The organism is Yersinia rochesterensis (assembly GCF_003600645.1).
In the GTDB taxonomy this organism is placed as follows: Bacteria; Pseudomonadota; Gammaproteobacteria; order Enterobacterales; family Enterobacteriaceae; genus Yersinia; species Yersinia rochesterensis.
Map to the genome: position 1 here is coordinate 2,822,408 of NZ_CP032482.1, position 57,671 is coordinate 2,880,078.

Sequence of the window (57,671 nt, forward strand, 5' to 3'; positions counted from 1 at the left end):
AGCAAGCTCAATATTGAAACCGTCGCTGAAGGTGTCGAAACGGAACAACAGCTCCAGTATTTGACACAACACGGGGTCAACTTCCTGCAAGGCTATCTACTTAGCAAGCCGCTATCTGTTGAGGATTTAGTCGAGTTTTGTACGCAAAAAACTTCGTAACAAAAACTCATTGGCTTAATGTTTGCTTTACCCCTGTAAACTGGTAATTTCATTTAAGATTATGACTACGCAAATAACAGCAGGAGATCACCACCAATATGTTGTTACGCCTATATGCTGCCTTGACGCTATCAGTCCTGAGCTTTGGTCTGCAAGCTGAAACCATTAAAGAAGGTAGCTCTTTTGCCATATTGGGCGAACCGAAATACTCATCAGATTTTAGCCATTTTGATTATGTCAATCCGGCAGCCCCTAAAGGCGGAGATATCACGCTCTCTGCGATTGGTACCTTTGATAACTTCAACCGGTATGCGCTGCGTGGCAACCCGGCAGTACGCACTGAGCGGCTGTATGACTCATTGTTCTCTACTTCGGACGATGAGATTGGCAGTTATTATCCTTTAATTGCCGAATCAGCGCGTTTTGCCCCCGACTTTCACTGGATTGAAGTCGATATTAATCCTCGCGCTCGTTTTCATGATGGTAAACCCATTACTGCTCAAGATGTGGCATTCACTTTCAATAAATTCATGACCGAAGGTGTCCCACAATTTCGAATTGTTTATAAAGGCGTGCAAGTAAAAGCGATTTCGCGCCTGACTGTGCGTTTTGAATTCCCAGAACCGAATAAAGATAAGATGCTGGGCCTATTTGGTTTACCGGTAATGCCTGAGCATTTCTGGAAAGACCATAAACTCAGTGAACCGCTGAGTAAACCGCCAGTGAGCAGCGGCCCCTATCGTATTGGCAAATATAAGATGGGCCAATTTATTACTTATGAGCGGGTCAGAGACTATTGGGCAGCCAACTTACCGGTCAATCGTGGGCAGTATAATTTTGACACCATCCGTTATGATTATTATTTAGACGATAAAGTCGCGCTGGAAGCATTTAAAGCCGGTGCCTTTGATTTCCGTGAAGAAACATCACCAAAAAGCTGGGCGACACAATATGTGGGCGGCAACTTTGCGAAAAATTATATCGTCAAACAGGATATCCTCGATAACTCTGCGCAGAACACCCGCTGGCTGGCATTTAATGTCCAGCGCCCTATTTTTAGCGACCGCCGAGTTCGTGAAGCACTGACATTAGCCTTTGATTTTGACTGGATGAATAAAGCTTTTTATTTCAATAGTTATCAGCGCACTAATAGTTTCTTCCAGAACACTGAATATGCCGCTAAAGGTTATCCGAACAGCGCGGAATTAGCGTGGCTGGCTCCGCTAAAAGGTAAAATACCGCCGGAAGTTTTCACACAAATTTATCAGCCTCCTCAAACTGACGGCAGCGGTAACGCGCGGGATAATCTATTAAAAGCACGCGAATTGCTGAGTGAAGCGGGTTGGGAAGTGAAAAATCAGCAATTAATCAACAGCAAAACGGGCAAACCTTTTGTCTTTGAGTTGCTGTTACTCAGCGGCAGTAACTTCCAATACGTTCAGCCGTTTAAGCATAATTTGCAACGTTTGGGGATAACCATGAATATCCGCGAGGTGGACAGCTCTCAATTTGTTAACCGCCTGCGCAGCCGAGATTACGATATGATCCCGACGGTTTATAGCGCTTTCCCTTACCCTAGCCCAAATCTGCAAATTTTGTGGAGTTCGGCTTATATTGATTCCAGCTATAACGCCTCGGGTATTAAAGATCCGGCTATCGACCAATTGATTGAACAGATTGTTAAACATCAGGAACAGCCAGAAGCATTGCTGTCTCTTGGCCGTGCACTGGATCGCGTGTTGACCTGGAATTATTTGATGATCCCAATGTGGTATTCCAACCATGCTCGTTTTGCTTATTGGGATAAGTTTTCGATGCCAGCGGACAGGCCCACATATTCGCTCGGCTTTGATAGCTGGTGGTTGGATGTCAACAAGGCAGGTCGCCTGCCAACAGAACATCATTAGGGGGCGGTGTGGGCGCATATCTATTACGGCGATTGTTGCTGGTCATTCCCACCTTGTGGGCAATTATTACTATTAACTTTTTCATTGTACAAATCGCCCCAGGTGGCCCGGTAGATCAGGCGATAGCCAACATTGAACTGGGTCATTCCAGCGGATATAGCACCGGTGGTGGTGATGGCGGATTAGGTGGTGCGAAAGTCGGGTTGAATGCGGCGCAAGTTGGGGACAGTAACTATCGCGGTTCTCGAGGGTTAGACCCGGAAGTTATTGCCGAAATCAAACAGCGCTTTGGCTTTGACAAGCCGCTACATCAGCGCTATTTCGATATGCTCTGGAGCTATGCGCGCTTTGATTTTGGTGACAGCCTGTTTCGCGGCGAATCTGTCATGTCATTGATAAAACATAGCCTGCCGGTATCTATCTCACTTGGGCTATGGAGCACGCTGATTATTTATCTGGTTTCCATTCCTTTGGGGATTAAAAAGGCGGTGCGTAATGGCTCGGCTTTTGATACCTGGAGCAGTACCTTAATTATTATTGGCTATGCCATTCCTTCGTTTTTATTCGCCATTTTACTGGTGGTGCTGTTCTCCGGCGGCAGTTATTTCGATCTATTCCCACTGCGCGGGCTGGTATCAAGCAACTGGGATACCCTGCCGTGGTACGGCAAAATAACCGACTATTTGTGGCACATCACGTTACCGGTGCTGGCTACTGTGATTGGTGGTTTTGCTACACTCACCATGCTGACCAAAAACTCGTTTCTGGACGAAATCCGCAAACAATATGTGGTCACCGCCCGCGCCAAAGGCTTACCTGAAGAAAAAATCCTTTACCGCCATGTATTTCGCAATGCCATGTTGCTGGTGATTGCGGGCTTCCCCGCGACATTTATCAGTATGTTTTTCACCGGGTCATTGTTGATCGAAGTGATGTTTTCACTGAATGGTTTAGGGTTGTTGGGTTATGACGCCACCTTGCAACGAGATTATCCGGTGATGTTTGGCACTCTTTATATTTTTACTCTGATTGGTTTACTGCTGAATATCCTCAGCGATATCACCTACACCTTGGTTGACCCACGGATTGATTTTGAGGGCCGCCAATGATGAAACGGCTAAGTGCTATTAATCAGGCCCGCTGGGCGCGTTTTCGCCAAAACCGCCGTGGCTATTGGTCACTGTGGATCTTCCTGACACTGTTTATTATCAGCCTGTTTGCCGAGTTAATTGCTAACGACAAACCGCTGCTGGTGAGCTATCAGGGCAAATTTTACATGCCCTTTATGGTTAATTACACCGAATCAACCTTTGGTGGCATTTTAACCACGGCCGCTGATTATCAAGACCCGTATGTGATTGGCCGCATTAAAGATAATGGCTGGGCGATTTGGGCACCCATCCGCTTTAGTAATAACACCATTAATTTCGCAACCGATGTGCCCTTCCCCTCGCCCCCCAGCCGCACTAATTTGCTCGGCACTGACAGCACTGGCGGCGATGTATTGGCCAAAGTTATTTATGGCTTTCGTATCTCACTGTTATTTGGCCTAACGTTAACCTTATTTTCTAGTGTGATTGGCATTTGTGCCGGGGCAATTCAGGGTTATTACGGCGGTAGAGTTGATTTATGGGGCCAGCGATTTATTGAAGTCTGGTCTGGTATGCCGACCCTATTTTTAGTGATTTTACTGTCCAGTATTGTACAGCCGAATTTCTGGTGGTTATTAGCCATCACCGTCATATTCGGCTGGATGGGGCTGGTCGGTGTGGTTCGGGCTGAGTTTCTGCGCACCCGAAATTATGACTATATCCGCGCAGCGAGGGCCATGGGAGTGCGTGACCGCGTGATTATGTCGCGCCATATGCTGCCCAATGCCATGGTGGCTACCCTGACCTTCTTACCCTTTATTCTATGCGGCTCGATAACCACTCTCACCTCACTGGATTTCCTCGGTTTCGGCTTGCCAATGGGGTCGCCATCATTAGGCGGGTTATTATTGGAGGGCAAAAATAACCTTCAAGCTCCCTGGCTCGGCATCACCGCATTCCTGGTGTTGGCCGTGCTGTTATCTCTGTTGATCTTTATCGGCGAAGCAGTGCGTGACGCCTTTGACCCAAGTAAGGTGTACTGATATGGCGACTTCTCCACTTCTGGACATTCAAAATCTCAGTGTTGCATTTCGCCAAGCGGGAGTTGATCGCCAGGTCGTCAGCAACCTTTCGTTGCAAATAGAGAGCGGTGAGACACTGGCTTTAGTGGGGGAATCTGGTTCGGGCAAGAGTGTTACCGCCCTGTCGATATTGCGTCTGCTGCCCTCGCCACCGGTCGTTTACCCCAGCGGCGATATTCTGTTTGCCGGAAAATCACTGTTACATGCCGATGAGCCGACATTACGCGCCATTCGCGGTGATAAGATTTCTATGATTTTCCAAGAGCCAATGGTGTCTTTAAACCCCTTGCATACTATTGAGAAACAGCTGGCAGAAGTGCTGTCACTGCACCGCGGTATGCGCCGGGAAGCCGCCAGAGCTGAAATTATTCAGTGCCTTGATCGGGTGGGTATTCGCAATGCCAAAGGCCGATTAGCGGATTTCCCACATCAGCTTTCCGGTGGAGAACGCCAGCGCGTGATGATTGCCATGGCCGTCCTGACCCAGCCCAAATTACTGATTGCCGATGAACCCACCACCGCGCTGGATGTTTCGGTGCAAGCTCAGATTTTGAGTTTGCTGAAAGAGTTAAAACAAGAGATGGGCATGAGCTTGCTGTTTATCACCCATAATCTGAATATCGTCCGCCGGCTGGCCGATAACGTAGCCGTGATGCGTGAGGGGCGCGTAGTTGAGCACAATACCCGCCAGGCGCTGTTTAGCGCACCACAGCATACTTATACTCGCCAATTATTAGACGCCGAGCCACAGGGTGACCCACTGCCGCTCCAGAGTGACCAGCAACCGTTGCTTGAAGTCAAAGGGCTACAAGTCGCTTTTGCGATTAAACGTGGCCTATTGCGCCGCACTGTCGCGCATCACTATGCCCTGAAAGATCTCAGCTTTGTGTTAAAGCCCGGTGAAAGTTTAGGTTTGGTGGGGGAATCCGGCTCGGGGAAAAGCACTACCGGCTTAGCTTTACTGCGCTTGTTGCCCTCTAAAGGGGAGATTTGGTTTAGTGGCCAGCCGCTACACAACCTCTCGCCCAAACAAATGCTACCTTATCGCAGCCGAATTCAGGTGGTTTTCCAAGACCCGTACTCAGCGCTAAACCCGCGCTTGAATATTCAGCAGATCATTGCTGAAGGGCTGGAAGTGCATCAGAAACTCAGTGCTGTGCATCGCGAGCAGCGCGTGATTAAGGCGATGGAAGAAGTCGGGTTGGATCCAGTCAGCCGCTATAGATATCCGACTGAGTTCTCCGGTGGCCAGCGCCAGCGCATTGCTATTGCACGGGCACTTATCCTGCAACCTCAGTTACTTATCCTCGATGAGCCAACCTCATCACTGGATAAATCGGTACAAGCGCAAATTCTGGCTTTGCTGAAATCCCTTCAGCAGCGCTACCAACTCAGTTACCTGTTTATCAGCCATGACTTGCAAGTGGTGCGGTCACTCTGCCACCAAGTGATTGTGTTGAAACAGGGGGAAGTGGTGGAGCAAGGTGACTGTCAGGCTATCTTTGCCGCGCCAAAACAGCAATATACCCAACAATTATTGCAATTTTCTGACTAATTTGGCGCGCATCAGGATGTCAGGGCACAGAAAACGTCAGCATAAAAAACTGACGAACACTTCATCCCAAATCAGAAGGGATAAAGTGCTGTCATGGTCTCGGCAATCGCCACCCCAACATCTTTCAAGCGGCACATAGTGGCACTTTCATCCTGACGATGAACAAACAGGCAAGGCTCGCCTTCCCATTCCACAATCGCGGAGTCCACTTGAATCTCTTGCAGTGAGAGATGAAGCCGCTGCATGATAATTTGCGCATGAGCGCCATCATGGCTCAGTAACTTCAGTCCCATGAGGTCATTATTGCTATCGTCTATCGCCGTCAATGGTATCGGTTCAACTTTTACGCCGATAAATCCCGATAGCCAGCGGTAACTTTGCGGCAGACGATGTACCACCGAAAGTTGGATATTATTCACGTATTTTTCCTAGTAAAAATAAAAATTCAAAAAAACTCACAAAGCACCACAATGACTCACACTGATTAAAGTTATAGCCGCTAAATTGTCATTGTGCTTGCTCCAAAGCTCATCAAAACACAATGTTGATAACAATTTAGAAACTTAAAATCTACAATGCCATTTTTTGTGCTGTTTTCAACCCTTATTCAGCCCGTTGCGCCAAGACTGAAACTGCCGGTTTGGGATTTAGATCCCATTTTTCGTTATTTTTATACCTTTATCGCGTCTATCTCAACCATTTTTCTTGCAAACCCATTACCTAATATCAGCCAACATTTTACATTTAAGGAACAATTCAGTGTCAATCAAACCAAATAAAATGAATTTAATTAATTGATAAATATATAAATTTATTGATATTCATCACCCGGTGACGAGTAAGAATAACGCGTAAAAATAACGTCATAACAGTTTCGTCTTTTTTATAACATCGCTCAAAAAGTTAACAATATGGTGTCAAACACAACTATGCAATAGATAATGATATGCATGCTTATTATGTTGATTGAGCGCAAGGATTCGGTCTTTTTTAGTAGTAATTGTGGCGATATTTAATCATGCACAGGGCGGAGAAAAGGAGAAGTAAACAAGGTGTGATTTGACAAATTGGCTACAAATAATAAACGTGAGGGCGCTTGGGAACATCGACCCTCACATTTCTTGATAGCGATTATTTCACCGCATTTTTATGTGGTCGGCTGGCATAAAAATACAACAGCATGGCGGCGATAATACAAAATGCCATTGAGCTGACCATCGGCCAGGCGCTACGCGATGGTGCCATCGACAACAGCGTCCCCACTATCGCACCGATACCAAAACGTAAAGTCCCCGCCAAAGAAGATGCCGTCCCCGCCATATGTGGGAAATCATCCAAAATGACGGCCATGGCATTCGAGGTAATCATCGCGATACAGCCCACATAAGCCGCGACGCCCAGTACCAGCGCCCAGAACCCTAACCCGGTGGCGCACACCACCAGCAGCCAGATGCCCATCACAAATTGTACCCACAGACCAAAACGGAACATTTTCAGTGCCCCGAAGCGGCGAACATTGCGGCTGTTGATCAATGTCATCAAGAATAAGAAAACAATATTCAGCGCAAAGTAATAGCCAAAGTTCTGCGGAGAAACTCCATTTAAATCAATATAAACAAACGGCCCGGCGCTGAGGAATGAGAACATACCTGCAAAAGAAAAACCGCTGGCCAGCATATAGCTCAGAACTTGCTTGTGGCGGAATAAAGCGCCAAAATTGCCGATAGTGGTGCGCAAATGAAACTTCTGCCGTTTCTCCTTCGGCAAGGTTTCTTTGATAAACAACGCAACCAATATCGCCCCCACCAATGCGGCTCCCGCCATCGTCCAGAAAATGGCATGCCAGCTAAACCACACCAGCAACGCGCCGCCGATAATGGGTGCCAGCAACGGCGCGATTGTCATCACCAAGACCACAAAAGACATCATGCGCGAGAAATCATCTTTGGTGAACATGTCCCGCATCAATGCATTAATCACAACACTGGCGGCGGCAGCTGATAAGCCGTGCAAGAAACGCAAATTAATCAGTTGCTCGATTGATTGCGCCATAGCACAGGCCATTCCTGCCAGTGCAAAGATGAGCGTTCCCCAGAAAATGACCGGCTTGCGCCCGATGCTATCCGCCATGGGCCCATAAAACATTTGTCCGATGGCAAACCCCAGCACATAGGCGCTTAGCGTCATCTGTACTGCGCCACTTTCTACACCAAATTGCTGTGCAATGATCGGCATACTGGGCAGATACATATCAATTGCCAAAGGCATCAGCATTGATAACAAGCCCAGGATAAAGATCAAACCAACGTGGGATGTCCGGTTTGTCGCTTCATTTTGATTACTGGCATGCACGTTCAACAACTCCTTCACTAACCTACTGCGGGTTGTACTCGTCAGACTTCAAGCCGCATGTGCATTGACCACGCCGCAATAGAAAATCAATTACAGATGAGGAGCGCCGACACTCGCAATTTCTTCGGCAGTCAGTGGGCGATACTCACCGGGTGCTAAATCATCATCAAGTTTGATGTCGCCAATACGTTCACGATGCAGTTCCAGCACACGATTTCCGACCGCACCAAACATGCGTTTTACCTGATGGTAGCGCCCTTCACTGATAGTCAAACGCACTAGCTGAGGCTCGATAACTTCAAGCTGCGCCGGTTTCGTCAATGATTTTTCGTTATGCAACTGTACGCCGTCAGTAAACTGCTGCGCCGTATCATCAGCAACCGGGTGTTCCAGTGTCACCAAATAGGTTTTTTCGCAATGATGGCGTGGAGAGGTAATGCGGTGCGACCATTGACCATCGTCGGTCATCAGCACCAGCCCGGTGGTGTCGATGTCTAACCGCCCTGCCGCGTGAAGCTTATAAGCCACGGGTTCATCAAGGAAATACAGCACGGTTGGGTGATCCGGGTCTTCTGTTGAACACACATAACCCTGCGGTTTGTTCAGCATAAAATAACGTGGGCCAACTGTCTGTTGTAATGGGTTGCCATCAAATCTCACGTCTTGTTCTGGCGTCAGCTTAATGGCACCACTTTTGACTATTTCGCCATCAACAGTGACGCGTTTTGCCCGTAGCTCGCGCGCGACCAACGCCCGGCTAACCCCTAATTGCTGAGATAAAAACTTGTCCAATCGCATTAAATCTACTTTGCCTGTTGTCTTGTCGTGCCACAGAGGGGCGCGATACCCGCACTTACACCTGCCAATGATGACAGAATGCTAATAATACGGTGTGAAATTAATTAAACAGTATAGCGGCGGTTGCCCTATCATCCTAGGAACAGTTACGCAAAAAGCCGTTATTGAGAAACAGCTTATCTGCACGGCATCGCCCCCTCGCGCAGGCCGCCACACACGGGCATAATAATAGAAAGCCTTGAAGATAATAATAGAAAACCTTGAAGATAAATGGCACTTATACGTTGAAAGTAAATGTTACGTCACAGGAAAGTGCCGCAAGCAATGAATGAGTTTAACCAATTGAGAATAATGACAAAAATCATCTGGCAGGCGCATTAATGGCTTTTACACTACGCCCTTATCAACAAGAAGCGGTGGATGCGACGCTAGCTTATTTTCGTCGCCATACCGAACCGGCGCTCATTGTCTTACCCACTGGCGCAGGTAAAAGTCTGGTTATTGCTGAATTAGCAAAACTGGCGCGTGGGCGTGTTTTGGTACTAGCGCATGTCAAAGAACTGGTGGCGCAAAATCATGCCAAATATTGTGCTTATGGTTTAGAAGCAGACGGTTTAGAGGCCGATATTTTTGCCGCTGGCCTGCAACAACGCCAAAGTGAGGGGAAAGTGGTTTTTGGCAGTGTGCAATCCGTGGCACGGAATCTGTCACTGTTTGATAGTGCCTTTTCGCTGCTCATTATCGATGAATGTCATCGAATCAGTGACGCAGATGACAGCCAATATCAGCAAATTATTCAGCATTTACGCACGACTAACCCGCGTTTACGTTTGCTGGGACTGACGGCGACCCCTTACCGCTTGGGCAAAGGCTGGATTTACCAATTCCACTATCACGGTATCACTCGAGGTGATGGGAAATCCCTATTCCGCGATTGTATTTATGAATTGCCCCTGCGTTATATGATTAAGCACGGTTTTCTGGTGCCACCGGAGCGGCTGGATATGCCGGTCGTGCAATATGATTTCAGTCGGTTGACCAGCAATAGCGACGGCATGTTCCGTGAAGCGGATTTAGACCGCGAGCTTAAACAGCAGCAAAGAATCACCCCACATATTGTTAGTCAGATAGTTGAATATGCCGCCCATCGCCGTGGCGTGATGATTTTTGCCGCCACTGTCGAACATGCCAAAGAAGTCTACGGGCTACTCCCCAAAGGCCAGGCGGCGCTGGTGAGTGCCGGAACGCCCCCCGCCGAGCGGGATGCTTTAATCACTGCTTTTAAGCAGCAGAAATTACATTATTTGGTGAATGTGGCGGTCTTAACGACCGGTTTTGATGCCCCACATGTTGATTTGATTGCAATTCTTCGCCCAACCGAATCCGTCAGCTTGTATCAACAAATTGTTGGGCGCGGCTTGCGGCTCTCGCCGGGCAAAGAAGATTGTCTGATTCTGGATTATGCCGGCAATCCCCACGACCTTTTCACCCCAGAAGTGGGTACCAGCAAACCCCACACCGGCAGCCAGCCAGTACAAGTCTTTTGCCCAGACTGCGGTTTTGCCAATATTTTCTGGGGAAAATGCACCGAATCCGGCGAGATTATTGAGCATTATGGCCGCCGCTGTCAGGGCTGGTTTGAAGATGATGATGGCGCACGAGCCCAATGTGATTACCGCTTCCGCTTTAAATCCTGCCCACATTGCGGGGCGGAAAATGATATTGCCGCCCGCCGCTGTCATCAGTGTCAGGAGGTGCTGGTCGACCCCGATGATATGCTGAAAGCTGCCCTGAAATTAAAGGACGCGCTGGTATTGCGTTGCGGTGGAATGAGTTTGGAAAGTGGCCAGGATGTAAAAGGCGAATGGCTAAAAATCACTTATTACGACGAAGATGGCACCGATACCAGTGAGCGTTTTCGCTTAACTACCGCCGCCCAGCGGATGGCATTTGAGCAAGTTTTCCTGCGCCCTCATCAACGGGCGCCTGGGGTTACACTGAAATGGCAAACTGCCGCCGATATCATCGCTCAGCAGGCGCTACTGCGTTATCCGGATTTTGTGGTCGCCCGCCGCCGTGGACAATGGTGGCAAATCAGGGAAAAGGTTTTCGATTATCAGGGACGTTTTAGGCGGGCTGACTCTCTCGCCTAAGCCGCATTAAGCCTGATAAATTCATAGTTTCGTTTGCTGTCTGGCCGATATTTCGCTAGAATGTCGCCCGCTTTGCTCTGGGTTTACCCAAGTAAAGCCGAGTATCGAACCTGTTGCTGGGTCGCCTGTAGCAGGGTTAATTTTCTTTAAGAGAAAACAAAATGACCACTATCAATGTAGAAGTACGAAACGACCAGGGTAAGGGTGCGAGCCGCCGCCTGCGTGCAGCAAATAAATTTCCGGCAATCATTTACGGTGGTTCAGAGGCAGCAATCGCTATCACTCTTGATCATGACACCACCAAGAACCTTGAATTGAAACCGGGCTTTTATGATTCAGTACTGACTTTGGTTGTCGACGGTAAAGAAACCAAAGTTAAAGTACAGGCTGTTCAGCGTCACGCTTTCAAGCCAAAACTGACTCATATCGACTTCGTTCGCGTTTAATCGCGTCGCTTTCGATATTCGGGACGCCGAAATAAAAAACGCCGCTTCTGCGGCGTTTTTTATTAGCTGAATAAAGTCATGGTGCAAACAATTACTTCTTACCCGCATTGCGCTGTAGCTGATCACGCAGATTGGGAGGAGTGCCTTTAATGGTCAAGGTGTCCGTCGCCGCATCCCAAAAAATACGCTCGCCCAGTAACAACGCATCAAAATTGATACTCAACCCACCGCCACTACCTGCAAACTTGGTCAACTGACGCAAAGTGCTGCGATCTGCCGGGAAACTCTCTTCCAATGCATAACCCTGCTCAGCAGAGAATTGTTGGAAATCTTTTTCGCCCAACTTTGGTAACTCTTGCGAAAGCTCCTGCAAGGCAATTTCTTCACCGGCCTGCAACTGCTCATTACAATAGCTATAAACCTGCTGACGATAAGCCTGGCGCTCATTTTTACCCAGCTCGGCATCCGCACAATAATCATCAACCGCCTGTAATAAACCACGGTTTTGCGCTTTAGTATCCAGACCTTCACTTGCGGCCAAGAAATCCATAAAGAAATCAGATACTTTACGCCCTACTCGCCCTTTCAAGAAAGTCAGATAACGGGTTGATTCCGGGTTGTTTTCCCATTCAGTTAAATCAATACGGGCCACAATATCAGCACGATTGATATCAAGATAATGAGTCGTGCTCAGGTCAAGTTGCTCATTCACCCGCATGCTATTACAGCTGCTTAGCACTGAAATCAGTAAATATTCCACCGCCAGATAGCGGTATTGGCAAAACAGTACCACGCCACCTTCAGCAAACGGATATTTGGCTAACTCATCGCGTAAACGCCCGGTTGCCGCACGACTAAAGCTGAGGAAATCTTCATCACCCTTACGGCTCCGTTTCAGCGCGTCAGCCAGCTCACTTTGTTCATTAAACAACCCATAAGCTTTGCTTTTGGCACTGTAAACCCGATGCAGCTCGGCCATCATTTCTTCAACTACAGCATTGGCTGGTAACAACGAATCGCGCAATACCACATCAAGCGTTTGTTCATCACGTTTGATAAGCTGATGTAAGGCTATCTGGTCAATATCCAGACTCATGATAAATACTCCTTTTGGCTAGGGCCGTATTCAATCACTGATGCCTGAGAGCTGCAACTCAAAAGCTATCTCGGCCCCCAATTAATGGCTAATGATTCTTAATGCTATAAAATAGCGGAAAAGCGCGTCTCTATACGGTAAGATATGGGACTTTGTCAGGTGTTGAGCACAATTTCTATGCCACAATCATCCCGTTATAGCGACGAACACGTTGAAAAATTGCTGTCAGAATTAGTCAGCGTACTGGAAAAACACCGTACCCCAACCGATCTTTCTTTGATGGTTTTGGGAAATATGGTAACAAATCTGATCAATACCAGCATTGCTCCTGCGCAACGCAAAGTATTGGCTCGTTCTTTCGCTGAAGCCCTCCAAGCTTCAGTACGTGAAGATAAAGCTCATTAATTTACCGGCCAAGACTACAATCTCAATATGGTGACAAATCGTCAGCGCTATCGTGAAAAAGTCTCCCAGATGATCAGCTGGGGGCACTGGTTCGCCCTGTTTAACATCCTGTTCAGCTTGGCGCTGGGTAGCCGCTATTTGTTTATCTCCGATTGGCCTTCATCGCTGATTGGCCGTGTCTATGCCCTTGTCAGTTGGCTTGGGCACTTTAGTTTTATTGTTTTTGCTGCCTATTTATTGGTGATATTCCCACTGACTTTTGTGGTGATGTCGCAACGGCTACTCCGTTTCCTTTCCGCCGCCTTTGCCACTGCGGGCTTAACCCTGCTTCTGGTAGATACCGAGGTTTTCACCCGCTTCCACTTGCATCTTAACCCCGTAGTATGGGAGTTAGTGGTTAACCCGGATCAAACTGAGCTGGCGCGTGATTGGCAATTGATGTTTATTGCCGTGCCGGTCATTTTTCTTGTCGAGATGCTTTTCGGTACCTGGGCATGGCAAAAACTACGCAGTCTCAACCGACAGCGCTTTGTAAAGCCGCTGGTTGCCGTGTTTATTTCCGCCTTCTTTGCCTCACATCTGATTTATATCTGGGCAGATGCTAATTTCTATCGCCCCATCAGTATGCAGCGCGCGAACTTACCGCTCTCCTATCCGATGACAGCGCGTAAATTCCTTGAGAAACATGGTCTGCTTGACCAAGAGGAATATCAGCGGCGCTTGGTAGAACAAGGTAATCCAGATGCATTGACCGTTGAATATCCCCTCAGCCCGATCGCCTTTAGCGACAAAGGCAGCGGTTATAATCTGTTATTAATTGTGGTTGATGGCATCCGTGCCAATAGCCTGCAAAAAGACATGCCAGTTTTGGCTGAATTCGGCCATTCAAACATCCAATTTGACCAGCATTACAGCTCGGGTAATCGTCAGGATACCGGGCTGTTTGGGCTGTTTTACGGTATTTCCCCAACCTATTTAGATGGTGTTCTTTCTTCACGTAAACCTTCTGCATTCATCACGTCATTGAGTGCTCAAGGCTATCAGTTTGGATTGTTCTCATCCGATGGTTTTGCCTCGCCGCTCTATCGCCAGGCGTTGTTATCTGATTTCACCTTACCTGCCCCGGCAGAACAAACTGACAGCGAAACTACAGCACAATGGCAACAATGGCTGTCCACACTGAATAATAATACGCCGTGGTTCTCATACATTAACCTTAACGGGTCAATTGAAGCGCAAGATCCTGTTGTTGGTCATAAAGTTGCCACGCCAGCCGATTTTATTCGCCATTATAAAACGGGTGCAAAAGATGTGGATCAGCAGATTGCGACCATTCTGGATACGCTAAAACAACGCGGACAACTCGATAAAACCGTAGTTATTATTACTGCCAGCCATGGTGTCGAATTTAATGATAGCGGCAATGATAGCTGGGGGGCTGGCAGCAGCTTTAATCGTCAACAGTTGCAAGTCCCGTTAATCGTCCATTGGCCGGGCACGCCCGCACAGAAAGTGAACAAGTTAACCAACCACGAAGATATTATGACCACACTGATGCAGCGGCTATTGCACGTTAAAACCGCAGCAGAGGATTATTCGCAAGGGGAAGACTTATTCGCCGCACAACGCAACAACAACTGGGTAGCGACGGGCGATAATGGCACTCTGGTTATCACTACACCAACACAAACGATTGTGTTAGATAATAATGGTGGATACCGGGCTTATGACGAGCAAGGTAATGAAATTAAAGATGAAAAACCACAACTCCCATTACTGTTGCAAGTGCTGACTGATATAAAACGTTTTATTGCGAACTAGCTCTAAAAACCGAGCCATGGGCGCTTAAAAAACCAGCAAACGATTTTGACAAGTCTTGCATTAGTCACTGCAAAATGTAGTATAAATGCCACTGTATCGGCATGTAGCGCAGCTTGGTAGCGCACCGTCATGGGGTGTCGGGGGTCGGAGGTTCAAATCCTCTCATGCCGACCAAAATACCCTAAGAAAACCAATCCGTTAGGGTTGGTTTTTTTGTTTGTGGGGTTTGGTGATGGTAAAAAAATGGTAAAGCCCCAACTACATACGTCGAGGTTAAGTCAGTAATGAACTGATTGTTTCTACTGTCTGATTATATGTTCCATCATTTCACTTGGTTTAAAGAAAAAATATTCCTGGAAATGCGAGCTGCCCCTAAACAAATTGCTGCGCAATGCGGGTTTCAAGCTAACAATATTCTGGCAATGTTATAAGCCGCCCATATGGTTGAGCGGCTTTCTCTGATAAAAAGCTTGTCGAGGAATTAGAGTTCTTCACCATTGCTGGCAATAACTTTCTTATACCAGCCAAAACTCAATTTACGCGAACGCGCCATCGTGCCAGTCCCATCATCATTTTTATCCACGTAGATAAAGCCATAACGTTTGCTGTATTCACCTGTCGTGAATGATACACAGTCGATGCAGCCCCATGGGGTGTACCCCATCAAGTCCACGCCATCTTCAAACACCGCTTTTTTCATTTGCTCAATATGGGCTTTGAGATACGCAATGCGGTAATCATCGTGAACCATGCCGTCATCAGCAACGTGGTCGATAGCACCAAAGCCATTTTCAACAATAAATAGCGGCTTTTGGTAACGCTCATACAATACGCTCAGTGAATAACGCAAGCCGACAGGATCAATCTGCCATCCCCAATCAGATGCTTTAACATGAGGATTAGGTACACTGCCCTCAAAGCCGGAAAGAGAATGTCCACTCCCCGGATGGGTTGCAGAAACCGCATTACTCATGTAATAACTCAGCCCCATGTAATCCGCGCAACCTTCACGAAGAATGTCGAGATCACCCTCTTCCATATTAATAGTGAAACCGCGACGCGCCCATTCATTCAGAATGTAGGAAGGATAGTAACCACGCATATGAACATCACCGAATAGATAACGCTCACGCATAGCTTCTACTGAATACATCATGTCATCTGGATGGCAAGAGAATGGATATAGCGGCACCATCGCGACCATACAGCCAATTTTGAATTCTGGATTAATGGCGTGGCCCAGTTTGACCACTTTGGCACTGGCCACAAACTGATGATGCAGAACCTGATACATTGTTTCTTCAGGGTTTTCTTGTTCAGTGAACACCACACCAGAGCAGCAATAACCAAATAACGGATACTTCCAGTTACGTTGGTTATTGATCTCATTGAATGTCATCCAATATTTGACTTTGCTTTTATAGCGCTCCATGACCACTTCACTGAATTTCACGAAGAAGTCGACCACTTTCCGATTTTTCCAGCCACCGTATTCTTTAACCAAGTGCCATGGCATTTCGAAGTGAGACAACGTAATCACCGGTTCAATACCGTATTTCAGTAGCTCATCAAACATATCATCGTAAAATTGCAGACCAGCCTCATTCGGTTGCTGCTCATCACCTTTCGGGAAAATGCGCGTCCAGGCAATGGAAGTTCGGAAGCATTTGAAGCCCATCTCAGCAAACATTGCGATGTCTTCTTTGTAATGACCATAAAAATCAACCGCTTCATGATTTGGATAGCGATAACCGTCTTGCACACCATCAGTTATCACACGGTCAACACTGTGTGAGCCACCGGACAATACATCGGCAATACTTATACCTTTGCCGCCTTTATCCCAGCCGCCTTCAACCTGATGCGCTGCAACTGCGCCGCCCCATAAAAAATCTTTCGGTAATTGTTTGTGGCTCATAAATTTATTCCTTAGTACTGCGGGCAATCGTTCACCCTGAAAATGGAAATCAATGACGGGTGATAGCCCGTCCGAACATTAAATATTTTAACCCTGATTCATTTGCGCCTGAACAAGTGGTGCATCGGATGTTTTAGCACTGCTTGATTGTGCAACATTTTCTGTCTCATCCGTAAACCCAACCAACCAAGTGAAAACGGCACCCAAGACGAAAGCAACAGTGATTGATAGCAAGAATCCCAGGAACTGTGTCATATGCCCTTCTTTAAAGAAGACTGGCAGTACTGCGATACCGGGCAGGCAATAACTCCATGACACAGCATTAAAACTCCCTGCAATAGCCCCGCCGATCCCCCCAGCAGCACAACTGCATAAGAAAGGTTTTTTTAAGCGTAATGCCACACCGTAAATAGCCGGTTCGGTAATACCGAATAAAGCCGTAATCCCTGCTGACAATGAAATTCCTTTCATTTCACTGTTGCGCGTTTTTAAATAAACGCCGAACATGGTTCCGGCCATAGCAAAGACCGCAGAGGCTTGCAAACCAGTGAAAGTGTCATAACCCAATGTAGCATAGTTACCCACAGTGACTGGGGTGATACCCCAATGAACACCCAATGTAACTAATGGTTGCCAGAATGCCCCAACCATAAACCCTGCTATCGCTGGGCTGAGGTTATAAAGTGTATTGTAAACACCACCAATAGCCCCACCTATCAAGTTACCCACCGGGCCAAATACCAGCAGGGTTAATGGCACCATAATGGCAATACAGAACATCGGGGTAAACAGATTACGCACCACCATCGGCAGCACTTTTTCACAGAAGCGCTGCACATAAGACATCGCCCAAACCATCAAAATGATCGGGATAACCGAGGCGGTGTAGCTCAGGTATTGCACGGGAATACCGAAGAAATCCAAAGTAGGTGATGACAAAGGAATACCGGCGATGGTATTCAAAATATGGGCAACCTGCGGATTATTCAGTGCTTCATGCATCAATTGCTGAACCGCAGGATCGGCTGAGTTCACCGTGACGATTTTGTTGGCCGTGAGCATGTTCATATAATCTGGGCTGATCAGCGCACATGCAGTAATAACGGCGGTGAAAGGGTTAACATTGAATTTCTTGGCGGCAGTAAAGGCTACCATCACTGGCAGGAAGGTAAAACCGGTCCAGGAAACAAAGTTTAGAATACGATAAGTGCCGCTGGCGGCATCCATCCAACCTATCGCGGCAAGGAAAGAAATAATCCCTTGTAAAATACCGCAAGCAGCCAGTGGATAAAGGAACGGCGCAAAAATACTCGAGATAATATCCATTAAGCGACTAACAATACCGACTTTAGGTGCTGCCACCGGCGCGCTTTCATCAATATTAATCAGGTTCATCACATGCTTATAAGCATCACCGACGTGGTTACCAATAACCACTTGCATTTGCCCACCCGCTTCAATGACGGTAATAACCCCTTTAACACGATTTAATTTTTCTTTATCGACAGCTTTATTATCTTTCAATATAAAGCGTAAACGCGTTGCACAATGTGTGACGGTAATCACATTATTATCGCCGCCGATATATTTAATAATTTCTTGGGCGGTCAATGAGTAATCAATTGCCATTATTAGTCTCCTGCCACGAGTGCTGAGTATAAGATAAACAGAGTGTTCCCGGGTTATTATTAATATTCTTTTTCGATTGAGGCTGAAGTTTAACAAAAAGAAAAGCGAAGTCACGATATAACAAAAACCGTGACTTGGAATATGTAACATGTAAAAAACACCCTGTTTTATCGAGTGTTTTTATTAATTAACTTGGAGAGTTTCTTACCGATAGTCTCAATAATATATAATACTGGAATCTGAGTGGTAATATTATATTGGCCTTCCAATACAATAGGTGGCATATGGTAGGAAATATTTAAATCCGCCATCTTAGCCAATGTTGAGTTATCACTGTTGGTTAAGCTAATAATTTTGCAATTCTGCAAGCTGAACTGATTAGCAATACGAATAATTTCCTCGGTCTCACCAGAGACAGAGAAAATAATCGCAATCGCATCCTGATACATGTCACTATTAATCGGATAATAGGGATCGTCAATATAAGTGCTGTACTTACCTATATTAGAGAAGAAACGTGCGCTGTATTTCCCTAATGCACCAGATGTTCCTATTCCAACAAAAATTATTCGGCGTGTAGCGGCTATTTGAGCTGCTACCGTATCAAGTAACTCATCAAATTCGCTATTATTGATACTTTTAAAATAGCTAATTATTTCACTGATACCAAAAGTAACAGGTGGTTTTTCATCATGTTCTAAATACAGTTTAAAACGAATACGGAATTCAGAGTAACCATCACAATTCATTTTTTTGCAGAAACGTAAAACCGTGGTCGTCGATACTCCCGCAGCATCCGCCAATTCTCTGATGGTCATGTACATCACTTTATCAGTATTTTTTATGATGTAGTTATAGACGATCAATTCCAGTTCGTTCAGCGATGATATTTCTTTATATGTAAACATACTGGTACCTGAAACGATGCTATGGCTTGAGATGGGTAAATTTAGCATGAAATGAGCGGACTCACGAGGGCGTTATGCGGGAATGGGGAGGGGGGGGCGGCGAGTGAACATACCGGGCCGTTCAGCCCGGTCTATTACAGTAAATAATCCTGCATTATTACTGTGGCGTGACAGGCCGATTGATATCAGGGGCGGTTGACAGGTCGATTCGGCTTAATAGCACACGATAAGTTTTCCATGCTGTGAGTTGTTCTTTATCATCGCCAGTTGCTAATTAACACACGATATTGGCATTGATTTGGTCATTGAAGTCACTGATAGAAACGCCGCCACCGCCCCAACAACTTTTTTGCGTCGCATTGGGGTCATGTCAGTCCTCCATTTTGTGTAATGCGTCATAACATACCGCAATGGCGGCTGGAATATTTTCTACTGTTTTATTGCGCAGAAAATCTCGTAACATTTCAGTTCTACGTTGTTCTTCTTTAATTATTGCGTCTTTTTCTCGTAAATTAACATAATAGGTTTTGACAGTAAAAATCATGCTAATCACGGTGCCGAGAATAAAGATATAATCTTGTAAACTCAGGGCCGAGAATAATGCCAGTGACCCAGTCCACCAATACGGAAGCTGACTTTGTTCATTCATTTATGACCTCTCTCCATTACACTGGCGTGTATGACTAACAGAAACAGGAAAGCCCCGGCAATGCGGGGCTTTCCTGTTATTCAATCAGTGTGTAACTAACCAGTGATATCACACTAATACACTTTTTTCAGGCCACGTTAATGTTTTTTCATAAATATGTAAGTTTTCTATCAGCGGGTTCATTTCTAGTTTCACATTCAGCACCGCAGGTAATTTGATATTATTGCTAACGGTAATAAAATTGACTCATGAAAAAGAAGCCATTAACGCCAAAATAATTACCAGTATAAACAAGTAGATAAGATATCATCTAAAAACAATTATTTAACCTCATTCTGCACTAACATGGTGAAAACCAGGTTGTTTTACACAAAATAGAACTGTATATTAACACAGTATTTTTAACTTAGGAAAGAAGCGATGCGAGTTGAATTAATTTATGACAAACGGAATGTCGCCGGCCTGGCTAACGCCAATGAAATGATCAAAGCAGAATTGACCAAGCGCGTACACCAAGTGTTCCCCAATGCAGAGGTTAAGGTCAAACCAATGCAAGCTAATGGCATTAATACCGATGCGAGTAAACAAGAGAAATCTGTGCTCAATCGTTTGGTAGAAGAGATGTTTGATGAAGCAGATCAATGGTTAGTGAGTGAGTTTTAACCCCGATTAAGCCGGGTAACCCAGCCCGGCTCATATCAATTTTAATTGATCAGTCATCGTTATAATTAATTATATTTAAACACTTAATTTTATTTTAATCTTTAATTAACAATTTTAAATCCCTCTCAATGTTAACTTCCGCATGAAGCTTTAAACAAATTAAAGGTTAATAATGAAAGTTAATATTACAGTAAAAAAAAACCTCAGCATATTCATGCTACTCGCCTTATCTCACTCTGCGGTAGCCAGTTATCATACTAAGATAACTGATAGTTTGACTGTCAGTACCTCACTGGGGTTATTAAATACAGAATCAAATGAATATGTTTATGACCGAAACAGCCGAAAAATAAGTCAGTTAGATTGGAAAGCTGAGAATACCCCGATTGTTAAAATAGATATCTCATGGGATGTGTTATCACGTTTAACTTTCACCGCTCGCGGGTGGTCTACATTATCATCAAGCAAAGGCACTATGGATGATTATGATTGGAATCAGACAAACCAAACCAAGTGGACGGATTGGTCTCATCATGAAAAAACCCATTTGAACTATGCTAACGAAATTGATCTGAATGCAAAGTTTTGGTTTTTAAAACAAGACAATTATCGTATTGGTTTGATGAGTGGCTATCAACGTAATAACAATGATTGGACCGCCTATGGTGGAAACTATCATTACAACAATGGTAACAATATTTTTACAGCTTCAGATACCGTTGCAGCAATCGGTTATAAACAAAATTTTGATATGACCTACATTGGTTTAGCTGGAAGCTATCATTATCAAAAATTTGAGTTTAATACCTCGCTGAAATATAGCCGTTGGGTCAATGCCAATGCACAGGATGAACATTATTCACGCAAACTTTCCTTCAAAGACAGCAGCAAAAACTCGCGCTATTACGCAGTCGTGGTGGATGCGGGATATTATATCACCCCAAGGACCAAATTATTTGTAGAAGCTGCCTGGAATCAATACACCGAAGGGAAAGGAACAACGCAAATCCTCAACCGGAATACCGGCACATCACAAAATAATCTTGATGGCTCAAGCATCGCGCAGAAAAATCAAACTATCGCCATGGGATTTCTGTACACTTTTTAACCCATCGATATACAAGTAATAACAAATCATCAGCATCAGTGTCGTGTGAAATAGCCTATTTCAGCGGTATTGATGCTGATTTTGTATTTTAAATATCACTATTTTTTTCAACTTTATTTTAATTTTTACGGCTACGTTAGGTTTGCAAGAATAGTCAAGTTTCTGTTTTTATTGAATATCATTATCAACAAAATTCTCCTACCTTGTCACCATTACATAAAGAAGAATTAACAATGGTGCATAAATGGAAGTTTGTTACTGTGACTCACCTCAAGTTTTTCTATATCACGCCGTTACTTGAATTATGCCCTCCCCTACATTTAGGACGCTCTATGCTTGATTCCATTCGTTCACGTATTCTGGCTGCCTGTATCATCATCGTGGCTGGTTCGCTTGCCATTAATACTTATTTTAACTACTCCGTTGCCAACAAATATAACAATAGTGCTATCGATAATACCTTGAAGGCGGTAACTGCCAGCCATGGGGTTGGGATTGCAGATTGGGTGGCGATGAAAACACAGATGATTGTGTCGCTTAAAGAAAGCGCATTGGCAGCAGACCCTATTGCAGCTTTACGCCAAGTGGCTGCGGCGGGTAACTTTATTAACGTTTATATCGGTTACGCAAATAAGACGGCTATTTTTTCTAATCCAGATGGCATTCCTGCTGACTATGATCCCACCGGTCGCCCTTGGTATTTACAAGCAGTGAAAGCGGGTAGCCCAGTGGTGCCCCCCCCTTATATTGATGCAGGAACTAATCAATTAGTCGTGACTTTTGCCTTGCCTATTATTCAGGATGGCAATGTGAAAGGGGTATTAGCTGCCGATGTCACCATGGACAGCGTGATTACAAACGTAAAATCTATCCATCCAACAGAGGGTAGTTTTGGTATGTTAATTGATGCTAACGGCACAATTATCGCCCATCCAGACGTGCAATTAACCCTAAAACCGCTGAGTGAAATCGCGCCGACATTGGATCTTAAAGCCCTGTTGACCGCAACCGCCCCTACCGCGGCTGAGATTGATGGCAGCACTAAGTTGTTACTTGCACAAGCGGTCCCCGGCACTCAGTGGTTTACTGTCGTCGCGCTGGACAAAGCCCACGCCACTGCCGGTATGCGCTCATTATTGACCACATCCCTGGTAACCCTGATTGTCATCATCTTAATTGCCATTGTCATTATTAGCCTGATTACCCAGCGCGCCCTGACACCACTGAATCATGTCCATAAGGCTATGGATGCTATCAGTTCTGGCTCGGAAGATTTAACCCAGCGCTTGCCGGTAGAAGGCCGTGATGAAATGGCCAAAATAGCCATTTCATTCAATAAATTTGCTGACAAACTCAGCGGCGTTATGGCGCAGATCCGCAATACCAGCGAATCTGTCAGCATTGCGGCGAATGAAATTGCGGCAGGTAATCAGGATTTGTCTGGCCGAACAGAGTCAGCCGCTGCCAGTTTGCAACAAACCTCGGCAGCACTCGAACAAATCTCAGCAACCGTGGCGCAATCTGCCAGTGCGGCAAGGCAAGCTAATACCGCGGTTCTCTCAGCCGCCAATGATGCTTCTCGTGGTGGCGAAGTTATCGCGAAAGTTATCACGACCATGGAGTCTATTGAGGCGGCTTCGGGCAAAATCGGGGATATTACCAGTGTCATTGATGGCATCGCTTTCCAGACCAATATTCTGGCACTGAATGCGGCAGTAGAAGCTGCGCGCGCCGGTGAGCAAGGTCGTGGATTTGCCGTGGTGGCGGGAGAAGTTCGCACCTTAGCGCAACGCAGCGCACAAGCGGCAAAAGAGATTAAAACCCTGATTGACTCGACGGTGAGCAGTGTTGCCTCTGGCTCCGGTCAGGTGCGGCAAGCCAGTAATACCATGACCGAGATTGTGAGCAGTGTATCTGATGTCACGACAATTATGTCAGAAATCACTAATGCGGCAGATGAACAAATGCGCGGTATTAATGAGATAAATAGCGCAGTGACTCAATTGGATACCATGGTGCAACAAAATGCCGCATTGGTGCAGGAATCAACCGCGGCCTCTGCTGCATTACAAGCCCAGGCGGCTGATTTGACCAGTGCCGTGAACCAATTCAAGATCTAATGCCCTTTCGTTGCAGCGAGTGACATTCAACCCGCTGCAACGCCCTACTCAAGCATTATCCTACTCAAGCACTATCCGCGCGCCAATTTTAAGCGGTGCGAAATTGTCTGGCGCAACCCCGGCTTCTGTCAACGCGAGCTTCAGCTGTTGTGGCGGTTCATCCAGAGATTCATCGGCCAACTCAAACACCCCCCAGTGGATAGGCACCGTCACAGGTTGCTGTAATTGTTTAAATAACTGCACTGATTGCTGCGGATCCATATGCTGCGCGTTCATAAACCAACGCGGGGCATAAGCACCAATCGGCAATGCCGCATAGTTAAATGGCCCCAATCTTTCACCAATGGTCAGTAATTGCGGGCTATACCCCGTGTCACCGGTGAAATAGAAATTGATTTCATCGCGCTTAACCACCCAGCCCGACCACAAACTTTGGTTACGATCCCAAGGTGTGCGCATGCTCCAATGCCGCGCGGGCACACAATGAAACTCAAATTCGGCGGCAAGATGGCTATCCCACCAATCTAATTCATGAACATGGCGAGCACCATGCTGCAGAAACCAACTTTTCAGCCCCAGTGGCGCTAAAAAAGTCACGTCGGGGAAACGGCATAATAATTGGGTAATGGTTCTGACATCCAAATGGTCATAATGATTGTGAGAAATCACAACTACATCAATATGCGGCAACTCCTTTACGCTGGCAGGTGCAGGTGTCCTGCGCTCTGGGCCGTAAAAATTGAGCGGCGAAGCCCGGCTGGACAGCACGGGATCAAACAGCACAGTTTTGCCACTTACACGCAATAATAACGAAGCATGTCCCAGCCACCACAAAGCATCTTGTTGGCCGCTGAAATCTGCCGGTTGCCACCAGTCAGTGACAAACTGTGCATAACCTTGCTGCGGGGGTTTCGGTAAGGACTGGCGCTTTCGCTCCTCACGCCAGCGTTTCAGATCCTGCGAATGATGGACAACTGGCTCCAGATTCTGAAATCCAAACTCTGTATGGTGTGGCTTACTGGCATCATAATAAGGGTTTTTCTTCGCCATTTTACGTCCTTCACTGCTAGCCACTCTTGCAGCCAGAATTCATTCATGGGCCATGCCCGTAACACTTCACACTTCACACTTCACACTTCACACTTGCCCAATATGAATACTTTCACCCGGTGGGCAAGTTGTCAGAATAATAAGATTTAATGCCAATGATGATATTTCAGAAAACTGATTTAAATCTTGCCACACTTATCACGGTCACGATTGTCATAAGCAGGCATTATCACTCATTCATATTCTTATAGATATTTTGTTTTTTACTGAATATTTCCACCTCTCTACTAAATTGATTCATATCAATTTTTACTGTGATACGCGCTATTTCTGGCGACAAAACCCTTTTTCGTGATCCAACGCTCATTTTTAACGGCAACACTCCTTTATAAACAAAACGATTATCCATTATTAATGAAACATTGTTTTAATTTGAGGTGGCGGTAAGAATGAGTAAAGCTATTACAACAAGACATACGTTGGCGTATGGGAGCGCTAACTTACTGGGGAGCGGGGCGCTGGCAATCAGTGGTGCCTGGCTGATGTATTTCTACACCACCTTTTGCGGGCTGTCGGTGGTAGAGGCGGCCACTATTTTTTCAATCGCCAGTATTCTCGATGCAATCAGTAACCCGGTAATGGGTTATATCACTGATAACTTTTACAATACCCGACTTGGCCGTCTATTTGGCCGCCGGCGCTTCTTTATCTTGCTGGGTATTCCACTGGTATTGGTCTATCCAATGCTGTGGATGAGCGGATTTGGTTTCTGGTATTACTTGCTGACCTACGCATTGTTTGAACTGATTTATACCTCCATCATGGTGCCGTATGAAACACTGGCGACCGAGATGACCACTGATTTTGCCAAACGCTCAAAATTAACCGGTTCTAAAGCTATTTTCGGCAAGGTCGCCAACTTCCTGGCGGCTTTTATCCCCGGCCAGTTTATTGCTATTTATGGTAAAGATTCCGCAACGCCTTTCCTCTATACCGGTATCGCCTACGGCTTGATTATGTGCTGCGCCATGATTTGGCTTTACAGCTCATCCTGGGAGCGCCCGGCCAGCGAAGTGGTGAGAGAAACCACTAGCAGTTTGGGCCAAGCCTTGAAAAAAATGTGTGTGGATATGGCCTCCACTTTCCATCTGCGTATTTTCCGCAAACATCTGGGCATGTACCTGTTCGGTTTTGGTGCTGAATGGTTGTTCGCGTCTGCATTCACATACTTTATTATTTTTGGTCTGGGCCAGGATGCAACGCTGGTTTCTCAGCTCAACAGTTTCAGTTCAATCATGCAGTTGATTTCTACCGCTATCTTTATCGGTATTTGCGTCAAAATGGGCTTTGCTCGCCCGTTCCGCATTGCCTTGCAAGTGGTGATTGTCAGTGTGATTGCCTATGCGGCGCTCTATTTCACCGGTTGGTCTCAAGCCACGACAGTGATTGTGTTGTTCTGCATCACTGCTGTTTTCGGTTTAAGCACCGGCGGTATCTACTACATTCCATGGACGGTTTATACTTTCTTGGCGGATGTGGACGAAGTGTTGACGGGGCGTCGCCGTGAAGGGATTTATGCTGGCGCCATGACATTCGCTGGCAAAATGGTGCGCTCAATTATTGTCTTCGCTATGGGCTGGACATTAAGCCACTTTGGTTTTGTTTCCGGCCAATCCAGCCAGCCAGAAATGGCAGTGCAAGCCATTGTCGGGGTGTTTGCTATCGGCGTTATCTCACTGGCACTGGTGGCAATCTATTACACTACGCAGATGAAACTGGACCGCAAAAATCATAAGATTCTGCTGGAAGAAATTGATCGGATTAAAAACGGTGGTGCCATGGCAGATATTCCGGCTCATGCCAGAGCGGTAGCGGAAGAGCTCACCGGCTGGAAGTATGAGCAGTGCTGGGGGAATAACCCGCTTGGCATGAAAGAATCATCCAATGTGATCCCTAAGCCGGTCACTGAAAGTTAATTAATCTCGATAGTTACCCCAAACCGCAACGGCCCTGCCCGCTGCGGTTTTTTATCCCCGTCCTTATCCCCGTAATGTAAATTATTCGTCTGTTTGAAAATTTCAGCATGTTTTATACAAATATCCGATTACTATAAGTCTATGACTGTTATTTTGCTTTTTGATCATGGACAAAAGATTGCTGAAACATTTTTCTTCCCCGTTACTGGCCGCGGCTCTGTTCACTATCCCACTGCACGGCTACGCCAACACCGAGCTTTTGACATCACAAGTTGTTGATCAATATGCCGAACATATCTTCTATAACAGCGGGGCCATGGGGATGGCGCTGGTCGTTATTGATAATAATCAAGTAGTTAACCGCAGTTTTGGCGAAACCAAGCCCGGTAACAATTTGCGCCCACGGCCAGATTCATTGATCCGCATTGCCTCTATTACCAAGCTGATGACCAGTGAGGTGATGGTAAAACTGGCTGAGGATGGCACAGTAAAATTAACTGACCCTTTGCAAAAATGGGCCCCTAAAGGAGCCAAAGTCCCAGCTTATAATGCGAAACAGCCGATGACTTTGCTCAATCTGGCCAGCCACACCAGCGGCCTGCCTCGTGAACAGCCCGGTGGCCCGCAAAAAAGGCCGGTGTTTACCTGGCCGACCAAAGATAACCGCTGGCAATGGTTGAAACTGGCCAATATGACTGTGCCCCCTGGTGTGAAAGCGGCTTATTCCAATTTGGCTTACGATTTGCTGGCAGACGCGCTATCACGCGCCTCCGGGAAACCTTATACCAGCTTATTACGAGATAAAATCACCGCACCGCTGGGTATGCGAAACACCACCCTCACCCCAACGGCAGAGCAATGTAGCCGTTTGATGATCGGCGTGGGCAGCAGCCGCTGTGAAAACACCATAGCGGCGGCGGGCAGTGGCGGGGTTTACTCGACACCAGAAGATATGCAGCGCTGGATGCAGCAATTCTTAGCTTCCAATAACAACGCACGTAAAAGCACAGCCAAACGTGAACAAGCGCTGTATTTCCAACGTCGCGATTTGGTTTCATTAAAAGGGATGGATGTTGCCGGTCAGGCCGATGCGCTGGGGCTAGGCTGGGTCTACATGGCACCAAATGCTGAACTGCCGGGCATCATGCAGAAAACCGGTGGCGGTGGCGGATTTATTACTTATATGGCGATGATCCCCGAGAAGAATATTGCGGTTTTCGTGGTGGTCACCCGCACGCAACTGACGAAATTCACCAATATGAGTGATGGCGTGAATCGGTTGGTCGCGCAGTTAGCGAAGAATAGCTGACTCAATCAGCGGTAGCGAGGAATCCTGCCGCAACTCAAATTTGTCGGAAAGCAAAAAGCCCGTTATCTTATTCAGATAACGGGCTTTTAATTGGTGCCGGCACCAAGAGTCGAACTCGGGACCTACTGATTACAAGTCAGTTGCTCTACCAACTGAGCTATGCCGGCGTAATTTGGCGGAAGGATAGAGATTCGAACTCTAGGACCTGTTACAGTCGACGGTTTTCAAGACCGTTGCCTTAAACCACTCGGCCATCCTTCCAATGAGCGGGATTATCATCTATAGCGTGATGATATGTCTAGTGTTTCATTCAAAAAAAATGGAAATTTAGTTCGTTTGGTTAAACTTCATGCCAAAAGTGGTTAAAAAAAAGCAAATCGCTTAAAAATACGCCCATATATAAATGGGTGGCTCAGCAGACCAACAGCAAATGGCGGGCACAAAAAACGCGGCCAAGTGACCGCGTTTTATCAGAACCTCTCCTGTCAGCAGGATTAGAACTGGTAAACCAAACCAACCGCTACGATATCATCAGTATTGATACCTGCGTTTTTGGTGAAGTTGTTTTCATCCAATAGGTTGATTTTGTAATCAACATAGGTGGACATGTTTTTGTTGAAGTAGTAAGTCGCACCAACATCAACATACTTCAGCAGATCCTGGTCACCATAGCCGTTGCCAAGGTCTTTACCTTTAGATTGCAGGTAAGCCACGGATGGGCGCAGGCCGAAATCAAACTGATACTGAGCCACTAACTCGATGTTTTGCGCTTTGTTAGCAAAGCCTGAGTCGGTGTTATTATTGAAGTTACCGAAGCGAGTCAGGTTGTAAGTCTGGGCATAAGTTGCGGCCAGATAGACGTTGTTCGCGTCATATTTCAAACCACCGGTGTATGCATCCGCGCGGTCACCATGGCCAAATGCCAGTTTATTCTGGTCATCAGTACGTTTAGAACTGGCCATTGCAGCAGATGCGCTCACGCCCCAGCCCAAATCATAAGATACGGACATACCGTAGCCGTCACCATTCTGGCCTTGTACATCACGGCCATTATTGGTTTCAGTACCGCTGCCATTTTTGCCCTGATATTGCAGAGCAAAGTTCAGACCATCCACCAGGCCAAAGAAGTTGCTGTTACGGTAAGTCGCCATGCCGTTACCACGTTGTGACAAGAAGTTGTCAGCACCGTAAGTATCACCACCGAATTCTGGCAGAACGTCAGTCCATGAGGTTACGTCATACAGCACACCATAGTTACGGCCGTAGTCGAAAGAACCAAAATCAGTAAATTTCAAACCAGCAAAGCCAACACGGGTGAAGTTACCTTGGTCTTGGTTTTCCGCTTTATTTAGATTTGCTTGATATTCCCACTGGCCGTAACCGGTCAGTTGGTCACTAATTTGTGTTTCGCCTTTCAGGCCAAAACGCATGTAAGACTGGTCGCCATCTTTGCTTTTGTCGTCAGAAAAATAATGCAGGCCATCGACTTTACCGTACAGATCCAGCTTGTTGCCGTCTTTACTGTAAATTTCAGCCGCGCCTGCGCTACCGGCAACTAATAAAGCAGGAACCAGCAGGGAAAGAACTCGAAGTTTCATCGTTATTATCCTCTAATTATTAGATCTAACTATGCCACTGCTCTTATGAGCATATTTTCCCAATAGGGTTATTCTATTGTGGTAATAATATTAGGATTAATCTATACAGAAAATGCTACGAAGTTTCGGATAATGTTTCATATGTCTATAAAGTATTTCAATATGTTAATATTGGCGAACTTTAACAGAATTTAAAAACACTAAAAAATATAGCACACATAATCAATAAATAATTTTTACCATATTAATCAATAAGATAGTAAAATAATTACATAGCACAAATTGATAAGAAATATCTAACAGTCAAGAACTATAATAAATCCGCTATCATCATTATTTTACTATTTCCTTCATTGTGGCTCGCGCAGCCAGATAATTCGTTAGTGTTACGGCCGGTCTTTTGACCGGCTTTTTATTGCCAGCGACATAGAGTCAAAAATATATTTATAATTTTCACTATAGTTACACAATTAAATTATAGATGAATAATATAGTTTCACACTTATATTTAAGCACAAATAGTTCAGATGATTAAGAATTATAGTTAGCTTTATCGACTAACTATAATCCTGCTGCTCATTGGCTTTTATTCATATATATAGCCATATGATACTAGGATGCGCCCACCATGTGGCACAAATAAAGGTGAAAAAATGCGCCATAATATTAGCGCTCTCGTAATGATTCTTTCACTTTATTCAGCGGCTTGATGAGATAATCCAAAACAGTTTTCTGACCCGTTTTAATCTCCACACTGGCCACCATACCCGGTAGTATGGGGAATAATTTACCGGCCTTATTGGTCAGGTCGGCCCGATTAGTGCGAACATAAATCCGATAATAAAATTGATCTCGCTTGACCTCATCTTGCAAAGTATCCGGCGATACAGTTTCCACTACCCCCTCCAGATTCCCATAAATGGATGAATCATAAGCCGTTATTTTAACTGTCGCTGACAACCCAGGCCGGATATAAGCAATATCTCGCGGGTTAATCCGTGTTTCAATCAACAGTTGCTCTTCGATGGGGACAATTTCCATCAATTTACCGCCAGGTTGCAACACGCCCCCGACGGTTGAAACCTGAATATCCTTTACTATCCCCCGCACCGGTGAAATCAGTGTTGTCCGGGTGAGTTGGTCTTGCTTGCCAGAAACTACCTGCAACTGTGCATCTAAATCTGCATTATTCTTAACCTGCTCTTCGCGGGCTCTCACTGCATATTGATTGCGAGCTTCATCAATTTTACCGCGCAAGTCACTGATTTGGCGTTGCAACCGAATCACTTCGACCTGACTGGCTGCGCCCTTAGCCACCAGCGGTTCAGTCATGCGCAATTCCTGCTGCATCAGTTTTAGCGATTGTTGTAAGTTGCTTACGGTTTCATTGAGGTTTTGCCGACGGGAAAGGTAAAATTGCGTCTCACGCGCCACCAGCTCCGGCTCTTTTAAGGTGTCCGCACTGAAAGCCAATGCCGCCCCCGTCAATTCGGCCCTTAGGCGCTCGGAAGAGGCACGTAACGTTCGCACTCGCGCGGCGGCTTCACCATAATTAGATTGAAAACGGGTGGGATCAAGGCGAGCCAGAGTTTGTCCTTTATTGATGATGGCGCCTTCGTGTACCAGCAACTCATTGATAATCCCACCATCAAGGCTTTCTATTAGCTGCGCGCGACTCGATGGCGTGACTTTCCCAGTCCCCACTGTGACCTCATCCAGAATGGCGAAATACGCCCAGATGAACATCACAATCATTCCGACCAACATCAGCCAAACAATGGCTGACATGCGCCGTTCCTGATGTGCCCTCTCTTGCTCCAAGCTCAAATTGACCATGACTCACTCCTATTAGGCGGCACCCTGTTGAGATTTATTCGCCATCGCGCTGAGAATATGGTCCCGTGGGCCATCCGCCGCCACCCGACCGTTATCCATAACAATGATGCGATCCACCAGCTTTAATAACGCCGGCCTATGGGTCACTAACACCAACATGCGACCATCCAGCCAGGTATGCATCTGGCTAATAACATAATCTTCCAGTTGCTCGTCCATTGATGCCGTCGGCTCATCCATCAACACCACTTGCGGATTGCGCAAAATCATCCGGCTCAGCAATACCATTTGCCGCTGACCGCCGGATAACCCCTGCCCACCCTCATTAATGATCCGGTCAAGACAGGCCGCGTCCTGTTGCACCATAGCTATCGCGCCACTGATCCGCAGCGCCTGAATCATTTCCTGCTCCGTAGCATGAGGGTGCCCCAGCATCAGGTTTTGCCGCAGCGAGCCAAAAAACAGGCGGGAATCCTGCGATAAAAAACCCAGTTGGCGGCGTAAATCTGCCGGTTCAATGCGTTTGATATCAACCCCATCAATCACTACCTTGCCCTGTGTGGCGCTGGCTTGACCGGCCAATAATTTCAATAAGGTGGATTTACCCGCCCCCACCTTGCCCAGAATCGCCACTTTTTCCCCCGGCTTGATGTCCAGTGCGCCGATGGTGACCACACTTTGCCCTTTTTCTTCGTCGTAGGTGTATTGCAGATTACGCAATTGATAGTGGCCGTTCAGGATCGGGCAATGCGCCAATTCCCCCTCTTCGGGGCGATCCAATGGTTTTTTGAGCAGTTCATTCAAGCCGGCCATGGCGCTTTTGGCATGCTGCCAGCGCGAGAAAACCATGGTCAGTTGCATTAATGGCGCGATAGTTCTTGAGGAAAGTAAGCTGCTGGCGACCAGCGTGCCGGTGGTTATCTCCCCGGCCAGCACCAAATAGGTGCCAAAAACCAGCATACCGGCATAAGTCAATTGCGAGACGGTCGATGCCCACCCCGTCAGACGAGCGCCCCATAACCGCTGTTTCATCCCTACCGCGGCACTCACTTCATGGGTTTGCTCCCATTGGCGCTGAAAGTAAGGTTCGGCCTGTAAAGCTTTAATATCTTCAATACCTTCAATGGTTTCGACCAGAATCGCATTGCGCAAAGCCCCTTCGCGCATGCCCTCTTTAGCCAGTTTCGCCAGCGGGAATTGAATCAATAAACCGGGGATAACAATGAGTGGGATCGCCAACAGCGGGATGACCACCAGTGGGCCGCCAATAAACGCCATGATAGCCAAAAACAGTAAGACAAAAGGCATATCTGCCGCTGCACTGACGGTGGTGGAGGTCAGTAACTCGCGAACTTGATCAATTTCACGTAGCTGGGAAATAAATGATCCGGTGGATTTTGGGCGCGCTTCGTTTTTAATCGCCATCGCCCGGACAAATAGCATCGACGACACATTGAGGTCGATTTTTTTGCCCATCAAATCAGAGATCTGAGTGCGCGTCAGGCGGATGATATATTCCATAAACGCGGCCAGTAAAACGCCAAAAAACAGCACCCACAATGTGGCATATGATTGCGCCGGAATAACCCGGTCGTAAACTTGCATTGAAAATAGGATGCCGCCCAGTGCCAGCACATTGCCCAGCACCGAGGCGAGTGAAATTTCCGCAATTTTGCGCTCCGCCCCACGGAAATTTTGCCAAAACCAATGCTTGCGGTAGGGGCGGATAAATTCATCAATACGGCTATCCCGGCCACGATTGGCAACCCCCACCATGATCACCCGGCCTTGACTACGTGCCAGTAACTCTTGCAACTGCGCCTCACGCACCACATCGCCGCCATCACTGAGCCAATAACTCACCAGCCCATCATCAGACAGGTGCTCCAACACCGCCACACTGCCGGATTCTAACTCCAGCAACACCGGCAGTAACTCATTGCGCCAGCGGACTTTTTTCAATGGCATTACATTTGACTGTAAGCCCAGCAGCCCACTGAGTCGCTCCAGTTGGCGTAAACCACTTAATTGCTCGAACCAGCGCATTTGCTGGGCAAGAAAGTTCACATCTGCGGGGTTGCCGTAATAGCTGGCAACTCTCGCCATTGCGGTGACCCAGACCTCTGTTGGCGTAGATTGCGTTGTCATGTTACCTCTGTCACCTGCGCATTTTCGGTCAATTAACCCTAACGCTCCGCGCCCTCTGAGATTCTTCTGGCGGCATTACAAGGTTGGCAGCCGCTCACCACTCTGAGCAACCCGGTCAATTCCCAACATATCCACCAGATTATCGACCGCCGAGGCATAACGCGCAGTAGCATCCCAGCCGTCATACAGCGCCATCAACCGCATTGAATCGGCTTGCAGCACTTCTTGCTCGACACTCAATAAATCATTCAGGCTACGTTTGCTGAGTTTATATTCATCCTGATAGACACTGCGGGTGTGCTCGGCGCTTTGCAGTTGCTGCTCCCCCGCCTGCTGCCGCTGTATCGCGCCAATCATATCGGCGTAGGCCATTGCCGCTTTTTGATTCACATCCAGCTTGGCTTTTTCAACTTCAGCTTGTGCCGCTGCGCGCGCGCCCTGCGCTGCCCTCACTTTGGCACTGACCGCACCGCCCTGATAAACCGGTGCTTCAACCGCCAATTGCACCTGATCATCCCAATAAGAGCGCGACTCATTTTCATAGCGCGTCCTGCCCGCTTGAATCTTTAAGGTGGGCCAGTGCTGCGCCTGGCTTTGCCGCACTCGCTGCATTGCGGCCTGTTGTTTGGCCTCGGCGCTGCGTACGGCGCTGCTGGCGTCATAGGGAATGGCGTTGAGAGTGACTTTTTGCTTGAGTAGATCTTTGGGCAGATCCGGCAGATTATCGGACACCACCCCCGTCAGTACCGTGAGTTGAGCTTGAGCTGAGCGCTGTTGTGCCCGATATTGTTCCAGTGTCGCCACCATTCCGGCAATACGGGTTTCAGCTTGCAGAACATCAGATTGTGAACTCAGGCCCGCATCAGCCCTGAGTTGGGCGGTCTCTTTGACTCTCTCCAGAGAAGCAATATTGCTACGCGCTACCACACTTAAAGCCTGGTAGCGCTTGACTTGCAAGTAGGCCTGAACAGTGCTCAACCCCACGGCAGTCATGGTGTTGAACAGGTCATATCGATAAGCATCCGACAGAGATTCCTGCTCATCAATACTGCCGCCGGTTTTGCCAAAGTCATACAATAACTGGCTCAGTTGGACCCCAGCGGATGCATTGCTATTGAGACTGCCAGCCGAGTCAGTTTGATGTGATTTCCCGGTGGTTCCCTGCAAGGAAATCTGCGGATACCAGGCACTTTCGGCGACATCCAAATCCCCTTGCCCCACTTTTATTTGCGCCGCGGCCTGCGCGATTTGCGGATTACGGGCAAATGCACGCAAGATAGCTTCGCGCAAGCTGAGTTCCGCCAATTGCTCCTCACTTGGTGCGGCCTGCCATTTAAATGCCGGTACCATCGGGGGTTCAGCCGCCCGAACGGGCAACTGAGCCATGATTGACAACACCATCACCGCCCACCATGCGCCGGGAATGCCCCCCGCCACAAAGTGCCTTATTTTTATTTTCATCGCCGACATACTCCCGTGCCGATCATTTTTAGGGTCTTTTTGCTCTTACCGTGTGAGTGATTTCACACCAAATGCACTTGCAGACCGTGCTGAATCAACACATCCCCCAATGTGTTGCTGCTGTCGAGCGATGAATTGTGGTAGACGTCAAACGCCTGCCCATCAATACTGCGCTGCCCAATACTGCTCCAAACGCCCTCCGGGGTATTACTGAGAGTGACTTCGCCGCCCTGCGCCCCTTTAATCAACAAATCATCCTGCGGTTTATCGGTCAGCGTTAACGCATCGTGCAAATCAAGCCGGACACTGTTGGTGCCGCTATTACCTAAATCAATGATTTCGATATGCTCCACTTTCAGCCCCAAACTGGTCAGGTTCAGTGTTTGATGCGATCCGTCTAGCAGCAAGGTATCCATTCCCAGCCCGCCATCCAGATGACTGAAATTCAAAGAGTTAACGGTGAAAGTATCTGCGCCGCTGCTGCCGGTCAGTGTTTCTCCAGAGATCACTGCGCCATCCGCCAAGTTCAGCGTGACGCCGCCGATGGTATAGCCGCCCTCTGTAACCTTGGTGGTGAGAATGCTGTCGATAGGCTCCGCCAGCGGCTCAACTAACGTGGACTTCGCCTGAGGAGAAACTGATTGATCACTGGTGGCTGCCAGTGGGTGGTTTTCCACACTGGCTGAATGGGCGATATTCGTATCATTGGTGACCATCATGCTGGCAGCTTGAATATCATGGTCAGCTGACAATAATTGAGTGCCGGAGCCGCCGGAAAGCAAGCCAACAGAGATTCCTTTGTAGTTACCGGCTTCGTCGGTGGCCGATACCGCCACCGTGGTGGTTAAAATGCTGACGACATTCAGCGCCTTGAGGAAAGAGCCGAAAAATTTAACATTCCAGTGACCGCTACTGTCGACCGTGCCCTCGAGGGTTTGCCCAAGTAAAGTCACACTGACTTTGGTATTGGTCAGCAGATTTAAGCTGGAGCCAGAAACCATCAGCCCGTTGACTGGCAACAACAGTAAGTTGCCAACATTGCCTAACACATCGACACTCAGTAGCGGTAAAGCATGGGTTTTCACTGTAAAATCAGTGTTAACCGAGACATTATTGCCGACCGCATCAGTAACTGAAACGCCAATTTTGGCGGAACCGTCCAACAAACCGGTCAGGACTGACGGGGTAATGGGCACACTCCAACTGCCGTCACTGCCAATGGTGCTAGTCAACACCGCCCCGCCCACCGTCACTGTGATTTGTGAGCCAGCAGCATGGGTGCTGGTGCCGGAGAGCACTTGGGCCGTGGTGGATTCAAGCCCGCTGAGATAATGGTCAGACGCAAAGAATGGGTTCAGCGTCAAAGTGGGCAAACTGATCCCGACGGTAACTGGCGCAGTGGCATTGGCGCTGTGACCGGCGGCGTTGGTTAAGCTGGCGCTGGCGGTGAAACTGCCATCCAACAACCCCGCCAACATCAATGGAGACACCGCAATGCTCCAACTGCCATCGGCTTTCACGGTAGTATTCAGTGTCAGATTGCCGACAGTCACATTCAGATTGGATCCGGCGGCAAAGGTGCTATGTCCGCTGATAGTTTGGCTGAGCAGTGCATCGGCAGCATTCAGTAAACCGTCACCGAAAATAGGATCCAATGTCAGCGTCGGCAAGCCGTTGGCTATCACACTCAACACGCCAGAATTGCTGGCCGGGTTACCCACGGCATCTTGCAGCGAAACATTTACCGTCAGTGGGCCGTCGGTCACCAGCGTTTTTAAATCAATCGGCTGGATAAGCACACTCCAGTTTCCGCCCGCCCCCACGGTCGCGAAGTAAGATTTACCATTCAGGACGACATTAATTTGAGTCCCTAGTGCCACATTGCTGGTGGTGCCACTGATGGTCTGTGCCACCAGCAAATCCGCCACACTGAGGATGCCATCACCAAAGATAGGATTGACTGACAGGGTTGGCTGGGCATGGATCAGCACATTGACCAATCCATTGGCGCTGGTGGCATTCCCGGCGCTATCAACTAATGATGCGCTGATAGTTTGGCTGCCATCCAACAATCCATTCAATATGTTGGTTGGTACCTGAACACTCCAGACACCGCCAGCCCCGACGGTCGCAGTCAATTGACTGGAGCCAACTTGCACCACGACATCCGCCCCCACAACACCATTGACCACCGTCCCGCTGATGGTTTGCTCAATTTTGCTGTCACTAATATTGAGCAGCCCGTCACCAAAAATAGGGTCCAATATCAGTTTCGGCACATTGCTGATCAGCACATTGACACTGCCCGTCGCCGCCCCGGTGTTGCCAGCGAGATCGGTTACAGAGACATCCACACTCAAATTGCCATTGAGTAATGCTGTTAAATCAGCCGGTTGCAGGGTGACAGTGAAACTGCCATTCGCCGCCGTGGTGCCAAAGAATGTTTTACCTCCCAGAGTGACGTTCACCTGCGTCCCCGCATCCACCCCGCTGACCGTACCGCCAATAATTTGCGCAATCACGGTATCCGCCAGACTGAGTTTGCCGTCGCCAAAGATAGGGTTCAGCGTAATCACCGGCAGAGTGACATCCACCAGTAACGGGCGAGTAGCGGTATTCGTGTTGCCCGCAGAATCGGTTACTGTGGCCGTGACATTCAGTGAACCGGCCAGCAATCCATTCAATGTGAGGCGGTCAACCAGCACACTGAAAGTGCCATCCGTGCCGACAATTGCCGTTAAATCCGCGCCTCCCAGTTTGATGGTGACCGAAGTATTGGCGGGGATATTTTTAACTGTGCCACTAATAGTTTGATTTAACAGCAAATCAGCCGCATTCAAGATGCCGTCACCAAAGATAGGATTCAAAGTCACCAACGGCAGATTGTGCATCAGTACCGTAATTCCCACTTGCGTATTGACGATATTACCGGCGATATCTTTCACCGAAATACCCACTTGCAAGCTACCGTCCTGCAATCCACCCAATAATGACGGCAGTAAATCTACATGCCACACCCCCCCGGCCTGCACTTGGGTGGTCAGCACTTGGGTACCGATGGTGATAGTGACGGTCGCCCCAGCGGCCACATTATTTATCACCCCACCCAGCGTTTGGGTCACGATGGACTCCGCGCCATTAAGGATGCTATCGCCACCAAACAGCGAGTCCAGGGTGCCGAAAGTCGGTAAGTTATGGGTCAGAACATTCAGCACCGGCGCAGGGAGGAGCTGCACCACGTTATTATTGGCATCCGTTACGCTGATATTCAGCGTTAACGCGCCATTAGCCAATTGGCTTAACTCTGCGGTGGGAAGTGTCAGTGTCCATTTGCCATTGGCACCCACGTCGGCAACCAGCTCATGTCCATTAATAGTGACCTTAACTTTAGCCCCTAAACCCGCACTCAATGCGCTACCGGACAAGGTTTGATCGACCAATGCACCGAGGGCATTGAGATAGCCGCCATTGAAGATCGGGTCAACAACCAGTGCCAACGCCTGATTCAGCGCCACATTCACTGTAACATTGGTGCTGCTGGGGTTACCGGCAGTGTCCGTCACACTCAACCCCACCACCAGTGGGCCATCGGCGATCCCCGCCAGATTTTGCGGCAATACATTGAGGCTCCATTTGCCATCATTGCCGACAATCGTGGTGAGCGTGGTGTTATTCAATGTTAGAGTTAAGGTTTTTCCTTCCGCTCCCAGTGCCGTGCCGGACAGTATTGATCCGAGGAGATTGCTGTTCAGTATCGGCGCAGTGACATCCAGAGTGATAAGTGCTGGGGTGGTATCAACATGAATGATGGGTTTTTGGCTAATACTGTTCCCCGCCAAGTCGGTGAGGGTCGCCGTCAGGGTGTTATCTCCCGGCGGCAGCGCCTGCAAATCAGCCGTTGGGATACTGACACTCCATTTGCCCTGTGCCCCGACCAGAGCCGAGTAATTTTTATTATTCAGCGTCACTGTCACCGTGCGCCCAATGTCATCAATTGAAGCCACCCCACTGACCAACTGTGGCGATTTAGACTCCAGCGCATTCAGGGTGTTATCACCGGCAAATGGCGAAAGTGTTAATGTCGGTGGGATGCGGTCGACCAGCAGCCCCACCTCTTCGGAAGCCGTGCCTCCCACCAATGAGACTGTTATCTGATAATCACCATCAGGGAAGTTAACTTTTGGCAATGCTACAGACCAACTGCCATCCAGCCCTATCACCAACGGCCCCCCAATAATGCTGCCATTGATATTGAGTGTGACCGCGCCACTTAGCGTATTCGTGACTTTCCCGCTGATGGTAATGGTCTGCGGATCATGGGCCGCATTGATAATATTATCGAGATTAATTGGGTCGATGGTGAGCACCACCGTCGGAGCAACAATATTAACATTGACGTTAATTGGCGCGGCGGTATTACCCACATTCCCCGCGCTATCCGTCACTGTGGCACTCAGCGGCGTATTTCCGTTCGGCAAAGTACCCAACTGAGCACTGCTCAGGGTCGTTGACCAACTGCCATTTAGCCCCACAATGGCGGTGAAATTCAGGTTGCCAAAGGTAATATTAACCTGACTCCCGACGGCCATATTGGTGGTGGTACCGCTGATGACTTGCGGTGTTTTGCTTTCATCGAAATCCAGCTCAACACCAAATGGTGGGGCAAAAATGGTGACGGTCGGCAATGTATGAGTCAGTACGCCAATCTCGAGCGAGGTGCTGCCACTGTTACCGCCGCCATCAAGCACATCGACGGTGATAGCTTGCGGCCCATCGGGAATAAGTTTTAAATCTGCCGCCAGCACCGTGAGTGTCCATATCCCCGTCACACTGTTGACATCGGCGTTATATTCCACGCCATTCAATGTCACTTTCACGGTTTGCGCGGTGTTCAGCAAACCGGTGGTGCCCGTCAATAATTGGTCGGTTCCGGCCTCGGACAGGTTCAATACCGCGCCAAACGGTGGGGTGCTGATGGTGGGCAGTGGCGGTGTCAGGAAACTGTCAAAGTTTGCCAGCCCGGTATTGCTGTTACCGGCAGAGTCGGTGACGGTGACATTGATTTGATGTTGACCATTCGTCAGGCCATTGAGCGCGCCCGACGGGATAGTGACCGTCCAATGACCATTGCTGGCATCCACCACACCAGGATAGCTGATGCCGCCAATATCAATCCTCAACTGCACATCCTGATTATCGCCCTTTATTCCGGTTTTACCGGTAATGGTGGTGACGGCCCCGGCTTCGGCAATATTGATGTTGGCACCAAAAGAAAGTGTATCGACAGACGGCGTTGGCAACTGCTGTTGTGAAGTGAAAATGATAGGTTGGTCGGGCAGAATAGCCACTTCATTGCCGCCACGATCCGTGACAATGATACCAATGGTATGTGGGCCGGCCACTAAGCTGGTTAATTGCCCCGTCAGCAGAGGCAGTGACCAACTGCCATCGAGATTGGCGGTAATGGTTTTTATTAGCGTGTTATCAATGGAGATCGCCACTGTCTGCCCGCTACCTGTTATCCCGGTGCTGCCACTCAATGTCTGCCCCAGTAAAGCTTCCGTGTGGTTCAATACGCCATCGCCAAACGGTAAAATTAGTGTCGGATGCGGTAAATTGTGGATGAGCACCTCGACCTGGCTGGTCAGCGAGCCGCTATTACCCGCCGCATCTTTGGCGGTGGCCGTGACATCCCATACCCCCTCCGGCAAGGCTTTCAGCACCTCTGGCGTCAGGGTTAGTGTCCATTTACCGTCCTCGGTCACCACTGCTGCGTAGCCCGTGCCGTTGATGGTCACCGTGGCCTGTTGTTTGCCGCCCACAATGCCGGTGGTGCCGGTTAATTCCCCGCCCGCCGCCGCTTCAGCCGCATTCAGAATGCCGCCAATAATCGGCCCGGCATCAAAAGTAGGATTGGGACTCAGGGTTAGCAGGGAATCAAAGTTAACGGACTCGGTATCACTGTTGCCCACCCGGTCAGTCACAGTGACGGAAATAGTATGCGGCCCGTCGGGTAAATTATTTAATGCGCCCGCAGGCAACGTGCAAATCCAAGTGCCATCCAATGCGACGATGGCGGGGTAAGTCACCCCATCAATTTTCACGGTAATAGTTTGCCCACTGCCGGTGGCACCGGTATTCCCAGTCAAAATCTGGCTGGCGGCGGCCTCCAACTTGTTAAGATAGCCATCACCGAACGGCAAGGCCGGTAGTGTAATGTGCGGCACATTATGAATTAAGATATCCAGATCGGCGCTGATCGAAGCTTTGTTACCTGAATCCGCATCCGTGGCGTTGACAGTGACTTTGGTCATACCGTCACTCAAGCTTTGCAGGTCTGTGGCGCTGATATTGACCGACCAGATACCGGCTGAGGTGACACTGCCGCTGTAATTTTTGCCATTAATCGACACCACCACCGCCGTGCCGATATCTAAATTGCTACAGCCGCCCGTCAGGGTGGCGTTGGCCCCAATTTCACTGACACTTAATATGTTATCGCCAAATAACGGCGCTACCGTCAGGGTCGGCAGAGTATGAATAGCCACATTGAGGTTGGTGATATCGTGACTTTCATTGCCCGCGCTATCCGTCACACTGACTTTCACCCCGCCCGCTAAGGGGCCATCCCCCAGCAGTAAAAGATCAGCGGAAGGAAGTGTCAGACTCCAGCTCCCATCACTTTGAACTTGAGTTTTATAGTCATGCCCATTGACGGTGACAGTCACCGTCAGCCCCGCATCACCGGCACAGGAGCCTTTCACCACCACGCCGAGCAAGGCGTCGTCCAAATTCAATACATTATCGAGGTGGGTTTGCACATCCACAGTGAGCAATGGCGGTTGAGTATCCACCGTCACATTATGGGTGGCGCTGGCAGGGTTTTGCGCCACATCATTAACACTGGCGTTAATCACATTATTGCCCTGCGGCAGCGTTTGCACATCTGCGGCCGGAACCGAAACACTCCAACTGCCGTCGGCCTGCACCATTCCTTGATAGTTTTTTCCGTGCAAATTGACCGTCACGGTTTGCCCAGCTTGCACCCGCTGACTATTGCCGCTGATGGTCAGCGCTGACTGACTTTCCTGATAATTGATGATGTCGTCACTGGTCACCGTGGAGACAGTCAATGTGGGTTGGTCTGCCAGAGTCGCAATCACCGTGACCTGATGGGTATCACTCGCTGGGTTCCCCGCCACATCCGTGACCGCCGCCTGTGCCGTGGAAGCCCCTTCCGGCAATTTACTGACCTCGGCTGCTGGAATCGTCACTTGCCAGTTCCCATCACTTTGCACTGTACCGCTGTAGGTTTTGCTATTCAGTGTCACACTGACGGTGCGCCCGGACTCGACATGACTGGAAACCCCGGTGAGCAGCACGTCCTGCGTAGATTCATTCCGACTGATAAAGTTATCGCCGGAGATGGCGCTGATGGTGACTGTCGGGAGATTCGCCGGAGCAGCATCAATAGTCAGAGTCCGGTCAACGGCGGTTTGGTTACCGGCGCTATCACTGAGAGTGATACTCACCGGGTAACTTCCATCAGCCAGCCCTTGCAACACGCTGCTGCTCAACGGAATGCTCCAACTGCCATTGGGTTGAACCAGAGCGCTGTAAGTCACGCCATTCAGTTGGATTGAGACCGTCCGCCCTGCATCGGATACTGACGCGGTACCGGTAACATTGACGGTACTTAATGCCTCGGAAGCATTAATAATGTTATCGCCACTGATGGAGTCGACCAACAAATTTGGCGCGACTTTATCCACCGTGGCGCTACCGGTAAAGGTATTGCTGTTGCCCGCGCTATCCGTCGCCGCGACCGAAATCACCAGATTGCCATTGGGCAGATTTTGTAATTCCGCCGGTTGTAAGGTTAATTGCCAGTTGCCATTGTTATCCGCCGCCAGGGTATGGGCCACCCCACCCACCGTCACCACCACCCGTTGCCCCGCGCCACTAACACCGGTGCTGCCGGTTAATGTTTGGCTGGCGGTCACTTCCGCCGCATTGAGATAGCCATCAGCAAATGGCGTATTCAGGATTGGATTTGGCACCGATTGAGTGACCAACTTGATATTCTCGGTCACGGCGGTGGTGTTGCCGACGCTATCCTGAATGGAAATCGTGATGGGGTAAGTGCCATCGGCCAGCAAATTGAGCGTATTGGCCGGGATATTGACACTCCAACTCCCGGAGTTACCCACCGTGGTGGGGTAAGTTTGCCCATTTACCGTGACACTCACCACCGCTCCGACTTCATTGGAGGTACCAAATACCGGGACATTGGCTGCCGCTTCATTGGCATTTATCACGCCATCAGTGGCAATCGGCCCCACCGACAGTTCCGGCGGCAACGTATCGACGGAAATGGCCGTGGATACGCTATTAGTATTGCCCGCCACATCAGTAACTTGCACTGTAATTGACTGCCCGCCTTGCGCCAAGCCTTGCAGCACTGCGGGTGGTAAAGTCAATGACCACTGGCCGTCATTGCCGACTGACGCCGGATAAGTTTTGCCGCCCACGGTCACTGTCACCGTCTGCCCAGCACCCGTGACACCGGTGCTCCCATTGATGCTTTGGCTGACATTCGCCTCTGTTTGGGTGAGAGTGCCATCCCCAAAGGGCTGGTTGGTCACTGCGGCGGGCAGATTATGGATATAGATCCCGAGAGAACTGCTGGAGGACACCGTGTTGCCCGCGCTGTCTGTCGCGGTTGCGGTCAGAGTGGCGTTGCCATCAGCTAGCAAAACTAAATCTCCGGCGGGCAATTTCAGACTCCAGTTCCCCTCCGCGCCGGTGGTCGTGGTGTAAGTTTTTCCATTCAGCGTCAGAATAATCGTCTGATTGGCATTCAAATTACTAGAGGTGCCATTCACCGTGATGCCCGCCGCCGCTTCTTGCGCATTGATCAGGTTGTCGCCAGTCAGTGGGCTGATACCAATCCCACTTTGAGCATTGTTGACAATAATACTGTGGTTAGCGCTGGCCGAATTCCCATTGATGTCACTGACCGTCGCAGTAATGTTCGCCATGCCATTGGTCAGCAAAGCTAAATCTCCGACGGGGATATTGGTGCTCCAATGACCCGCAGAATCGACAGTTGCGCTGTAAGTTTTGCCATTAAGAGTGACAGTAATCACGCGCCCGGCTTCAATTCCGGTCGTGCTGCCGCTGACAGTCTGGCTCACTTTCTGTTCAGCACCATCCAGAATATTATTACCGGCAAAAGTATTAATCATCAGTGTTGGGAAATTGCGTGGGTCAGCATCCAAGGTGACATTCTGTGTCACCGTCGTGCTATTGCCCGCCGCATCCTGAACTTGCGTGCTGACCACATAGCGCCCATCACTGAGGGATGACAGCGCGCCGGCGGGGATAGCGACACTCCAGCTACCATTGGGCTGCACCAGCGCGGAGTATGTCTGCCCCGCGAAAGTCACTTTTACGGTAGCGCCAATTTCCGTGCTGTTGCCATTAATCGCAACACTTGCGGCAGCTTCAGTGCCATTGATAATGTTGTCAGTCGCGATAGGCAATACCGACAAACTGGGCGCTTGAGTATCCACTTTAAATTGGGTGCTCAGCGTATTGCTATTCCCCGCGGCGTCACTGGCGGTTATCACCAGCGGTTGATTGCCTTGCCCCAATCCTTGCAGCACATTGACCGGCACAGACAATGACCAAGTGCCGTCGGCAGCAACTGTGGCAGAGTAAGTCACACCGCCGAATTTCACACTCACCTGCTGACCACTGCCCGTCACGCCGGTGCTGCCTTTCAAGGTCTGGCCGAGGGCCGCTTCCGCAATATTGAGGGTGCCGTCGCCAAAAGGAAGCGCCAGACTGGTCGTCGGCAATGTATGGGTGTAAATCCCCAATGTTGCCGAGCTATTTATCGCGTGGCCCGTGGCATCCGTGGTGCTGGCGGATAATGTCACTTTGCCATCGGCTAATTGAGCCAGATCGCCCGCGGGGATCTGCGCATGCCAAAGACCACCGGCCCCGACCTTCGCTGTATAAGTTTTACCATTCAATGTCAGGGTGATAGTTTGCCCGCTATTCACATTGAAAGTCGTCCCACTGACAGTGACCCCTGCTGCGGCTTCAGCCGCATTAATCAGGTTATCGCCAGTAATTGGATTAATGCCCAGCCCCGCTAACTTATCATTGACGGTAATGACATGAGTTTCAGTGGCAAAATTACCGCTGACATCGGTGACGGTGGCGGTGATATTGGCATTGCCGTTCGCCAGCAGAGCCAAATCAGCGGCGCTGACTTTAGCACTCCAACTACCATCTGCGGCGACAGCGGCGGTGTAAGTTTTGCCATTCAGCAATATAGTCACCACCCGGCCCGCTTCCACTTTGGTGGTCGTGCCGCTGATTATTTGGTCAACCCGCTGTTCTGCGCCATCCAAAATATTGTTACCCGCAAAGGTATTGATGGCGATTGTGGGGAAATTAGCCGGATTGGCATCCAACGTCACATTGGTGGTGACGTGGGTTGTGTTGCCAGCCGCATCAGTGACAGTGGCCGTTAAGGGATAGCGGCCATCAGCTATGCCCGATAACGCACCGGCAGGAATATCGACATGCCAGGAACCATTCGCCATCACCACCGCTGAATAGGTTTTCCCTTTGTAAGTGATAGTGACGGTGGCACCAATTTCAGAACTGCGGCCACTGAGGGTTATCGGAGCTGCGGTTTCAATGGCATTAATGATGCCGTCACCGGCCACAGTATTGAGTGTCAGTGTCGGCGCTTGAGTATCCACCTTGACGGTTAATGAATGTGTATTACTGTTGCCCGCCACATCACTGGCAGTCACCAGTAGAGGGATATTTCCCTGCCCGATCGCTTGCAAAGCCGCCGCGGGGAAAGTCAGTGACCAACTGCCATCCAGGGCCACTTTCGGATGGTAAGTCACGCCATTAAAACTCACCGTCACGGTCTGACCGGCCCCCTTGACCCCCGTGGTTCCGTGAAGTATTTGATCGGCATTGACCTCTGCGCTATTCAGTTTTCCATCACCAAAAGGCGTACTAAAGGTGGCGACCGGCAGATTATGGATGTAAATCCCTAGTGGTAAGCTGGCGTCTGGCAAACCGGCGGCTTGTACTGTTAAGGTGATGGCCCCATCCGCGAGTTGCGCTAAATTCCCTTTCGGAATAAGGACGCTCCAGTTGCCATTGGCATCCACGATGCCGGTATAAGAAACCCCATTTAGCACCACGGTTACCGGCGTATTCACCGCCAAACCTGCCGAGGTGCCAGTGACCGTCAGGTCAGTCTGCGCTTCATTGGCATTAATCAGGTTATCGCCCGCGACGGGATTTATCCCCAAACCACCCTGTGTGCTATCGACAATAAAAGAGCCGTCTTTGCTGGCAAGATTACCGGCCGCATCAGTGACTTGTGCATGAATAGTGGCGGAACCATTGGCGAGCATGGCCAAATCGGCGGGTGGTATCTGAGTGCTCCATTTACCGTCGGCCCCAACAGTGGCGGCATAGGTCTTATTATTCAGTGTGATGAGCACCAGCCGACCCGCTTCAATATGGGTAGTTTCGCCACTTAGTGTTTGGCTGACTTTCTGCTCTGCACCATTCAGATGATTGTCATTGGCGAAAGTATTTATCAGCAAGGTTGGCAAGTTGGCAGGATCGGCATCAATAATGACATTCCCGCTAACACTGGTGCGGTTACCGGCACTGTCGCTCACCGTGGCGGATATAGATTGTGAGCCGTCAGCTAACCCAACCAATGCACTGGCCGGAACATTGACACTCCAGCGACCATCACTTTGCACTGTGCCGGTATAGGTTTTTCCGTGAAATGTCACCGTCACCGTTGCGCCAATGGCTGATGATGTCCCGCTAATGGCGACCGGCATTTTGGCCTCGGAAGCATTAATAATGCCGTCACCGGCGACCGGGGAAAGAGTCAATGTGGGCGCGGTAGTATCAACCACCACAGTGATAGTTTGCTCTACAGTCTGACCGCTACCATTCGCGACGGTGACGACGACGTTATAGTTGCCATCATGCAAGCCTTGCAACACGGAAGAGGGGAGCAAAACACGCCACGAACCATCCGCTTCGACTTTCGCCGTGTAGGTCGTGCCGTTAATTTGTATATTAACCACTTGCCCTGCCGCGATGCCAGTTGTCGTGCCGCTCAATGTTTGGCTGGTTTTCACTTCATTGCCATTGAGGAGGTTATCGCCCGTCAATGGGTTAACTTTCAAGGTCGGGCCGGCAGGCGGATCGATATTACCGCCTGAACTGCTGCCACCTGAGTGACTATTACTGCTGTGTGATGCGGCGATACCAATCCCGCCCGCAATCGCGAGGAAGCCCAAAGCCCCCGCCAATAGCCCGGCGGAACCGGCACTGCTGTTTAACGCCAAGCCAGCCACACTGTCGATGACTGTCAATTGCGGAACCAGGATAGCATCACCCGCGCCAGCCCCCATGGCTAGCGGGAAAGTGACCTGCACCGGCGGATTAACGCCGTCATCAAACACTAACTCACTGTAATGCCCTTCTGCGTCCATGGTAAAAAAGTGCTGATAGCGCGTAGTAGTGCCGTTTTTCATGTGCAAAATCAGGTCATTGCCCTGACGCTCATAGCGGGCGACGCTTTCGGCCGTGCCATGAATCCGCACAATGCTCAGCCCGTTAAGCGCCACAACTGACGGGTTGCTAGCAACCTCTGCAATCAATGCCCCATTTTGCCGCGAAATAATATCAATTGCGCCAACCGTTGAATTCGCCATGGATAACCTCAAAAATCAAGCGAGACGCTATCTCCGCGTAAGAGCTTATCGGGGGAGCCTGATAAGTCGGACGTAGGAGGGTCAATAAACACCTCAGTCAAGAGGGCTTAAGCTTATTTCTGGTGTGATGAGTAACAGCAAAAAAATCAGTGCGACCTATCTTTATACTTATTTTTTAATGTGATCTTGAACAACAAGCTGGCGGACACGATTTAAATATAAGTAGATATTTTTAAAACTGTAAAATAAAATTTTTCATTTATGCTGTAAGCATTAATAAACCAAATAATAAACACACGAAAAAAAACGAAGTAACCACTCAATTAAAAAAACAAAATATATTGATAAACAAGTAAATTAATCGTTTCAGCCAGAAGCCGTGATGCATAAGAAAAACAAAGCCACTCTTATAATTAACAAATATAAATGATAAATGAAATTAATGAATTTGATTAACATTTTAGCAACATCGGCCTGTATGAATTCAAGCATAGTTAAGATTTATTGGATTGTTATGATGAATCTTTCGATTGATTAATATTTGAACTATGTGGCGCTGTAACGGGCAAACTCATACATAAGATGACCAAGTATTGTGATAATCCAGATAAATCCCTTCGACCCGCATTTCTCTTTGTGATAGAAACGTCTGTCTATATTTATTATTTGTATCAATCGCAGATCCTATACCTCATGACCGCCAAAACACGTCAATCCACATTGCAGCCAGGTGTTGCACAGCAAATCTCGACTCGGCTCGCATTTTTTATCTCTGGATTAGGGATGGCCGCCTGGGCGCCGTTAGTCCCCTTTGCCAAGGAACGTATTGGTCTGAATGATGCTTCACTGGGTCTACTGTTATTGTGTATTGGTGTCGGTTCGATGCTCGCAATGCCCTTGACTGGTGTGCTAACCGCCAAATGGGGGTGTCGGGCGGTGATTTTATTGGCTGGGGCGGTTCTGTGTCTTGACCTTCCCTTGCTGGTTTTGATGAATACTCCCGTCACGATGGCGTTCGCCTTGTTAGTCTTCGGTGCGGCGATGGGCATAATAGATGTCGCGATGAATATTCAGGCGGTCATTGTTGAGAAAGCGAGTGGCCGGGCGATGATGTCCGGCTTCCACGGGTTATTCAGCGTCGGCGGAATTGCTGGCGCGGGCGGTGTGAGCGCATTATTGTGGCTCGGTTTAAGCCCCCTGACAGCCATTCTTGCCACTGTCGCGTTAATGATTATCTTATTACTGACTGCCAATAAAAACCTGTTACAGGGCAGCGGAGAGCCACATGATGGCCCCCTCTTTGTCCTCCCTCGTGGATGGGTGATGTTTATCGGCTTTTTATGCTTTGTGATGTTCCTGGCTGAAGGCTCAATGCTCGACTGGAGTGCAGTCTTCCTGACCACACTGCGCGGTATGGATCCCTCGCAAGCCGGTATGGGTTATGCGGTATTTGCCATTGCCATGACACTGGGCCGTTTAAATGGTGATCGGATAGTCAACGGATTGGGCCGATACAAGGTATTATTAGGAGGGAGCTTATGTGCAGCAGTGGGGATTATTACCGCGATAAGCATTGATAACTCAATTGCGGCCCTTATTGGCTTTATGCTCGTGGGGTTAGGCGCATCAAATGTGGTGCCTATCCTGTTTACCGCTGCGGGTAACCAAACCGTGATGCCAGCTAATTTAGCCGTCGCATCCATCACCACCATCGGTTATGCCGGTATTCTGGCAGGCCCTGCGGCAATTGGTTTTGTCGCCCAGGTCAGTAATTTATCGGTCGCTTTTGGCTGCGTGGCGCTGTTGTTGCTGACCGTCACTGCCAGCGCCAGAGCCGTCACGCGCTAACCAAGGGAACTGCATTATCTTTATGCAAAATAACTCGTTATCACCCAGTTCAGCTAACATTACACGGTGTTTCTGGCTGTTTATCGTATTGCTGCTCATCTCGATTGGGCTGTATGGTTACAACTATACCAATGCTTACCTGACAGAAAAAAAACACACATTGGCCTATATTGCCACCGGTTTGCAGCAGCGTATTGATGATTATCGTTACCATACCTACCAAATATACGATTTTGCCAACACCCCAGATATCTCGGATAAGAATATTCTCAACGTCCAAGAAACCCGCCTGCGTCCTGATATTTATTATATTGAAAAGCCACGCAAAAAAACTGACGCCGTCATTTTTGGTAATCATAACCCCGCGACACTGCCTATGACTTTGCAGTTGTCGGACTATCTCGACAATCATTGGGGAGCCCAGAATGATACTTACTCGATGTATTATCTTAATGGTCAGGACAATAGCCTGGTGCTCATTACCACACAGCCGTTAAAAGAAGTTACATCGCGTTTTAAAGAGAGCTACCTGACCGCTGCTTCAGAGTCTCGGCGTGCAGAAATGCTACAACAGGCCAATACATTAGATGAGCGTGAGAGTTTCTCGCCATTGAGAAAATTACGCTTCCAGAATGCTTACTATTTTACTATCCGGACCACCTTTAACCATCCCGGCCATTTGGCCACGGTCATTGCCTTTGATCTGCCAATTAATGACTTAATCCCGCCGAATATGGCACGAGCGAACTTTCTCCTCCAACCCGACAATACCCCTATTAATGAAGGTGTGGCACCTGAGGACACCGCCACGGCCAGTGTAGCGTTAAATGGCTATTGGGTTGAAGTTTCTGCACCACTGGCTAACACCTCACTGAAAATTGTTTATCGTGTTCCTGTTACAGTGTTAGCCATTGATTTATTGAGGAATAACTTCTGGTTGATCCTGACCAATATTTTACTGTTATTCCTGGCAATCTTAGGGGCCTATTTAGCTCGCCGCCAATTTGTTCGCCCAAGTTCAGATATGATTGAGCAATTAGAGGCCCAAAAATTACTGAGTCAGGAAATCATTACCAGCTTACCGCAAGGGCTATTAGTCTATAACTTCAGCAATAATGCCGTTGTCGCCAGTAATCAGATAGCTGATAACCTGATGCCGCACCTTAACCTGCAAAAAATTGCTCACATGGCGGAACAACACCATGGGGTAATTCAGGGCACCGTGAACAATGAAGTTTACGAAATCCGAATATTCCGCAGCCAGTTTTCGCCCGAAACCTACCTGTTCTTGCTTCATGATCAAGATAAAGAAGTCTTGGTCAATAAACGCCTGCAACAAGCAAGGCGGGAATATGACAAAAGTCTTCAAGCGCGTAAGCTTATGTTGCATAACCTTGGGATTGAACTGAATCAGCCCCTAACTAGCCTCCATCAGACGGCTAAAGCATTACAAAACACCGCTGACTTAGCACTGCGATATGAACTGGCGGCTAAATTAGTAGAACAATCTGAAAGTATTATTGAGCTGGTTGATAATATTACCCTGCTTACTCGCCTGGAAACCCAAGACTGGCAACCTGAACAACATAGTTTCTCCCTGTCAGCATTAATCGATGGCCTCCTGCTGGAGATCCTCCCAGCGATTAATCAGAAAGGTTTAACTCTGTTTAATCACTATCTTGTTGATCTTGAGCAAAATTATATAGGCGATGAAAAAGTATTACGGAAAATACTTTCATTACTGCTGCATTATTCTGTTATTACGACGGCTTACGGCAAGATTACCCTTAATGTCGGCCATGAACCTGGACATCCAGAACAACTGATTATCCAAATAACCGATACCGGCGCAGGTATTTCTGATGAAGAGATTAGTAATCTTAATTATCCTTTCCTCAGCCAAACATTGGCCGACAGATACAATCACAGCTCGGGGTTAACCTTCTTTTTATGTAACCAATTATGTAAGAAATTAAATGGCCAATTAGAGATCCGTAGCAAAGTTGATATAGGTACTCGTTATACAATCCGAGTTACTATTGCTATCCAAAATGAGCAAGAGGAGGAGCAAGAGAAATTATTGGATGGTGTGACGGTATTATTAGATATAACGTCGGAAGAAGTGCGTTCTATCATCACAACATTATTGAATTCATTCGGCGCTAACTGCATCATTGTTGATGACCGCTTGCCGGGACGAGACTATGATGTAACCGTGACAGATAACCCACAACACTATGATAAATTTACCTTATTACTGGCACCTGACGAAATAGGAATACAACAGTTGCAGGATAATTATATTCGGGTAAATTATAATTTAGGTAGTGCAGTCATTGATGCAATATTATTATTAATTGAACAGCAAATTTTATCAGACGAATCCAACTATGAGTCTGAATCCATTGCTGATGGTGATATAAACACATACAAACAACAACTAAAGTCCAGTGACTATTATTCCTTATTTGTTGAGACAGTACCGGTAGATCTGAAGAAACTGTATACTGAACTTCAGCAACGTGATTTCATATCGCTTTCGCAGACCGCGCATCGATTGAAAGGCGTATTTGCTATGTTGAACTTGCATCTCGGCAAACAACTATGTGAAATATTAGAACAGCATATCGCAGATGGCGATCGGTTGAAGATCGAAAATAGCATCAGTCAAATTGATTCTTTCGTCACCAGACTGTTGCAGCAAGGTAACCCATAACCATGAACAACCTTAATGTAATTATTGCTGATGACCATCCAATTGTTTTGTTTGGCATCCGAAAATCGCTCGAACAAATTGAGTGGGTAAATGTTGTTGGGGAGTTTGAAGACTCAACAGCGCTTATTAATAATTTGTCTAAGCTTGATGCCAACGTGCTAATTACCGACCTCTCCATGCCTGGAGATAAGTACGGTGATGGCATCACATTGATAAAATATATAAAACGACATTACCCGGATTTAGCCATAATTGTACTAACGATGAATAATAACCCGGCTATTCTCAGTTCAGTTTTGGACTTGGACATTGACGGGATTGTATTAAAACAAGGTGCTCCCGCTGATTTACCTAAGGCTTTGGCAGCATTACAGAAAGGGAAAAAATTCACTCCTGAAAGTGTGGCCAAACTGCTGGAGAAAATCAGCGCTAATGGCTACGGTGATAAACGTTTATCACCGAAAGAAAGTGAGGTTTTACGGTTATTTGCTGAAGGTTTCCTGGTTACTGAGATTGCCAGAAAACTTAATCGCAGCATTAAAACTATCAGCAGCCAGAAAAAGTCGGCGATGCTGAAACTGGGCGTGGATAATGATATTGCCCTGTTAAACTACCTTTCATCTGTCACTATTGGACAAGATAAAGAATAACTTCTGTTCCCCAACCCGGCATTGCTCAGCAGCGCCGGGTTTATTATCCCTTTCATATTTGAAACTACAACTTCAAGCTCGACACCATAAGCCAAAGTAATTGGAGTTGCAGGTAGGTAGCCAAGGAGCAAATCCCAATGAGCCTATTTATTTTAAGGTCAATGGCTAGTAAGTGATTTGGGTGAGCGAGTGTAGCTAACAACCCTACAGCTTCAAGTACAAAGGCTTTAACGGGTTTTTCGCACCTTATCGCCATAATATCGCAGCATCTGGCGCAAAGTATCCAATGTGACTGGCTTAGATAAACAGTTATCCATACCGGCTTCAATACAGCGCTGTTTACCTTCCGCCAATGCATTGGCAGTGACACCGATTACTGGGAAATTATGATTCAGTTGCCGCAAGCGCTGTGTCAGACGATAACCATCCATATTCGGCATATTCACATCAGTCAGCACAATATCAACTCTATTGGCACTCAACACTGCCAAAGCATCCAACCCATCATTCGCCGTTATGACCCGATAACCTAAGGTCGTCAGCTGATCAGCCAATAACCGCCGATTAATCGGATGGTCATCCACCACTAGGATTTGCAGATCATCATTATCATCCTGATTGGTTTTCACTGGTGGTAACGCAAGTGGTGCTTCTTCAACTAGTTGCGGTTCCAGCAATATACGGTCCAATAACGGGATAATTTCCAGCAATGTGGCGGTACTCAATAGCCAATAACCGGGCCGTGTTTCTTGTGGCAAACCAATATGATCAATGGATATCTGAATCCAGGTCGATAATGGCGCGTTTATTTGTGGCAAGTAATCACAAATAAGCACTTGATCCTGTAGCGTTTGCTCATTGCTATAGCGTTGAATAGTGGCACCGAAATGGCTTAAAAGATCGAGTAAATAGCTTTCCAAGCGGGCATTGCGAATATCCAACCACAATATTTTTCCTTGCCAGCGATCACTCTCCGGCAAAACTGCATTTTGGGCCTGATACTGATTTTCTTTCAAATACAAAGGAATACGAATAGCAAAAATGCTGCCTATTCCCAGTTCAGAAACCACCTCGACATCGCCGTCCATCAAGTTGATCAATTTCTCACAAATTGCCAACCCTAAACCGGTTCCTTGGAAATGGCGCTGCACCCCGGTTCCTACCTGGAAGAAAGGATCAAATAACTGATTTATCTCACGTGAGTTAATACCCACACCGGTATCCCGCACACGGAATTCCAGATAATAACCGCGCACCCTGACTTGCAAAATAATGCAGCCAGTATCGGTAAATTTAATAGCGTTATTCAGCAAGTTAGAAATAACTTGTTGCAGACGAACTGCATCACCCACCATCATCCGTGGAACATTCGGTTCAATAAAACAGTACAAACCTAAGCGCTTCTTCACCACCAGCGGTAAATAGTTCGCCGTGATATGTGTTATTACCTCGACAGTAGAAAATTCGCTCGGCTCAATTTTCAGTTGCTCAGATTCTATTTTAGAGAAATCGAGAATATCACTGATAATTTTGAGTAGTAGTCCGGACGAATTGTTCATTGCTGTCACCAGCCGGTCAACCCCCTGTGGTAACTCTTTAGTTTGTAATAAATCGAGATTGCCGATAATGCCATACAATGGGGTGCGCAGCTCGTGACTGACGGTCGCCAAAAACATGGATTTCGATTGGCTGGCCTGCTCTGCCGCCGCCGCCATTTCCTGCAATGACTCTTCCATTTTCACTCGTGAACTGACATCCACCAGCACACAAATCGCCACATTTTCATTACGATAGCGGGAGTGAACAAAGCTGATTTGTAGATTGTTATTATTACTGGTCATCACATCAACAAAGTTTGCCTGCTGCTCACAAATAATGCGGGTAATACGTTCACGATCCTCATTTGTCAGTAAATTAATATAGTTATGCGCTAGTTCGTTACTGAGGATATTGGTGCCATCGCTAATGCGTAATATAGAAATACCCACCGGCGCAGAAGCAACAATTTTACGGTTAAATTGTTCATGTTCTTCCAGCCGCAAAGCATTATCTTCAGCCGGATGGAACATTTTCCGTTCAAATAACCAGGCCAGAGTGAATATCACCACAGCAGATAATGCATTCAGCAATAATGCATTAAAAATTAATAGCTTGAATATGTCTATTATGGTTCTGACCGGCAAGGAATAAGCAATACTGAGAGGGGACGGCAGTAAGTTCTTTTTCAGAATCAGATAATTATAATCATCTACATAACCGAAATAAGAGGCTGAATCAGGATAATCATCCAACATTGAAGCGTAGCGCTCCCCAGTTGCCAGGCGCAATACAGGCTCATTACTTTCATCCAGCAAAGTCACACCAACGGGTAATGGTCCAGGAGAGATGAAATCCTCCAGCCGGATAGTCTGTTCTGTCCCCACCAATGCTTCTAATTTATTCCCCACATAAAGCGGGCTTAGCACATATAAAGTGCCAATTTCAGGCCGCACACCGGGAACAACCCAATACAGTGGGCTGTCTTTATCCTGATTATTTACCTCACGATATTTTGCAATGTGTTCATTCAAAGACTTGAGCAGACTCTCTTGATCCATCGGAACATTTCGAATGTCGAAATCCACCATACACATGGTGTCGCTGCCAATAAAAAATATCCGATTAAGGTCATAGGCGGCTGCAAAATTCTCTTTCCAATACAAGATAAGGTTGCTGAGAGAATCTAATGATGAGTGACGGGATGCATTAAGTGTGGTGCAATCGGCCGCTGAATTAAGTGGGTAATATTTGGGCGTAGCGTTATTTTTAATAAATGCGCCAGCCGCGATATCACTGCTCGCTGTATTGTGGTTTAACCTGTTTTCCGCCATATATTTGATATCACGGATAATATCGGAAGAATGGCGAATGTAACTCTGTGCTAAATCGAAGTTAGTATTATATTCCTGACGAATATCAGATTTTTTCTCGTTAAGGATGTTCAGGATATAAAAAGTGGTCAGCAGTGCGCCAAGAGACCATAACATGACGGCCAATACCCGAAATAGGTAACGGGAGATTTTCAGTGTCGTGCGAAATGAAGAAAGATATTTCAATCTGATACCATGGTGAAAGCATCGCCTGGCAGGCTGCGTGGTCTACAGAATACACTACCCATGACGCATAAAAAAGCCAGCTCGTAAGCTGGCTCTTGGTTTTGACAATGAATCAGTATCAACAACGCATTATACGTTGTCGTCCTCGTCTTCACCGTCTTCTGCTTCGTCAGCAACATCTTCATCTTCCGGTGTGTTCAGCGCAGTCTCTTCTTCACTGCCCTCTTCACCTTCTAATGATTCGCCATCAAGGATTTCATCGTCCTCTTCCGGCTCTGCAACACGTTGCAGACCGACGACATGTTCGTCTTCAGCGGTACGGATCAGTGTCACACCCTGGGTATTTCGGCCCACGACGCTCACTTCAGATACGCGGGTACGCACCAATGTACCGGCATCGGTGATCATCATGATCTGGTCGGTCGGTGCCACTTGCACAGCCCCAACAACCTTACCATTACGTTCACTGACTTTAATGGAGATAACCCCCTGAGTCGCACGCGACTTAGTTGGATATTCTTCCACTGCGGTACGTTTACCATAACCGTTTTCAGTCACTGTCAGGATTTCACCATCACCTCGTGGGATGATAAGAGAAATAACCCGATCGTCGCCATTGAGGTTGATACCACGTACACCGGTCGCAGTACGGCCCATAGAACGAACCTGCGATTCAGGGAAGCGAACCACTTTACCCAATGCGGAGAACAGCATCACTTCATTGCTGCCATCGGTCAGATCGACACCGATCAGCTCATCGCCTTCATTCAGGTTGACGGCAATAATACCGGCACTGCGTGGGCGACTGAACTCGGTCAGCGCAGTTTTCTTCACAGTACCGCTGGCGGTAGCCATAAAGATGTGACGGCCTTCTTCATATTCCCGCACTGGCAGAATGGCGGTGATTCGCTCATTTGGCTCAAGCGGCAATAAGTTGACGATCGGACGACCACGCGCCCCACGGCTAGCTTCCGGCAACTGATAGACTTTCATCCAATAGAGGCGGCCACGGCTGGAGAAGCACAAAATAGTATCGTGGGTATTGGCGACCAGCAGGCGATCAATGAAGTCTTCTTCTTTGATACGGGCAGCTGACTTACCTTTACCACCGCGACGCTGAGCTTCGTAATCAGTCAGAGGTTGATATTTGACATAACCCTGATGGGACAGTGTCACAACCACATCTTCCTGATTAATCAGGTCTTCGATATTAATGTCAGAGGTGTTCGCAGTGATTTCTGTACGACGCGCATCATTATATAGCTCTTTAATAGCCACTAACTCTTCGCGGATAACTTCCATCAAGCGCTCTGGGTTTTCCAGAATAAAGATCAACTCA

34 protein-coding genes and 3 tRNA genes (2 of these 37 running past the window's edge) are annotated in these 57,671 nt (G+C 47.9%); 18 read left to right on the top strand and 19 right to left on the bottom strand.

Features of this window, described 5'->3' with window-relative positions:
• The 5 genes from DXZ79_RS13190 to yejF form a co-directional block, all read left to right on the top strand.
• Positions 1-159 carry the end of a cyclic di-GMP phosphodiesterase gene (locus tag DXZ79_RS13190; RefSeq protein WP_038631946.1) on the top strand. 1,404 nt of this gene lie to the left of the window's left edge, so the window shows 159 of its 1,563 coding nt (coding positions 1,405-1,563); its start codon lies beyond the left edge, outside the window; its stop codon occupies positions 157-159.
• A 98-nt stretch (positions 160-257) separates the two neighbouring features.
• Positions 258-2,066 carry an extracellular solute-binding protein gene (locus DXZ79_RS13195; protein ID WP_120011327.1) on the top strand — a complete coding sequence of 603 codons (1,809 nt, stop codon included), beginning with the start codon at positions 258-260 and terminating at the stop codon, positions 2,064-2,066.
• An 8-nt stretch (positions 2,067-2,074) separates the two neighbouring features.
• Positions 2,075-3,175 carry a microcin C ABC transporter permease YejB gene (locus tag DXZ79_RS13200; protein ID WP_038631942.1) on the top strand — a complete coding sequence of 367 codons (1,101 nt, stop codon included), beginning with the start codon at positions 2,075-2,077 and terminating at the stop codon, positions 3,173-3,175.
• Positions 3,175-4,200 (top strand): ABC transporter permease, encoded by a 1,026-nt coding sequence (locus DXZ79_RS13205; protein WP_050291414.1) that lies wholly within the window; start codon positions 3,175-3,177, stop codon positions 4,198-4,200. Before DXZ79_RS13200 ends, DXZ79_RS13205 begins: the two co-directional genes overlap by 1 nt.
• A gap of 1 nt (position 4,201) precedes the next feature.
• Positions 4,202-5,794 carry a microcin C ABC transporter ATP-binding protein YejF gene (gene yejF, locus DXZ79_RS13210; RefSeq protein ID WP_050291315.1) on the top strand — a complete coding sequence of 531 codons (1,593 nt, stop codon included), beginning with the start codon at positions 4,202-4,204 and terminating at the stop codon, positions 5,792-5,794.
• Positions 5,795-5,865: 71 nt separating this feature from the next.
• Here the strand turns inward: yejF and DXZ79_RS13215 are convergent, their stop codons facing one another.
• The 3 genes from DXZ79_RS13215 to rsuA all read right to left on the bottom strand — a co-directional run bounded on the left by DXZ79_RS13215 (position 5,866) and on the right by rsuA (position 8,944).
• A complete protein-coding gene (locus tag DXZ79_RS13215; RefSeq protein WP_038631938.1) occupies positions 5,866-6,213 on the bottom strand; it encodes a YejG family protein in 348 nt (115 codons plus the stop codon).
• Between the two features lie 712 nt (positions 6,214-6,925).
• On the bottom strand, positions 6,926-8,146 hold the full coding sequence (locus tag DXZ79_RS13225) for a Bcr/CflA family multidrug efflux MFS transporter (RefSeq protein WP_038631934.1): 1,221 nt from the start codon (positions 8,144-8,146) through the stop codon (positions 6,926-6,928).
• Positions 8,147-8,236: 90 nt separating this feature from the next.
• Positions 8,237-8,944 (bottom strand): 16S rRNA pseudouridine(516) synthase RsuA, encoded by a 708-nt coding sequence (gene rsuA / locus DXZ79_RS13230; RefSeq protein ID WP_038631932.1) that lies wholly within the window; start codon positions 8,942-8,944, stop codon positions 8,237-8,239.
• A gap of 380 nt (positions 8,945-9,324) precedes the next feature.
• Here rsuA and radD point away from each other — a divergent pair, with 380 nt between their 5' ends.
• Positions 9,325-11,097, top strand: coding sequence for a DNA repair helicase RadD (gene radD, locus DXZ79_RS13235; protein WP_038631930.1), 1,773 nt, complete (start codon positions 9,325-9,327; stop codon positions 11,095-11,097).
• A 161-nt stretch (positions 11,098-11,258) separates the two neighbouring features.
• Complete coding sequence (gene rplY, locus DXZ79_RS13240; RefSeq protein WP_038631928.1) at positions 11,259-11,543, top strand: 50S ribosomal protein L25; 285 nt, start codon at positions 11,259-11,261, stop codon at positions 11,541-11,543.
• A 91-nt stretch (positions 11,544-11,634) separates the two neighbouring features.
• Here rplY and yejK read toward each other — a convergent pair whose 3' ends face one another.
• Entirely contained in the window at positions 11,635-12,639 is a 1,005-nt protein-coding gene (gene yejK / locus DXZ79_RS13245) for a nucleoid-associated protein YejK (protein ID WP_038631926.1), read from the bottom strand.
• A 177-nt stretch (positions 12,640-12,816) separates the two neighbouring features.
• Here yejK and DXZ79_RS13250 point away from each other — a divergent pair, with 177 nt between their 5' ends.
• The 3 genes from DXZ79_RS13250 to DXZ79_RS13260 all read left to right on the top strand — a co-directional run bounded on the left by DXZ79_RS13250 (position 12,817) and on the right by DXZ79_RS13260 (position 15,039).
• A complete protein-coding gene (locus DXZ79_RS13250) occupies positions 12,817-13,044 on the top strand; it encodes a YejL family protein (RefSeq protein WP_004389481.1) in 228 nt (75 codons plus the stop codon).
• Positions 13,045-13,071: 27 nt separating this feature from the next.
• Positions 13,072-14,865, top strand: a complete 1,794-nt coding sequence (yejM, locus tag DXZ79_RS13255; RefSeq protein WP_038631923.1) for an LPS biosynthesis-modulating metalloenzyme YejM — start codon at positions 13,072-13,074, stop codon at positions 14,863-14,865.
• 97 nt (positions 14,866-14,962) lie between these two features.
• Positions 14,963-15,039 (top strand) — tRNA-Pro (locus DXZ79_RS13260).
• A 307-nt stretch (positions 15,040-15,346) separates the two neighbouring features.
• Here the strand turns inward: DXZ79_RS13260 and DXZ79_RS13265 are convergent.
• The 5 genes from DXZ79_RS13265 to DXZ79_RS13285 all read right to left on the bottom strand — a co-directional run bounded on the left by DXZ79_RS13265 (position 15,347) and on the right by DXZ79_RS13285 (position 19,969).
• Positions 15,347-16,783 carry a 6-phospho-beta-glucosidase gene (locus DXZ79_RS13265; RefSeq protein WP_038631921.1) on the bottom strand — a complete coding sequence of 479 codons (1,437 nt, stop codon included), beginning with the start codon at positions 16,781-16,783 and terminating at the stop codon, positions 15,347-15,349.
• A gap of 87 nt (positions 16,784-16,870) precedes the next feature.
• Positions 16,871-18,412: a PTS transporter subunit EIIC gene (locus DXZ79_RS13270; RefSeq protein ID WP_050291319.1), complete on the bottom strand. Its 1,542-nt coding sequence runs from the start codon at positions 18,410-18,412 to the stop codon at positions 16,871-16,873.
• 167 nt (positions 18,413-18,579) lie between these two features.
• Positions 18,580-19,320 (bottom strand): MurR/RpiR family transcriptional regulator, encoded by a 741-nt coding sequence (locus DXZ79_RS13275; RefSeq protein WP_038631917.1) that lies wholly within the window; start codon positions 19,318-19,320, stop codon positions 18,580-18,582.
• Between the two features lie 157 nt (positions 19,321-19,477).
• A complete protein-coding gene (locus DXZ79_RS21325; RefSeq protein ID WP_404273970.1) occupies positions 19,478-19,543 on the bottom strand; it encodes a tail fiber assembly protein in 66 nt (21 codons plus the stop codon).
• 147 nt (positions 19,544-19,690) lie between these two features.
• Entirely contained in the window at positions 19,691-19,969 is a 279-nt protein-coding gene (locus tag DXZ79_RS13285; protein ID WP_038631916.1) for a hypothetical protein, read from the bottom strand.
• A gap of 420 nt (positions 19,970-20,389) precedes the next feature.
• Here DXZ79_RS13285 and DXZ79_RS13295 point away from each other — a divergent pair, with 420 nt between their 5' ends.
• The 3 genes from DXZ79_RS13295 to DXZ79_RS13305 all read left to right on the top strand — a co-directional run bounded on the left by DXZ79_RS13295 (position 20,390) and on the right by DXZ79_RS13305 (position 23,860).
• The gene (locus tag DXZ79_RS13295; protein ID WP_038631914.1) at positions 20,390-20,632 is read left to right on the top strand and encodes a DinI family protein; all 243 of its coding nucleotides are present in this window, start codon (positions 20,390-20,392) and stop codon (positions 20,630-20,632) included.
• Between the two features lie 172 nt (positions 20,633-20,804).
• Positions 20,805-21,740 carry an omptin family outer membrane protease gene (locus DXZ79_RS13300; RefSeq protein ID WP_038631912.1) on the top strand — a complete coding sequence of 312 codons (936 nt, stop codon included), beginning with the start codon at positions 20,805-20,807 and terminating at the stop codon, positions 21,738-21,740.
• Positions 21,741-22,072: 332 nt separating this feature from the next.
• Positions 22,073-23,860: a methyl-accepting chemotaxis protein gene (locus DXZ79_RS13305; RefSeq protein ID WP_120011328.1), complete on the top strand. Its 1,788-nt coding sequence runs from the start codon at positions 22,073-22,075 to the stop codon at positions 23,858-23,860.
• Between the two features lie 60 nt (positions 23,861-23,920).
• Here DXZ79_RS13305 and DXZ79_RS13310 read toward each other — a convergent pair whose 3' ends face one another.
• Complete coding sequence (locus DXZ79_RS13310) at positions 23,921-24,910, bottom strand: MBL fold metallo-hydrolase (protein ID WP_038631908.1); 990 nt, start codon at positions 24,908-24,910, stop codon at positions 23,921-23,923.
• A gap of 449 nt (positions 24,911-25,359) precedes the next feature.
• On the opposite strand from DXZ79_RS13310, the gene DXZ79_RS13315 reads away from it, so the two are divergent.
• Positions 25,360-26,886 carry an MFS transporter gene (locus DXZ79_RS13315; protein WP_038631906.1) on the top strand — a complete coding sequence of 509 codons (1,527 nt, stop codon included), beginning with the start codon at positions 25,360-25,362 and terminating at the stop codon, positions 26,884-26,886.
• A gap of 166 nt (positions 26,887-27,052) precedes the next feature.
• On the top strand, positions 27,053-28,195 hold the full coding sequence (ampH, locus tag DXZ79_RS13320) for a D-alanyl-D-alanine-carboxypeptidase/endopeptidase AmpH (protein WP_038631904.1): 1,143 nt from the start codon (positions 27,053-27,055) through the stop codon (positions 28,193-28,195).
• A 91-nt stretch (positions 28,196-28,286) separates the two neighbouring features.
• Here the strand turns inward: ampH and DXZ79_RS13325 are convergent.
• From DXZ79_RS13325 to DXZ79_RS13355, 7 genes are all read right to left on the bottom strand, one after another.
• Positions 28,287-28,362 (bottom strand) — tRNA-Thr (locus DXZ79_RS13325).
• 6 nt (positions 28,363-28,368) lie between these two features.
• A tRNA-Ser gene (locus DXZ79_RS13330) sits at positions 28,369-28,456 on the bottom strand.
• Between the two features lie 233 nt (positions 28,457-28,689).
• Positions 28,690-29,793, bottom strand: a complete 1,104-nt coding sequence (locus tag DXZ79_RS13335; RefSeq protein WP_038631902.1) for a porin OmpC — start codon at positions 29,791-29,793, stop codon at positions 28,690-28,692.
• A gap of 666 nt (positions 29,794-30,459) precedes the next feature.
• Positions 30,460-31,629: a beta-barrel domain-containing protein gene (locus DXZ79_RS13340; RefSeq protein WP_042562391.1), complete on the bottom strand. Its 1,170-nt coding sequence runs from the start codon at positions 31,627-31,629 to the stop codon at positions 30,460-30,462.
• Positions 31,630-31,641: 12 nt separating this feature from the next.
• Positions 31,642-33,777, bottom strand: a complete 2,136-nt coding sequence (locus tag DXZ79_RS13345; RefSeq protein ID WP_050291320.1) for a type I secretion system permease/ATPase — start codon at positions 33,775-33,777, stop codon at positions 31,642-31,644.
• Between the two features lie 75 nt (positions 33,778-33,852).
• On the bottom strand, positions 33,853-35,163 hold the full coding sequence (locus DXZ79_RS13350) for a TolC family outer membrane protein (RefSeq protein ID WP_042562622.1): 1,311 nt from the start codon (positions 35,161-35,163) through the stop codon (positions 33,853-33,855).
• Between the two features lie 137 nt (positions 35,164-35,300).
• Positions 35,301-48,023: an Ig-like domain-containing protein gene (locus tag DXZ79_RS13355; protein ID WP_120011329.1), complete on the bottom strand. Its 12,723-nt coding sequence runs from the start codon at positions 48,021-48,023 to the stop codon at positions 35,301-35,303.
• 693 nt (positions 48,024-48,716) lie between these two features.
• Here DXZ79_RS13355 and DXZ79_RS13360 point away from each other — a divergent pair.
• Genes DXZ79_RS13360 through rcsB form a run of 3 tightly spaced genes read left to right on the top strand, consistent with a single transcriptional unit; the run spans position 48,717 to position 53,237 of the window.
• Positions 48,717-49,871: an MFS transporter gene (locus DXZ79_RS13360; protein WP_038631892.1), complete on the top strand. Its 1,155-nt coding sequence runs from the start codon at positions 48,717-48,719 to the stop codon at positions 49,869-49,871.
• A 22-nt stretch (positions 49,872-49,893) separates the two neighbouring features.
• Complete coding sequence (gene rcsD / locus DXZ79_RS13365) at positions 49,894-52,587, top strand: phosphotransferase RcsD (RefSeq protein WP_120011330.1); 2,694 nt, start codon at positions 49,894-49,896, stop codon at positions 52,585-52,587.
• A gap of 2 nt (positions 52,588-52,589) precedes the next feature.
• Positions 52,590-53,237 carry a response regulator transcription factor RcsB gene (gene rcsB, locus DXZ79_RS13370; RefSeq protein ID WP_004389433.1) on the top strand — a complete coding sequence of 216 codons (648 nt, stop codon included), beginning with the start codon at positions 52,590-52,592 and terminating at the stop codon, positions 53,235-53,237.
• Positions 53,238-53,464: 227 nt separating this feature from the next.
• Here the strand turns inward: rcsB and rcsC are convergent, their stop codons facing one another.
• Together rcsC and gyrA are read right to left on the bottom strand one after the other, a co-directional pair.
• Positions 53,465-56,332, bottom strand: a complete 2,868-nt coding sequence (gene rcsC / locus DXZ79_RS13375) for a two-component system sensor histidine kinase RcsC (RefSeq protein WP_038631887.1) — start codon at positions 56,330-56,332, stop codon at positions 53,465-53,467.
• 129 nt (positions 56,333-56,461) lie between these two features.
• Positions 56,462-57,671, bottom strand: partial view of a DNA topoisomerase (ATP-hydrolyzing) subunit A gene (gene gyrA, locus DXZ79_RS13380; protein ID WP_038631885.1) — the 3' portion only. Its footprint extends 1,457 nt past the window's final position; 1,210 of the gene's 2,667 nt are visible here — the last part of the coding sequence; the start codon falls outside the window, past its right edge — the gene reads right to left on this strand; the stop codon is at positions 56,462-56,464.

Coding starts and splice junctions, on each gene's coding strand:
- DXZ79_RS13345 (WP_050291320.1), bottom strand. CDS start 33,777: ATGACAACGCAATCTACGCCAACAGAGGTCTGGGTCACCGCAATGGCG.
- rplY (WP_038631928.1), top strand. CDS start 11,259: ATGACCACTATCAATGTAGAAGTACGAAACGACCAGGGTAAGGGTGCG.
- DXZ79_RS13300 (WP_038631912.1), top strand. CDS start 20,805: ATGAAAGTTAATATTACAGTAAAAAAAAACCTCAGCATATTCATGCTA.
- DXZ79_RS13275 (WP_038631917.1), bottom strand. CDS start 19,320: ATGTTTACATATAAAGAAATATCATCGCTGAACGAACTGGAATTGATC.
- radD (WP_038631930.1), top strand. CDS start 9,325: ATGGCTTTTACACTACGCCCTTATCAACAAGAAGCGGTGGATGCGACG.
- yejK (WP_038631926.1), bottom strand. CDS start 12,639: ATGAGTCTGGATATTGACCAGATAGCCTTACATCAGCTTATCAAACGT.
- DXZ79_RS13315 (WP_038631906.1), top strand. CDS start 25,360: ATGAGTAAAGCTATTACAACAAGACATACGTTGGCGTATGGGAGCGCT.
- ampH (WP_038631904.1), top strand. CDS start 27,053: ATGGACAAAAGATTGCTGAAACATTTTTCTTCCCCGTTACTGGCCGCG.
- yejF (WP_050291315.1), top strand. CDS start 4,202: ATGGCGACTTCTCCACTTCTGGACATTCAAAATCTCAGTGTTGCATTT.
- rsuA (WP_038631932.1), bottom strand. CDS start 8,944: ATGCGATTGGACAAGTTTTTATCTCAGCAATTAGGGGTTAGCCGGGCG.
- DXZ79_RS13335 (WP_038631902.1), bottom strand. CDS start 29,793: ATGAAACTTCGAGTTCTTTCCCTGCTGGTTCCTGCTTTATTAGTTGCC.
- DXZ79_RS13295 (WP_038631914.1), top strand. CDS start 20,390: ATGCGAGTTGAATTAATTTATGACAAACGGAATGTCGCCGGCCTGGCT.
- DXZ79_RS13285 (WP_038631916.1), bottom strand. CDS start 19,969: ATGAATGAACAAAGTCAGCTTCCGTATTGGTGGACTGGGTCACTGGCA.
- rcsB (WP_004389433.1), top strand. CDS start 52,590: ATGAACAACCTTAATGTAATTATTGCTGATGACCATCCAATTGTTTTG.
- DXZ79_RS13270 (WP_050291319.1), bottom strand. CDS start 18,412: ATGGCAATTGATTACTCATTGACCGCCCAAGAAATTATTAAATATATC.
- DXZ79_RS13265 (WP_038631921.1), bottom strand. CDS start 16,783: ATGAGCCACAAACAATTACCGAAAGATTTTTTATGGGGCGGCGCAGTT.
- DXZ79_RS13355 (WP_120011329.1), bottom strand. CDS start 48,023: ATGGCGAATTCAACGGTTGGCGCAATTGATATTATTTCGCGGCAAAAT.
- DXZ79_RS13310 (WP_038631908.1), bottom strand. CDS start 24,910: ATGGCGAAGAAAAACCCTTATTATGATGCCAGTAAGCCACACCATACA.
- DXZ79_RS13350 (WP_042562622.1), bottom strand. CDS start 35,163: ATGGCTCAGTTGCCCGTTCGGGCGGCTGAACCCCCGATGGTACCGGCA.
- DXZ79_RS13195 (WP_120011327.1), top strand. CDS start 258: ATGTTGTTACGCCTATATGCTGCCTTGACGCTATCAGTCCTGAGCTTT.
- DXZ79_RS13360 (WP_038631892.1), top strand. CDS start 48,717: ATGACCGCCAAAACACGTCAATCCACATTGCAGCCAGGTGTTGCACAG.
- rcsD (WP_120011330.1), top strand. CDS start 49,894: ATGCAAAATAACTCGTTATCACCCAGTTCAGCTAACATTACACGGTGT.
- DXZ79_RS13250 (WP_004389481.1), top strand. CDS start 12,817: ATGCCACAATCATCCCGTTATAGCGACGAACACGTTGAAAAATTGCTG.
- DXZ79_RS13205 (WP_050291414.1), top strand. CDS start 3,175: ATGAAACGGCTAAGTGCTATTAATCAGGCCCGCTGGGCGCGTTTTCGC.
- DXZ79_RS13340 (WP_042562391.1), bottom strand. CDS start 31,629: ATGGTCAATTTGAGCTTGGAGCAAGAGAGGGCACATCAGGAACGGCGC.
- DXZ79_RS13305 (WP_120011328.1), top strand. CDS start 22,073: ATGCTTGATTCCATTCGTTCACGTATTCTGGCTGCCTGTATCATCATC.
- yejM (WP_038631923.1), top strand. CDS start 13,072: ATGGTGACAAATCGTCAGCGCTATCGTGAAAAAGTCTCCCAGATGATC.